Source organism: Actinomadura violacea (assembly GCF_017573465.1).
Classification (GTDB): domain Bacteria; phylum Actinomycetota; class Actinomycetes; order Streptosporangiales; family Streptosporangiaceae; genus Spirillospora; species Spirillospora violacea.
In genome coordinates this window covers 1-57,225 of the sequence record NZ_JAGEPF010000031.1, presented here as the reverse complement: position 1 = coordinate 57,225, position 57,225 = coordinate 1, and the positions used below count along the sequence as shown (strand labels likewise).

53 protein-coding genes and 1 riboswitch (1 of these 54 only partly in view) are annotated in these 57,225 nt (G+C 69.5%); of the genes, 22 read left to right on the top strand and 31 right to left on the bottom strand.

Annotated features, from left to right (window positions below; genetic code table 11):
• Together J4709_RS40780 and J4709_RS40775 are read right to left on the bottom strand one after the other, a co-directional pair.
• Positions 1 to 578 carry the 5' portion of an MFS transporter gene (locus tag J4709_RS40780; RefSeq protein ID WP_307802006.1) on the bottom strand. The gene continues 517 nt to the left of window position 1, outside the view, so only the first 578 of its 1,095 coding nucleotides appear in the window; its start codon is at positions 576 to 578; its stop codon lies beyond the left edge, outside the window.
• Between the two features lie 18 nt (positions 579 to 596).
• Positions 597 to 734, bottom strand: coding sequence for a hypothetical protein (locus J4709_RS40775; protein ID WP_208249964.1), 138 nt, complete (start codon positions 732 to 734; stop codon positions 597 to 599).
• 181 nt (positions 735 to 915) lie between these two features.
• Between J4709_RS40775 and J4709_RS40770 the strand changes: the two genes are divergently transcribed.
• A complete protein-coding gene (locus J4709_RS40770) occupies positions 916 to 5,106 on the top strand; it encodes a hypothetical protein (RefSeq protein WP_208249956.1) in 4,191 nt (1,396 codons plus the stop codon).
• A gap of 52 nt (positions 5,107 to 5,158) precedes the next feature.
• On the opposite strand, the gene J4709_RS40765 is transcribed toward J4709_RS40770, so the two are convergent.
• The 4 genes from J4709_RS40765 to J4709_RS40750 form a co-directional block, all read right to left on the bottom strand.
• Entirely contained in the window at positions 5,159 to 5,299 is a 141-nt protein-coding gene (locus tag J4709_RS40765; protein ID WP_208249954.1) for a hypothetical protein, read from the bottom strand.
• Positions 5,287 to 5,451, bottom strand: a complete 165-nt coding sequence (locus J4709_RS40760; protein ID WP_208249952.1) for a hypothetical protein — start codon at positions 5,449 to 5,451, stop codon at positions 5,287 to 5,289. Before J4709_RS40760 ends, J4709_RS40765 begins: the two co-directional genes overlap by 13 nt.
• 147 nt (positions 5,452 to 5,598) lie before the next feature.
• Positions 5,599 to 6,519, bottom strand: a complete 921-nt coding sequence (locus tag J4709_RS40755; RefSeq protein WP_208249950.1) for a transglutaminase-like domain-containing protein — start codon at positions 6,517 to 6,519, stop codon at positions 5,599 to 5,601.
• Between the two features lie 1,012 nt (positions 6,520 to 7,531).
• Positions 7,532 to 8,137, bottom strand: coding sequence for an acyl-CoA-like ligand-binding transcription factor (locus J4709_RS40750; RefSeq protein WP_208249948.1), 606 nt, complete (start codon positions 8,135 to 8,137; stop codon positions 7,532 to 7,534).
• 113 nt (positions 8,138 to 8,250) lie between these two features.
• Between J4709_RS40750 and J4709_RS40745 the strand changes: the two genes are divergently transcribed.
• On the top strand, positions 8,251 to 9,078 hold the full coding sequence (locus J4709_RS40745; protein ID WP_208249946.1) for a mycofactocin-coupled SDR family oxidoreductase: 828 nt from the start codon (positions 8,251 to 8,253) through the stop codon (positions 9,076 to 9,078).
• Between the two features lie 451 nt (positions 9,079 to 9,529).
• On the opposite strand, the gene J4709_RS40740 is transcribed toward J4709_RS40745, so the two are convergent.
• Positions 9,530 to 10,135, bottom strand: a complete 606-nt coding sequence (locus tag J4709_RS40740; protein WP_208249945.1) for a TetR/AcrR family transcriptional regulator — start codon at positions 10,133 to 10,135, stop codon at positions 9,530 to 9,532.
• A 91-nt stretch (positions 10,136 to 10,226) separates the two neighbouring features.
• On the opposite strand from J4709_RS40740, the gene J4709_RS40735 reads away from it, so the two are divergent.
• Together J4709_RS40735 and J4709_RS55930 are read left to right on the top strand one after the other, a co-directional pair.
• Positions 10,227 to 11,039, top strand: a complete 813-nt coding sequence (locus J4709_RS40735) for an SDR family oxidoreductase (protein WP_307802001.1) — start codon at positions 10,227 to 10,229, stop codon at positions 11,037 to 11,039.
• Positions 11,040 to 11,058: 19 nt separating this feature from the next.
• Positions 11,059 to 12,237, top strand: a complete 1,179-nt coding sequence (locus J4709_RS55930) for an NADH:flavin oxidoreductase (RefSeq protein WP_208249941.1) — start codon at positions 11,059 to 11,061, stop codon at positions 12,235 to 12,237.
• Positions 12,238 to 12,338: 101 nt separating this feature from the next.
• Here the strand turns inward: J4709_RS55930 and J4709_RS40725 are convergent, their stop codons facing one another.
• Both J4709_RS40725 and J4709_RS40720 read right to left on the bottom strand, forming a co-directional pair.
• Positions 12,339 to 13,448: a glycoside hydrolase family 5 protein gene (locus tag J4709_RS40725; protein ID WP_208249939.1), complete on the bottom strand. Its 1,110-nt coding sequence runs from the start codon at positions 13,446 to 13,448 to the stop codon at positions 12,339 to 12,341.
• Between the two features lie 378 nt (positions 13,449 to 13,826).
• A complete protein-coding gene (locus tag J4709_RS40720; RefSeq protein ID WP_208249937.1) occupies positions 13,827 to 14,078 on the bottom strand; it encodes a VOC family protein in 252 nt (83 codons plus the stop codon).
• A 396-nt stretch (positions 14,079 to 14,474) separates the two neighbouring features.
• Between J4709_RS40720 and J4709_RS40715 the strand changes: the two genes are divergently transcribed.
• Positions 14,475 to 15,371, top strand: coding sequence for a WD40 repeat domain-containing protein (locus J4709_RS40715; RefSeq protein WP_208249936.1), 897 nt, complete (start codon positions 14,475 to 14,477; stop codon positions 15,369 to 15,371).
• Positions 15,372 to 15,841: 470 nt separating this feature from the next.
• Here J4709_RS40715 and J4709_RS40710 read toward each other — a convergent pair whose 3' ends face one another.
• From J4709_RS40710 to J4709_RS40700, 3 genes are all read right to left on the bottom strand, one after another.
• Positions 15,842 to 16,267 carry an RNHCP domain-containing protein gene (locus tag J4709_RS40710; protein WP_208249934.1) on the bottom strand — a complete coding sequence of 142 codons (426 nt, stop codon included), beginning with the start codon at positions 16,265 to 16,267 and terminating at the stop codon, positions 15,842 to 15,844.
• Between the two features lie 28 nt (positions 16,268 to 16,295).
• On the bottom strand, positions 16,296 to 16,679 hold the full coding sequence (locus tag J4709_RS40705; RefSeq protein ID WP_307802000.1) for an RNHCP domain-containing protein: 384 nt from the start codon (positions 16,677 to 16,679) through the stop codon (positions 16,296 to 16,298).
• A gap of 797 nt (positions 16,680 to 17,476) precedes the next feature.
• Positions 17,477 to 17,644, bottom strand: coding sequence for a hypothetical protein (locus tag J4709_RS40700; protein WP_208249932.1), 168 nt, complete (start codon positions 17,642 to 17,644; stop codon positions 17,477 to 17,479).
• A 100-nt stretch (positions 17,645 to 17,744) separates the two neighbouring features.
• Here J4709_RS40700 and J4709_RS40695 point away from each other — a divergent pair, with 100 nt between their 5' ends.
• Positions 17,745 to 18,149: a hypothetical protein gene (locus J4709_RS40695; protein ID WP_208249930.1), complete on the top strand. Its 405-nt coding sequence runs from the start codon at positions 17,745 to 17,747 to the stop codon at positions 18,147 to 18,149.
• A 1,429-nt stretch (positions 18,150 to 19,578) separates the two neighbouring features.
• Positions 19,579 to 20,067, top strand: coding sequence for an MFS transporter (locus J4709_RS40690; RefSeq protein WP_208249927.1), 489 nt, complete (start codon positions 19,579 to 19,581; stop codon positions 20,065 to 20,067).
• Positions 20,068 to 20,272: 205 nt separating this feature from the next.
• Here J4709_RS40690 and J4709_RS40685 read toward each other — a convergent pair whose 3' ends face one another.
• The 6 genes from J4709_RS40685 to J4709_RS40660 all read right to left on the bottom strand — a co-directional run bounded on the left by J4709_RS40685 (position 20,273) and on the right by J4709_RS40660 (position 25,815).
• Positions 20,273 to 20,431, bottom strand: coding sequence for a hypothetical protein (locus J4709_RS40685; protein ID WP_208249924.1), 159 nt, complete (start codon positions 20,429 to 20,431; stop codon positions 20,273 to 20,275).
• Between the two features lie 454 nt (positions 20,432 to 20,885).
• Positions 20,886 to 21,929, bottom strand: coding sequence for an NlpC/P60 family protein (locus tag J4709_RS40680; protein WP_208249922.1), 1,044 nt, complete (start codon positions 21,927 to 21,929; stop codon positions 20,886 to 20,888).
• A 3-nt stretch (positions 21,930 to 21,932) separates the two neighbouring features.
• Positions 21,933 to 22,075, bottom strand: a riboswitch (cyclic di-AMP (ydaO/yuaA leader).
• Between the two features lie 673 nt (positions 22,076 to 22,748).
• Positions 22,749 to 23,675 (bottom strand): M48 family metalloprotease, encoded by a 927-nt coding sequence (locus J4709_RS40675; RefSeq protein ID WP_208249920.1) that lies wholly within the window; start codon positions 23,673 to 23,675, stop codon positions 22,749 to 22,751.
• Positions 23,676 to 23,691: 16 nt separating this feature from the next.
• Positions 23,692 to 24,069: a BlaI/MecI/CopY family transcriptional regulator gene (locus J4709_RS40670; RefSeq protein WP_208249913.1), complete on the bottom strand. Its 378-nt coding sequence runs from the start codon at positions 24,067 to 24,069 to the stop codon at positions 23,692 to 23,694.
• 128 nt (positions 24,070 to 24,197) lie between these two features.
• Complete coding sequence (locus tag J4709_RS40665) at positions 24,198 to 24,779, bottom strand: DUF4396 domain-containing protein (protein WP_208249911.1); 582 nt, start codon at positions 24,777 to 24,779, stop codon at positions 24,198 to 24,200.
• A 388-nt stretch (positions 24,780 to 25,167) separates the two neighbouring features.
• Positions 25,168 to 25,815: a DsbA family oxidoreductase gene (locus J4709_RS40660; RefSeq protein WP_208249910.1), complete on the bottom strand. Its 648-nt coding sequence runs from the start codon at positions 25,813 to 25,815 to the stop codon at positions 25,168 to 25,170.
• An 87-nt stretch (positions 25,816 to 25,902) separates the two neighbouring features.
• On the opposite strand from J4709_RS40660, the gene J4709_RS40655 reads away from it, so the two are divergent.
• Together J4709_RS40655 and J4709_RS40650 are read left to right on the top strand one after the other, a co-directional pair.
• Positions 25,903 to 26,529: a TetR/AcrR family transcriptional regulator gene (locus J4709_RS40655; RefSeq protein WP_307801999.1), complete on the top strand. Its 627-nt coding sequence runs from the start codon at positions 25,903 to 25,905 to the stop codon at positions 26,527 to 26,529.
• 160 nt (positions 26,530 to 26,689) lie between these two features.
• Positions 26,690 to 27,070, top strand: coding sequence for a hypothetical protein (locus J4709_RS40650; protein WP_208249908.1), 381 nt, complete (start codon positions 26,690 to 26,692; stop codon positions 27,068 to 27,070).
• 213 nt (positions 27,071 to 27,283) lie between these two features.
• Here J4709_RS40650 and J4709_RS40645 read toward each other — a convergent pair whose 3' ends face one another.
• The 3 genes from J4709_RS40645 to J4709_RS40635 are packed head-to-tail and all read right to left on the bottom strand — an operon-like array spanning position 27,284 to position 28,532.
• Complete coding sequence (locus tag J4709_RS40645) at positions 27,284 to 27,496, bottom strand: hypothetical protein (RefSeq protein WP_208249907.1); 213 nt, start codon at positions 27,494 to 27,496, stop codon at positions 27,284 to 27,286.
• Between the two features lie 20 nt (positions 27,497 to 27,516).
• Positions 27,517 to 28,086 (bottom strand): nitroreductase family deazaflavin-dependent oxidoreductase, encoded by a 570-nt coding sequence (locus J4709_RS40640; protein WP_208249906.1) that lies wholly within the window; start codon positions 28,084 to 28,086, stop codon positions 27,517 to 27,519.
• Entirely contained in the window at positions 28,083 to 28,532 is a 450-nt protein-coding gene (locus J4709_RS40635; RefSeq protein WP_208249904.1) for a DUF6069 family protein, read from the bottom strand. Before J4709_RS40635 ends, J4709_RS40640 begins: the two co-directional genes overlap by 4 nt.
• Positions 28,533 to 28,649: 117 nt before the next feature.
• Between J4709_RS40635 and J4709_RS40630 the strand changes: the two genes are divergently transcribed.
• The 3 genes from J4709_RS40630 to J4709_RS40620 all read left to right on the top strand — a co-directional run bounded on the left by J4709_RS40630 (position 28,650) and on the right by J4709_RS40620 (position 31,343).
• The gene (locus J4709_RS40630; protein ID WP_208249902.1) at positions 28,650 to 29,135 is read left to right on the top strand and encodes a MarR family winged helix-turn-helix transcriptional regulator; all 486 of its coding nucleotides are present in this window, start codon (positions 28,650 to 28,652) and stop codon (positions 29,133 to 29,135) included.
• 469 nt (positions 29,136 to 29,604) lie between these two features.
• Positions 29,605 to 30,132 carry a SigE family RNA polymerase sigma factor gene (locus J4709_RS40625; RefSeq protein WP_208249900.1) on the top strand — a complete coding sequence of 176 codons (528 nt, stop codon included), beginning with the start codon at positions 29,605 to 29,607 and terminating at the stop codon, positions 30,130 to 30,132.
• A complete protein-coding gene (locus tag J4709_RS40620) occupies positions 30,129 to 31,343 on the top strand; it encodes a WD40 repeat domain-containing protein (protein ID WP_208249898.1) in 1,215 nt (404 codons plus the stop codon). The genes J4709_RS40625 and J4709_RS40620 overlap by 4 nt, the downstream gene beginning before the upstream one ends.
• 890 nt (positions 31,344 to 32,233) lie before the next feature.
• Here J4709_RS40620 and J4709_RS40615 read toward each other — a convergent pair.
• The gene (locus J4709_RS40615; protein WP_208249896.1) at positions 32,234 to 33,106 is read right to left on the bottom strand and encodes an NmrA/HSCARG family protein; all 873 of its coding nucleotides are present in this window, start codon (positions 33,104 to 33,106) and stop codon (positions 32,234 to 32,236) included.
• Between the two features lie 605 nt (positions 33,107 to 33,711).
• Between J4709_RS40615 and J4709_RS55145 the strand changes: the two genes are divergently transcribed.
• The 4 genes from J4709_RS55145 to J4709_RS40600 all read left to right on the top strand — a co-directional run bounded on the left by J4709_RS55145 (position 33,712) and on the right by J4709_RS40600 (position 37,695).
• On the top strand, positions 33,712 to 33,846 hold the full coding sequence (locus tag J4709_RS55145; RefSeq protein ID WP_269757572.1) for a hypothetical protein: 135 nt from the start codon (positions 33,712 to 33,714) through the stop codon (positions 33,844 to 33,846).
• 319 nt (positions 33,847 to 34,165) lie between these two features.
• A complete protein-coding gene (locus tag J4709_RS40610; protein ID WP_208249895.1) occupies positions 34,166 to 35,215 on the top strand; it encodes a hypothetical protein in 1,050 nt (349 codons plus the stop codon).
• A gap of 357 nt (positions 35,216 to 35,572) precedes the next feature.
• The gene (locus tag J4709_RS40605; protein ID WP_307801995.1) at positions 35,573 to 36,259 is read left to right on the top strand and encodes a response regulator transcription factor; all 687 of its coding nucleotides are present in this window, start codon (positions 35,573 to 35,575) and stop codon (positions 36,257 to 36,259) included.
• Between the two features lie 8 nt (positions 36,260 to 36,267).
• Positions 36,268 to 37,695 carry a sensor histidine kinase gene (locus J4709_RS40600; RefSeq protein ID WP_307801994.1) on the top strand — a complete coding sequence of 476 codons (1,428 nt, stop codon included), beginning with the start codon at positions 36,268 to 36,270 and terminating at the stop codon, positions 37,693 to 37,695.
• 4 nt (positions 37,696 to 37,699) lie between these two features.
• Here J4709_RS40600 and J4709_RS40595 read toward each other — a convergent pair whose 3' ends face one another.
• Together J4709_RS40595 and J4709_RS56265 are read right to left on the bottom strand one after the other, a co-directional pair.
• On the bottom strand, positions 37,700 to 39,658 hold the full coding sequence (locus J4709_RS40595; RefSeq protein ID WP_208249891.1) for a glycoside hydrolase: 1,959 nt from the start codon (positions 39,656 to 39,658) through the stop codon (positions 37,700 to 37,702).
• Positions 39,659 to 40,003: 345 nt separating this feature from the next.
• Entirely contained in the window at positions 40,004 to 40,333 is a 330-nt protein-coding gene (locus J4709_RS56265; protein ID WP_372442221.1) for a DUF6355 family natural product biosynthesis protein, read from the bottom strand.
• Between the two features lie 410 nt (positions 40,334 to 40,743).
• Here J4709_RS56265 and J4709_RS40590 point away from each other — a divergent pair, with 410 nt between their 5' ends.
• Entirely contained in the window at positions 40,744 to 42,516 is a 1,773-nt protein-coding gene (locus tag J4709_RS40590; RefSeq protein WP_208249889.1) for a WD40 repeat domain-containing protein, read from the top strand.
• Between the two features lie 291 nt (positions 42,517 to 42,807).
• On the opposite strand, the gene J4709_RS40585 is transcribed toward J4709_RS40590, so the two are convergent.
• Positions 42,808 to 43,731, bottom strand: a complete 924-nt coding sequence (locus tag J4709_RS40585; protein ID WP_208249887.1) for an ROK family protein — start codon at positions 43,729 to 43,731, stop codon at positions 42,808 to 42,810.
• A 59-nt stretch (positions 43,732 to 43,790) separates the two neighbouring features.
• Entirely contained in the window at positions 43,791 to 45,002 is a 1,212-nt protein-coding gene (locus J4709_RS40580) for an ROK family transcriptional regulator (protein ID WP_208249885.1), read from the bottom strand.
• Between the two features lie 383 nt (positions 45,003 to 45,385).
• Here J4709_RS40580 and mmsA point away from each other — a divergent pair, with 383 nt between their 5' ends.
• From mmsA to manA, 4 genes are all read left to right on the top strand, one after another.
• Positions 45,386 to 46,906, top strand: a complete 1,521-nt coding sequence (mmsA, locus tag J4709_RS40575; protein ID WP_208250138.1) for a multiple monosaccharide ABC transporter ATP-binding protein — start codon at positions 45,386 to 45,388, stop codon at positions 46,904 to 46,906.
• Complete coding sequence (gene mmsB / locus J4709_RS40570) at positions 46,903 to 48,210, top strand: multiple monosaccharide ABC transporter permease (RefSeq protein ID WP_208249883.1); 1,308 nt, start codon at positions 46,903 to 46,905, stop codon at positions 48,208 to 48,210. Before mmsA ends, mmsB begins: the two co-directional genes overlap by 4 nt.
• 109 nt (positions 48,211 to 48,319) lie before the next feature.
• The gene (locus tag J4709_RS40565; protein ID WP_208249881.1) at positions 48,320 to 49,420 is read left to right on the top strand and encodes a substrate-binding domain-containing protein; all 1,101 of its coding nucleotides are present in this window, start codon (positions 48,320 to 48,322) and stop codon (positions 49,418 to 49,420) included.
• A gap of 120 nt (positions 49,421 to 49,540) precedes the next feature.
• Entirely contained in the window at positions 49,541 to 50,686 is a 1,146-nt protein-coding gene (manA, locus tag J4709_RS40560; RefSeq protein WP_208249879.1) for a mannose-6-phosphate isomerase, class I, read from the top strand.
• 13 nt (positions 50,687 to 50,699) lie between these two features.
• On the opposite strand, the gene J4709_RS40555 is transcribed toward manA, so the two are convergent.
• The 5 genes from J4709_RS40555 to J4709_RS40535 all read right to left on the bottom strand — a co-directional run bounded on the left by J4709_RS40555 (position 50,700) and on the right by J4709_RS40535 (position 56,351).
• Positions 50,700 to 51,038 carry a hypothetical protein gene (locus J4709_RS40555; RefSeq protein WP_208249877.1) on the bottom strand — a complete coding sequence of 113 codons (339 nt, stop codon included), beginning with the start codon at positions 51,036 to 51,038 and terminating at the stop codon, positions 50,700 to 50,702.
• Between the two features lie 361 nt (positions 51,039 to 51,399).
• The gene (locus J4709_RS40550) at positions 51,400 to 51,765 is read right to left on the bottom strand and encodes an SCO4402 family protein (RefSeq protein ID WP_208249875.1); all 366 of its coding nucleotides are present in this window, start codon (positions 51,763 to 51,765) and stop codon (positions 51,400 to 51,402) included.
• A 240-nt stretch (positions 51,766 to 52,005) separates the two neighbouring features.
• Positions 52,006 to 52,974 (bottom strand): WXG100-like domain-containing protein, encoded by a 969-nt coding sequence (locus tag J4709_RS40545; RefSeq protein ID WP_208249873.1) that lies wholly within the window; start codon positions 52,972 to 52,974, stop codon positions 52,006 to 52,008.
• Positions 52,975 to 53,730: 756 nt separating this feature from the next.
• Positions 53,731 to 55,119: an FG-GAP and VCBS repeat-containing protein gene (locus J4709_RS40540; RefSeq protein WP_208249871.1), complete on the bottom strand. Its 1,389-nt coding sequence runs from the start codon at positions 55,117 to 55,119 to the stop codon at positions 53,731 to 53,733.
• Positions 55,120 to 55,742: 623 nt separating this feature from the next.
• Positions 55,743 to 56,351 (bottom strand): hypothetical protein, encoded by a 609-nt coding sequence (locus J4709_RS40535; RefSeq protein WP_208249869.1) that lies wholly within the window; start codon positions 56,349 to 56,351, stop codon positions 55,743 to 55,745.
• A 338-nt stretch (positions 56,352 to 56,689) separates the two neighbouring features.
• Here J4709_RS40535 and J4709_RS40530 point away from each other — a divergent pair, with 338 nt between their 5' ends.
• Positions 56,690 to 57,112, top strand: a complete 423-nt coding sequence (locus tag J4709_RS40530; RefSeq protein ID WP_208249867.1) for a hypothetical protein — start codon at positions 56,690 to 56,692, stop codon at positions 57,110 to 57,112.
• The last annotated feature ends 113 nt before the right edge of the window (positions 57,113 to 57,225 follow it).

Sequence of the window (57,225 nt, the reverse complement as noted above, 5' to 3'; positions counted from 1 at the left end):
GGCCCGATCACGCCGGCGTACGCCGCTGAGGCCGCGGTCACCGCGGTGTACTGCAGGGACAGGACCCACAGCCACGGACGGCCGGTGAACTCCCGCCAGCCGTCGCGCAGTTCGCTCACCGGCGGCCCGGCGGCGCGGTTGCGGCCCGGGATCCGCAAGCGGGTCAGCAGTGCCGCCGAGGCCGCGAACGACGCGGCGTTCAGCGCGGCGGCCGGGGCCGGGCCGACCGCGGCGACCACCACCCCGGACAGGGCCAAGCCGATGATGAGCCCGGTGGAGGTGGACTGGCGCAGCAGGGCGTTCGCGGCGAACCGCCGTTCATGGTGCACCAGGTCGGTGACGATCCCCTCCGCAGCGGGGGTGAACATGGCGGTGGCGACACCGGTCAGCACGGCCAACGGCGCGACCACGGCCAGCGAGGCGGAACGGCCGGTGAAGCAGACCGCCAGTGTGGTCCAGGTCGCGGCCGCCAGGGCGTCCGCGCCGACCAGGACGTACTGCCGGCGGACCCGGTCACCGATGATCCCGCCGACGAGCACCAGCAGCAGTTGTGGGAGCGCCTGGCACGCCAAGACCAGCGACAGCCCGCCCGGCCCCTAGCCCAGGTGCAAGGCTCCCCAGGCGAGCGCGACCCGTCCGAAGCCGTTCCCGGTCGCCGAGGTCGCACGGGCGATGAACAGGGGCGCTACAGCAGGGTCTTCCAGGACGCTGACGAGCGTGGGTTTCACCGGCACGGACGGGCACGTTACGGGACCGATGGACGGGTCAGACCGATGCCGACCTGGACGCTATTGAAGTCAGGCCAGGCCGCTAGGGAGGCACCGGAGGGGCGTGCTGGTCCTGCTGCGGCATGTTCCGGTCGCGTAACGCGGCGGCTCGGCGGGGGCCGGGCCGATTACAACGAATGTCAGCGGAATGTCAGCGGCGGGCGGCACCCTGTCCGGCATGTCGATCATGCCGCCTGCCGATGCCCCGTCCTCGGACGTGTACCTGGAATGGGTCCGGGCCAACGATCCCGCCGGAGTGCGGGAGGCACGGGACCGGATGGCCGCCACCCGCCGGTTCGTCGCCGGGTTGATACCCGGCCAGAAGGTCGGGGACTTCGCCCGGAAGCAGCGCGGCGAACTGCCCTCAGCGCATCTTGCCTGGTACCTCCACACGCTCGGGCATCTGCTGTGCGAGCGCCATCCGCGGCAGGCGGAGGAGGTGTACCGCAGCGCCCGCGCCGCCGGAGCCCGGTTCGGCGGCCCCGGCGTCGCGTACCGGGTGGCGGACGACCTGCTGTTCGCTCGGTACGGGGTGTTCGACGGGGCGCGGATCGCGAAGCAGCGGACGTGGCTCGCCGAGGTGCTGCCCGCGGGCGAGGCGCACGCGGAGTTCGCCCGGTTCGCGTGCGCGGTGGCGGGCGGAGCCGCGAAACTCCCTTCCGACCTGCACAAACAGGTGCGGGACTCGGCGGGTGCAGCGAGCCTGGACGGCGACGAGGAAGCGCGCGTCCTCGGGGACGTCCTGGCGGCGTCGGCCGCGTCGGACCCGCCTGGTCCGAAAATGAAGCTGGTGGGCGCCGCGTACGGGCCGGTCGTGCCGGCCGCTCTGCTGAAGGCCGCCGCGAAGGTCTTCAAGGGCAGGCGGCTGGATGACGCGGCGCTGCGCGGGATCGCGGAGTTGTTCCCGTACGGCGGCGACGGCCGCGAGTGGCTGCGCATGCTGGCGGCGGCGCGCGCGCTCGACGCGATGGCGGACGGCCGTATCGTCCCGTGCGGCTCCCTCGGGGCGTGGGTGGAGAAGTACGCGTGGCACTACTGCGAGCCCGGCGCGCTGGGCCCTTCGGCGAAACACCGGCAGGCGCTGCCCGACGAGCTGTACGACCTGCTGCCGCGGATCGCGCCTCGGATCGCCGCGGAAGGACGGCCGCTGCTGCTGCACGGCCGGGTCGGCTTCCACTACATGGACGCCGACCTCGCCGACGCGTGCCTCGCGGAAGGCATCGAACTCGAGGCGGGTGACTACCGCCCGGCGATCGCCGAGGACCGGCCCCGCCGGGACCTGAAGGCGCTCGCCGCCCACCCCGTCCTGGGGCCGCACCTGGAGCAGCACGGCACCGGGATGGCGGGCGGGAGCGGCACCGCGGTCAGCACGCTGCCGGAGAGCGCCGACCTGCGGCGCAACGTCCTCGCGCGGCTCCATGACCTGGTCGAGCAGTCGGCGGGCGCCGGTCTGGCGAAGGTCGAGGACACCGTCGCGGAACTGGACGGGCTGCTCGACGTGCGCACCTCCGCCGGCCTCGACGGGGCCGCCGAGGAACTCGCCGCCGTCGACGTCGTCGAACCCCTGCTGCGGACGCTGCGCACCGGGATCCCCGCCGAGCTGGGCTGGCCGCTCTACGACGCGGCGCTGGACGAGGTCGGCCGCCTCGACGCCGTCACCTCCGTCCAGGGCGTGCTGACCGTGGCCGGGAACGGGCGCGCGATCGCGTTCGACCGGGACGGCCGGCGCGGGACCTGCGAGTACACCGTCCCGCGTGACGAGAAGGTGTACGACCTGCGCGTCTGCTACGTCGACGGCAGGTTCCTGGTGGCGTGGCGCAGCTCCTGGTACGGGTCGTTCGAGCGCGGTTACTGGGCCGACCGTCCCGGGGAGGTGATCGCCCCGGACGTCCGCGCGGACGAACTCGCGGGGGCGGACGCCACGGTCAGGATGCCTGGTGCGGCCGAGAGCATCACCGTCGTCGCGGAACGCGACGGCATCCTGCACGGGCGGGCCGCCCCCGACGAGGCACTGCTCTGGACGGTCGCGCACTCCCCCGCCAGGTATCCCGATACCGGAGCGCACGCGTTCGTGCCGCCGACCGCGTACTGGGACGCCTTCGTCCCGCGCGACGAGGCGTCGTCGCGGGCGCTGCGGAACGCCTCACGGGAGGCCGTGGAGGAGCTCCTCAAGGGAGCCGAGGTCGGAGCGGTGCTCCCGGACGTCACCGACCCGCGCGTCGCGGACGGCGTCGCCGGCGCCGTCGCATGGGCGCGGCGCATCCTGCGCCACCGCGACACGATCCGCGAACGGATCGCGTTCCGCCGCTCCGGCGGGCGCGTCGAACCCGTCGGCGACGCGCGCGACAGCGATCTGCACGAACTGCTGTGGGGGCTGGTCAACGCCCGCACGGACCGTCCCTGGCGCGAGACCCCGTCCAACCAGCCGGCCATGGTCACCTCGATCGCCGCGGCCGGCGCGTACCTGCGCGGCGAGGTCGGCGAGCGGGGCCGCGCCGACAGCGTCCCGGAACGGCCGCTCGACTGGGCGCCGCTGCTGGGCTGCATCGGCGCCGTGGCCTTGCGGCTGGTGGGACGCCCGCATCCCGGGCCACTGCGGGACGCGGGCGTCGTGCTACTGCGCGAATGGGCGCGGAGCCCGTTCGCGCGGCCCGGCCGGTGGCGCCGCGGGACCGCGCCGGGCTCCGTCATCGCGCCGCTCCGCGAAGCCGGCCGGACGCTCGTCACCGGCCCCGCGTCCGGGGAGCTCCACGACCTGCGCACCCTCGACCCGGACCGGGGATACCGGTTCGTCCAGCCCGCGGATGCGCCGGTGCCGGCGGACGCGGAGGACGTCGAGATCGTCGAGATCACGACCGACGACGCGACCCGGCTGACCCGCCTCCTCGGCGCGTTCGCCGAGCACGGCCCGCTGAAGTTCGACGAGGCCGCCGCCGCCGCGTTCACCGCCCGGACCGGCGCGCGGCACGCGCACGCCGCACTGCTGCTGACGGGGCTCCCGATGTCCCCCCACATCGGTGAGGAGAAGCTGTACCGCGGCGCCCCGTACAAGATCGGCGAGGCGTTCTACCAGGAGACGAGGAGGCTGCTGCGCGGCTTCGGCCACGACGACCGGCTGGGCCTGCTGGCGGCCGGCCTGCCGGACGACCCCGCCGCCCTCTGGGAGAAGCGCGGGACCGTCCGGGCGGCCGAAGGCTTGGCGGAGGCATGGGCCGGCCTCGTCGGAGTGCGGGCCCCGGTGCCGGAGGACATGGCGGCCGAACTGGACGCCAGGCTGCGCCAGGGCGACGCGCAGGCGATCACGATGGCCGACCCGTCCGCCGCGGCGGCACTGGCCGAGGACCTGCACTGCCGGATCCTCCTCCAGAAACGGACGGGCCCACGCGGGCCCTGGCTGCGCGTGGACTCTGGCCGCAAGGACGTGCGGATGCTCTCCGGCCTGCCGGACGAGTACCGCAGCGCGGCGGCCCGGGTGGCCTGGGCACTGACCGAGCGTCCCGTCGGCGACCCGGCCACCGCGGGCGCGGCGGACCTCTACGAACTGCTGCGGGCCCGGCTGAACGCACCGGAACTGGTGCTCCGTCTTCAGGTCGACGACCTGCTGAAGGACCCCGAGACCGTGTTCGGCCCCGGCACCTTCCCCGTCGAGGCCGAAGAGGGGCTCGAGCCACCGGTCGTCTACGACGGCGGCCTGCTGATGTACACGCCCTGGAGGGAACAGGGCGCCACCCGGCCCAGCAACTACTTCCTCCGCCCCGCCAGGCTCGCGGACGACGACCAGTACGCGGAAATGGAACGGCTGTGCGCGGCCAGAAGCCTGACGGACCTGCGAGAAAAGATCAGCGAGATCGAGGTGCTGCTCAGCGGCGGCGGCCTGCACCGGATGGTCGAGCGGTCGAGATGCACGCCCGTCCCGCCCGGCGGGTTCGAGGCGAACCCGCTCCTGAGCGTCCCCGATCTGGTGGCGGAGGTCGCCGGCGAGCACGACCTCGCGCAGGACGCCGCCGCGCTCTACCTCCAGCTGCTCACCCTGAGCGTGCCGACCGACCGGAACGTCCGCCGGTGGAACCACTGGGACGCGCCCCGGCACAAGGCGGCACAGGTCGGCCTCGCCGCCGCCGGACTCGTCGAACTCGGCAAGCGCGCCCGCGCCGGCCGCTCGGCGTTCATCCCCGGACGCTGGACCGACTGGCGTTCGTGGGGACTGCCGCTGGAAAGCGCGAAGCTCGCCGCGTACGAGGCGCGGGGCTCCGGCGTGTACCCGTACGCCATCAGCGTCCTGCCGCCCGCCCCGCTGCACGAACTGTTCGCCGACTTCTGGCGGAGCCGCGCGAAGTAGACGAAGTAGGAGCTCGGCGCGGAGGGACGCGCGGCCCCGTCCCTCCGCACCGTCACACCTCCGCCGGCACGCCGGAAATCAGCGCCCGCCCCGGCGACCGCTGAACGCGAACGAACGATGTGGGTCGCCGCGAATGACGGTGGCGGGGGCGGCTGAACTCCAGTTCGACGTAGGCGGCCTTCAGGTCCAGCATGAAGTCCCGTTCTCCGGCGTCGAGACCATCGGCACCTGGCGCGAATTCTGGATCTCCTCCCGCCCCTGCGCGAGCACGGGAGCTGCCGCGCACACCGCGGTGGTCATCTCAAGCGCCGATCCAGCGGTGAACGGAATCGGCGCGTTCTCCACGACACTGGCCGACCTCGCCTTCGCGGCCACGTATTCGCGGCGCGCCCTGAGATACCCCAGTGGTGGACGGGGTTCGGAGTTGACCGTTGACCACCTTGTCCAGGCACCGAGCAGGCTGATGTCTTCACGAGATGGCGGGCCGTGAGCTCAGCGGAGGGTGACGTGGCGTGGGCCGTTGAACGGCGCCAGCGACAGCACTGTTGATGGTGTCCGGAGGTTCTCGTTGTCGGCAAACGCGATGCGTGCGGCATCGAAGCGGACCTCGTCGCTGGTCAGGAGTGCGACCTGGTGATAAAGGTCGCGGATGTCATCGGTGAGGTCGTCGTCGCTGCTGGTTCCGGCTCCCCAGGTGTCCCAGAGCAGCGTCTCGACCTTGTTGAGCGCGGCGAGGTCGAGTCGCACATTGCCGATCACGAACCATTCCCCCGCGAGCAGCCGATCAGGCAGGGGAATACCGAAGGATTGAGGGTCGGCGTCACCCGAGCGGATGAGTTGCAGGGCGGCGCCGGCGACCAGGAAGCGGTCCCTGGGGACGTCCATGGGATCGAAGTCGATCGCGAACGCGGTAGTGACGCGTGGGTCGGCCAGCTGGGCGTCGGCCAGCCGCCAGCCGTGCCGGTCGTCCCAGTACTCGGTGACCATGTGGTCGAAATGGAAGCCTTCGGAGCCGAAGTAGTCGGCGAAGCCGGACCGCAGACGCGCCGGGATGCCCGCATGGCGGAGGAACGAGCAAAACAGCAGCGAGAAATCGCGGCAGACGCCAACGAACCGATCGGCGAAAGCGCGCGGTCGCGTCAGCGACGCCGGGTTTCGCTCAGTGATGATGGTCAAGATGTCGTCGAGGTAGCGGGTCTCGGCATCGTCGTGGAGCCGGTCCGGTGGGACGTCATAGCCGAACAGATCCCCCTCGACGCGGTGGATCATCAGCCCACGCGTGATCTCGGCGAGCCGGGCGGGGGCAGCGGGCAGGTCGTCATAGAGCCGTTCGTGGCGCCCGGGCGAGGAGAATCCACTCTGAGCCGCGTAGAAGGTGGCGACGGTCGACGCGAGCGAGGGGTTGGACGGCATGGTCGTCTCCTGCAGAAGGACCGGTCACATGCTCGATCAGATGACGATCCCAGGCTGCCAAATTCCCGCCGACCATGTCGAGACGGTCGTCCAACAACAGCAGTACATCCCTCGCACCAATAGGCGCTGTGCCCCTTGAAGCGGCCCAGGCTGGCGGCGGGCCCCGCCGGCCTCCGCGTCCAGGCGGGCCTACGGGATCGCGTGGAGCTGGCCTTCCCGGCACGTTCCGCGACCCGGCTGAGCGACGCGAACTCTTCCGGTGACCGTTCCGAGGGAACGCCATCACCATGAACCTGGCGACGCTCAGCACGGTGAAAGCCAGGAAGACGATCAGGCACATGATCGCGGTCAGTCCCCGCCCCGAAGGTCGAGCCGAGGGCCAGGACGCTGGAGGAGCCGAGGACGCCGCTGGCGGACCTCAGCCGCCGGGGCCATGCCGTCGGTTGCTGCTTCGCCCGCAACGGCACCCGGCGCAGCGTCCTCCTCCCCGGACCCGAGTCGTGGCAGGTGGCGTCCTGCTGGATTGGTCTAGCGCCATAGGCGGGCTCCGCCCTTTACGGGGGGCTCTGGCGATGGCTCCCTGTTGACGCAGAGGCCGCCGCCCTAGCGACATCTGCACGACCCGCAAGGTCGCGTTCGCCTGCTGCAGCAGATGACGGTCGAGAAGCTGCGGGACGAGCCGCATCCCGGTGACGGTCGACAGGCTCGCCGCGACCGCCCCGGCGCCAGCGGCGACGGCGATCGGCACGGCGTCGCGGACCCCGGTCAGCAGCAGGGCCGCCTCGCCGAGCTGACCGGCTGCGGCACGCACCTAAGAGATCACCAAGACCGCTCGCAGGTTGGTGGACCGGTCGACGTGCAGCCCCATGACCGGCATCGCCGCCAGGTACAGGACGTACTCGGTCGCCAAGACCAGCAAAGGCGGCCGACGAACGGCACCAGCGGCGATCTCAACGGTCGGCGTAGCCTAACGCGCGGCGACCCTGCCGGCATTTCGTGGGCGTCGGGGGGGTCACCGCGCTCGCGGGATCAGGAGTTCCAGCATGCGGCTCATGATGTCCGGCAGTTCTTGTTCCGTGTGCGCCAGCCAGTATTCGTGGGCGGCGAGCGTGGCCGACAGGACGGCGTGTCCGGCGGCGATCGCCACGAGGTCGTCGACGCCCGTGCCGCGCCGTTCGGCGACGAACTCGGTCGCGATGCGGCGCCATCCGGCGTGCCGTGCGGCGGCCTTCTCCTGGACCGCCGGCACGTTGAGGATCAGTTCGGCCCTCTGCAGGGCCCATGTCCTGTGCTCGGGCGGGTGGTGCAGGGCCCGGGGCACCGAGCGGCAGAGCACCTCGTTGTAGGGCTCGCTCAGCGGAGCGGCCGCGAGTTCCTCGCGGAGCCTGGCGAACTCGGCCGGCGACTCGACCCACAGCACATCGGCCTTGGTGGAGAAGTACCGGAAGAAGGTGCGACGGCTGACCCCGGCCGCCGTGGCGATGTCGTCGACGGAGGTCTCCTCGAAGCCCCTCTCCAGGAACAGGTTCTGCGCGATCTCCGCGAGCGCGTGAGCGCTCGTCAGGGCGGGACGGCCGCCGCGGTCCGCCCCCGCGCGGCGCTGCTGGGAAGGGGCCATTCCCCGATGGTCGCATGCCGTCCACTCAGCAAGCGCACACCGGATCCCTGGACTTATGACACAGTGCGCCATAACCTGTGCCGACATCCTCTGAACCGGGACGGGAGCTGGTCATGGGCAAGCTGGACGGCAAGGTCTCCTTCATCACCGGAGCGGCACGGGGCCAAGGCCGAAGCCACGCGGTGGCACTCGCGCGCGAGGGCGCCGACATCATCGCCATCGACACCACCGCGAAGGTCGGCAGCGTCCCCTATCCACTGGCCACCGCCGGCGACCTGGCCGAGACGGTCCGGCTCGTCGAGGCCACCGGCCGCAGGATCCTCGCCCGAGACGCCGACGTCCGTGACTCCCAGGCACTGGCCCGGGCCGTCGAGGAGGGCGTCAACGCGTTCGGCCGGCTCGACATCGTCCTGGCCAACGCGGGCATCTCCACCCCGGCCCCGACGCTGGAGATGAGCGACGACACCTGGCAGGACATGATCGACATCAACCTGACCGGGGTGTGGAAGTCGCTCAAGGCATCGGTCCCGCACATCATCGCCGGCGGCCGCGGCGGCGCGGTCGTCATCACCAGTTCCCTGGCCGCCATCTACGCCAACGAGAACACCGCCCACTACTCCGCTGCCAAGGCCGGGCTCGTCATGCTCATGAAGGTCATGGCCAAGGAGCTGGCCCCGCACGGCATCCGGGTCAACACCGTCCACCCGACCACTGTCGCGACCGACATGATCCTCAACGAAGCCACCTACCGCCTGTTCCGCCCCGACCTGGAGAACCCGACCCGCGCCGACTTCGAGGAGGCGGCGCGGACCCTCAACCGGCTTCCGGTCGCCGCGCTCGAGGCGGAGGACATCTCCCACGCCGTCCTGCACCTGGTCTCCGACGACGCCAAGTACGTCACCGGCGCCACCCACGTCATCGACGCCGGCGGATCACTGTAGGCCGTGTCCAGCGCAGCCGCCCGGTCCGCGCCAGGCGGGCCGGGCAGCCGTTCGCAACGCCCTTGGCAACGCGGGCTCTGCGAGCCTTCCGCTCTGACCGGCCGCGGGGAGGTTCGTAAATTGTCGGCGCCAGGTTGAGTACCGCCGAGCGGCTGCGCCGGCTGGGGTACGACGGCCCCTCACGTTGGTCGGCGAGGAGACAGATGAGCCTTACGACAGAGCGCCGCTGTCGGAGTCGCTGCTCGTCCAGGAAGACGATCCGAAACGGGGCGTGCCGCTCCCTATGCGGATCGCGGTCTGGACATGGAGCGCGGTGTGCGGGTCACCGGGCTGAACACCGCACGTAAGACGGTCGTGCTGGGACGGCGGGCGCACGCTCGAAGCGCCGTCGATCACCAAAGCCGGCAGCTCGGCGGTACCGCCCCGAGGAGGGTCAGAAGGATTTCGGGGGTCAGGGAGCCGTCAGACCTGCGGTGAGGAACGAGATGACGGTGCCGGTTTCCGGTGGCGTGCTCGCGGCGGCGGGTGTGGGGGTGAGCGGATGCCCGTAGATATCCAGGAGGAGGGTGAAGGCCAGCCGCCACCGATCGGCGATCTCGCGTGCCGGCAGTTCGGGCATGGCGCGGGCGAGCATCACCTCGAACGGCACCTGGCTGAACCAGGGGGACACGCTCGACGGCCGTAGGCCGGGAAGCACGAAGCGGGCCAGCAGGTGGCACAGCATCCGGCCCTTGGCCGTCGTGGACAGCTCCTCGAACGGCTCGACGATCGCCGCCACCAGAGCGTTGACCTCGGGGCCCGGTCCGCGATCCGGGTCGGTCGCCGAACGCTCGGCGATCGTTTCCAGCCGCTCGGCCCACAGGGGCAGCAACTCCCGTTCCAGCAGTGCCGTGACGAGCCCCTCCCGCGATCCGAAGTGGTAGTGCACCGCGCCCGGGTTCAGCCCGGCCGCGGAGTTGATCGCTCGGACCGACACCTGCTCGGCCCCCTTCTCCAGGAAGAGGCGTTCGGCGGCGTCGAGGAGGCGGTCGCGGGTGGTCGTGGGGACGGCTGGCATGACCACATTGCATCACATAGGCTGCAATCAGCATTCAATCAGTGATTGAAAGTCGATTGAAGGGACGTCTGGGCTCATGGGAACGTTCGCCGTGACAGGATCCGCCTCCGGCATGGGCGCCGCGAGCGCCGGGCTGCTCAGGAACGCGGGACACACCGTGATCGGTGTCGACCTCCACGGCGCGGACGTCGTGGCCGACCTCGGTACGGACGAGGGGCGGCGCACGGCGGTCCAGGAGATCCTCGCCGCCGCCGGCGGCGTGCTCGACGGCGTCGCCGCCATCGCCGGGGTCGGGCCGAACATGCGCGACGCGGCCGCCGTCATGTCGATCAACTACTTCGGCCCGGTGGCGTTGCTGGAGGGCCTGCGCCCGGCGCTGGTGCGTTCGGGGGCCGGCCGTGCCGTGGTGATCGGGTCGAATTCGGCGACGACCGTGCCTCTGATCGACGAGGACCTGGCGGAGTTCGCGCTGGCCGGCGACGAGGAAGCCGCCCGCGAACGCGCCCGCGCCGTGCAGAGCGCCATGCCCCCGGAGGTCATCGAGATGGCACCCAGCGTCGGCGCCTATGCCACGTCCAAGTTCGCCCTGGCCCGCTGGGTACGTCGTACCGCCGTCCAGGCCGATTGGGCGCGGCGCGGAGTGCTGCTGAACGCGATCGCCCCCGGTGCCGTGCTCACGCCGCTCATGCTCGGTTCGACCGGCACGGCCGCCGAGACGGATCCCGACGAGTTCCCGACGCCGATGCCGCTGGGCGTCTTCGGCCATCCGGAGGACATCGCGTTCTGGGTGCACCAGTTCCTCAAGCCGGAGGCCCGTTTCACCACCGGGGCGGTCCTGTTCGTCGACGGCGGCACCGACGCCGCCATGCGCCCCGACGCCCAGCCGACCGCGATGACCCTCTGACCACCTCCAGGAGGACGACGTGACCACCACCGACGCGACCACCCCGGACGTGTTCGAGCCCGCCCGGCTCGGGCCGCTGACCCTGCGCAACCGCATCATCAAGTCCGCCACCTTCGAAGGCATGACCAAAGGCGCGCTGGTCTCCGACGACCTGATCGAGTTCCATCGCCGGCACGCCGCGGGCGGCGTCGGGATGACCACCATGGCCTACTGCGCGGTGGCCCCCGAAGGAAGGACCGAGCGCGACCAGGTCTGGATGCGCCCCGAGGCCCTGCCCGGCCTGCGCCGCCTCACCGACACCGTCCACGCCGAAGGCGCCGCGGCGTCCGCCCAGATCGGGCACGCCGGACCGGTCGCCAACGGAAAGTCCAACGGCGTCCCCGCCCTGGCGCCGTCCGCCTCGTTCAGCCCGATGAGCATGCAGCGCATCCGCCGCGCCACCGCCGCCGACATCGAACGCATCGCCAACGCGCACGGCGAGGCCGCGAAGCTGGCGATCGAGGCGGGCTTCGACGCGGTCGAGATCCACCTCGGGCACAACTACTTCGCCAGCTCGTTCCTCAGCCCGAAGATCAACAAGAGGCGGGACGGGTTCGGCGGCTCGCTGGCCAACCGGGCCAAGGTCGCCCTCGGCGCCGCGCGCGCCGTCCGCGACGCCGTCGGCGACCGCATCGCGATCCTGGCCAAGCTCAACATGGACGACGGCGTCCCGGGCGGGTTCTGGCTCGACGAGAGCCTCCAGGTCGCCCGCTGGCTGGAGCGGGACGGCAGCGTCGACGCCTTGGAACTGACCGCCGGAAGCTCCCTGCTGAACCCGATGTACCTGTTCCGCGGCGACGCGCCCGTCCGCGAGTTCGCCGCGACGTTCGGGCAGCCGCTGCGCCTAGGCATCAACCTGGTCGGCGACCGCTTCATCCGCGCCTACCCCTATCAGGAGGCGTTCCTGCTGGACAGTGCCCGCCAGTTCCGCGCCGCGCTGGACCTGCCGCTGGTGCTGCTGGGCGGCATCACCCAGCGCTCAACGATGGACCTGGCCATGGCGGAGGGCTTCGAGTTCGTCGCGATGGCGCGCGCACTGCTGCGCGAACCCGACCTCATCAACCGCATCAAGAAGGAGCCCGACACCCGCTCGCTGTGCATCCACTGCAACAAGTGCATGCCGACGATCTTCAGCCGAACCCACTGCGTCATCGCCTGACCGGCCGGGGACGTGAGCGGCGGAGCCGCCCGGCCGGCCCGGGATCCGTCACCGGGCCGGCCAGACCTGATCGCACACCTTTTCCTGGAACTGCCGGCGGGTCAGAAGAGCAGGGTGACCCAGGAGCGCCAGCCGTCGTTCGCGTCGACCATGCTGAACGGGCCGTTCCCGCCCTCGGAGTAGTACTCCCACCAGGCGTAACCGAGACCCTTGGACTTGTAGAGTGCGACCTTGTCCTTGATGTACTGGTCATGGCCGGTAAGGCCGTTGCCGATGCCGAACTCGCCGATCCAGATCGGCAGCCCTTCGGCTTGTGCCATGTCGAGCTGGACCTGCAGATGGGTGGCGAGCGCGGTCTTGTTCGCCGGGTCGTAGCCGGTCGACCCATCGGACGGATTGGGAACCAGCCCGAGCCCGGTGTCGTCGTCGTAGCCGTTCGTGTAGCCGCCCTTAGGATCCCCGTTGTAATAGTCGTGAACGGACCAGATCAGATTGCCGCGGTCGGTCGGAGTGAACGACGAAAACGACGAGGCAGGCACCTTCGCGTCGCCGTACGACGGTTCCAGCATGATGTTGGTGGCGCCGTCCTTGGCCCGGATCGCATTGACGATCCGGGTGTAGTCGGACAGCAGCCGCGCGGACTTCGTGGACGAGCGGAACGGCTCGTTGACCGGGTCGTACGCAGCGACCGCGGGCTCGTCCCGGTACCGGTTGGCGATGGTCTGCAGGAAGCCCAGGCCGTTCTGGACGACCGCGTCCAGGCCCTCGACGGAACCGTCGTCCGTGGGCGTCACCCGCGCCCACTGCGGCACGTGCTCCTGGCCGTCGGGGCTCCCCGACATGTGAATGCAGTCGAGAATGACGTACAGCCCGGCGGACTTGGCCCGCGTCACCGCCGTCGCGAGGGTGGAGAACGCCGTCTCGTTCCACTCCCCTTCGGTCGGCTGGAACATGTCCCAGAAAAGGACCATGCGGACCGAGGTGAAACCCTTCGCTTTGATCGAGTCGTAGGTCGCCTGGTCCCAGGTGTCGGTGTCGTATGCGTCCCAGAGCGGCTGGATGTTGGGGCCGATGAGCTGATGCGGGGTTCCGGCCGGGTCGACGAACGCGTGTGAGGACGTGGCGTGCAGCCGCGTCGTCACGGCGGCGTCCTGGAGGGCCGGCTGGCGGGCAGGGGCGGCGTCCGCCGTTCCGGCGGCTCCGACCGTCATGAGAAGCGTGGCTAAGGCGAGCCCGACCGATCGGCGCATGGACGTCCTTCCTCTCCAGGTGATCGAATCCGCGAGGATCCTATGTCGGTCTCCCCTATCCAGGCTCCGGAGCGCAAAAGCGTTGAAACGCTCTTGTGCCGCCGCACAGGCGCACATCGAAGCGGGCTCGGAAGGATCGCCGTGGCGGCAGCGCCGCGATGAGCAAGAGCACGTCACCCCTCGATCGCGAGCAGGGCGTGGTGACGCCGGATCGGTCCCGAGCGGCCGGTGCCTCGGCGACGTCCGGGCCGTGGATCAGGTAGTCCTCCGTGAGATGGCACGCCACCGCGAACGGCGGCAGGCGTCCCCCGCCGCACGCCGTGCCGTTGTCTGCTCTGGCTAGTTGGGCCGCGGGGCGAAGATGCGGAAGGTGTCAAGCATCAGGCGGTTCGGCCCGGCCGCAAGTTCACCGTCGGGCTGGTGGAACATCCAGGTCGGGCCATCCCCCTCGAAGCCGATCGTCGCGAAAGCTCGCGTGGCGCCCTCATCCACAGGGCGCATCAGCACCCTGGTCCAGAACCCGGCCAAGGCTGCCGCATCGCGGCAGTCAAAGGAGTACATGCCGACCTTCATGCCGTCCCCACCGGGCATAGGACACGTCCTTCCGATCGGGTCTTCAGGACGACCAATGTGAACACCAGAACTCATCGTGCTCTCTGACTCGAGGTCGTGACAGCGGCCCCGGCGCCCTAACGACCAAGAGCCCTCACCTGTCTCCTGCCGCCGTACGTGAGGCATCCCCATCGAGGTCAAGGCACCTGTAGGTCGCGCTGGCAACAAGCCTGAGGCATCGGTCGATCTTGACCGCTAAGGTCGGTGGAACTTGATCGCCAGGTCGCTACGGAGTACGGGTCCCAGCGGGCGGCGCGCTGTCACCGACCCTGAAGCAAGCCATTGATCGAAGTTCTGACACCGATTCGCAAGATAAGGGTCAGGCAGGCATACATCCCCGAGGTGCGAGCGGTTCTGCCTGACGGGGACACATGTGTGGTCGTTGACGCCTATGGCCGATTGTTCAGCGTCTCGCTGTCCACCGGTGACGCGGTCGGAGTGGAGTCGGGTTCGGTGGGGGTCTCCAGGCTTTCGGTGACCCCAGATGGTCGGCTGATGGCCACGAGCATGCATACCTTCGGCGAGTACGGCATCCGGATCTGGGACGTGGCGAGCTGGACGGTGGCCACGGAGTTGCCTGGGCACAGCCATCCGATCCTGGCGGTGTCGGCGGTGGGTCAGGTCGTGGTCACGGCGGCCGCGGACGGTACGCGAGTGTGGGATTTGAACGACGGATCCTGCAGGTTCACGCTGCCGGGCACAGAAGAGGTCAAGTGGATCTCGATGACCCACGACGAGCGCCATGTGGTCACGATGAGCTCGGATCGTTCGATCGTGCTCTGGGATCTGTGGACAGGCGCGCCGATTCGGACGCTGCGGACCCCCGACTCCCGGGTTCCGGATTTGAGTTCGCCCGCGAGTGACAGCGGCGTCTGGATCCGAACCGTTTTGGCGGACTCGATACGCGGTCATGTGCTGGCGGCCGACGGTCAACTGTGCGTGGGCGGCCTCGACGGGCGGTGTCCCCTGACCGACTGGGAGACGATCCCCCGGCACAACAGGGTGAACATGATCCCGGGAAAGGACATGGTGCACACATGCGTGGCGGCGCTGAATCCGGCGGACGGGACCATCGCCGTCGATTACGGCGGACGCGTATACCTCCTGGATCACGGCGGGCAACCGCTCGCAGTGATGGGGCCGGAACCGGGGCCGGGCTGGATACCGGTGAGCACCATGACCTTTGCGCCGGACGGCCGGCTGGTGTGCTCCTTCCCCGGCGCCTTCGCGGCCGTGGATGTATGGCCGGCGCTTTCAGAGCTCACGGAATGAGCGAGCCGCGCTTACCGGCGAAGCCACAACTGATCACTCATCAACACGACGACTCGACGATCAGGGGCGTTGCTCAAACTCATCGACAAACGTTGGCGCTACACGCGGACGAAACCACGGGCGGCGAGTGCGGAAACACCGCCCCCCGTCAGGGGGGCAGGCCAACAGGGGACCCGCTAGCCCGTCGGCCGCGCATAACGCGATTTATGTGCTGGCTCGGAGCGCCCCCGGCGACTACCCCGGAAGGCCCCGGACCGTGCGGACGGTCCGGGGCCGATCGGGGCGCTACGCAAACGCAGCTTGTGCCGGCCGAGGGCGCGGGCCCACCGCTCGTGCGCGGACTGGTGGGTCATCGTGCAGCCGTGGGAACGGTGCCTGGGCCCCTCGACCTGCTCGGCGGCCGGCCCGCCCCGGAGATCTACACCGCGTGCAGGCGTCGGCGTCCTGTCGCACGGCACCGAAGGCACAGGTCACAGCGCGAGCAGCGTGCGATGGGCGATGCTGGTGTCCCGCAGCGGTTTGAGTGCCAGACGCACCAGGGCCAGGGCGTTGTCGTCGCCGGCGATGCGGTTGGCGCTGAGCTCGCCGCAGGACAGGCACTGGTGGATGATCACCCACTCGCCGTCAGGCCGTACCGACATGCTCAGGGCTTCCATCCGGCCGTGGCAGTGGGCGGCCCGGTCGCCGGGGATGCGCCGGTCGACGTGCCGGCTGGCCAGGCAGTTCGGGCAGTGATTGCGGTGGGTGGTGCCGGGTGCGTCCAAGGACACCTCCAGCCGGCAGCCCACGCAGCGGAAGTCATGTCCCCGGTGGCCACCCTGGCCGTGCAGGACGTTCTTATGCCGCTGCGGCCTGCGTGCCCGCTGCCGTCCGCCGGGCTTCTTGCGTCGTGGCATGGGCAGTTCCCTCCTTCCGCAGCGCGGTTCACAGGTCGCCGAACGCTTCGAGCGGGAACGGTGGTTGCGCCAGCGGCCGCACGGCCATGCGCATCAAGATGAGCTGATTGTCGTCCGCGCAGACGGGGTTGGAGGTCAGCTCGTCGCAGCGCACGCAGCGGTGGATGACCATCCAGTCGCCGGTGCGCAGCACGGCGATGGAGATCGGTGTCATCTGGCCGTGGCAGTCGTTGGGACCGCCCTCGACGTGGTCGAGAAGGTGCTGGGAGCGCAGGCACGCCGGACAGTGATTGCGCCGTGTGCCGTCAGTGGCCAAGGTGGACACCGTCAGACCGCACCACGCGCACGTGAAGGTGTCGACCTTGAGGGTGTTGTGCGGGGTGCTCAATGAAGGCTTGTTGCGGGTGGACACCCGGGGTGCTCCTTGCTGAGAGGTCTTTGATGACAGCAAGAGCAGGCCGAGCGGCCTCGATGGAAAAGCGACCAGCCTCGTGCGCCCGGGCATGCCCATAGGCGCGGAGTGTGAAGGCTGAGTCAGGGCACCGGAGACTCACGTCCGGTCACCGTCCAGCGGGGACGGTAACGACGGACAGACGTTACGCGGTGCAGCGAGGCGCGCTCAGCGCGGGCCGGGTCACAAAAATCTCTTTTCTAGGGCAGACAGCCCGGAGCAGACCGAAAGAACTCCGGCAGAGTAACAACCGCTCTGCGGTGGGCGCCAATGAATTAATCCGAGCCAGGCCCCGGGTGATGACTGTCCCGCGAGCGATCCCGCGGCCCGCCGGCGGACGTGATCCCGCCGTTTGCGCCGGGTGACAGAGTTCTTACCGGCACCTCGAGTAACAAGTCTGCGTCCGGGAGGACTGTGGTGCGGTGGGCGGTGGTGCGGCCGGGGTCGCCGGTGATGGCGCGCCGCTCGGGGCGGCCGCCGTAGGAGCCGCAGCTGATGTCTCACCGTGGGGGTGCAGCGTCCATTGCCCGTCCTCGTACTCGGCGAGGGTCTGGGTGAGGCGCCACCCGTCCGGCAGCCCGTCGACTGGCATGTCGGTGTGCGAGGTGCGCTCGCGGTGCCGCCGCACCAGCGCGGCGACCGCCCGCGCCCGAGTCCGCAGGTGGTGGTCGATCAGGTGGCTCCCCGTCCCGTGGCCCTCGTCGTCGGTGTCCGCTGCGGCTACGTCGACGACCGCGTCCTGGTCATCATCTTGGACGTCATCGGGTCTCGTGGCGGCCTGCCGGTTGCCGGGCGAGGTCGGTGAAGTCGTCGCAGATGCCCACCGTGAGCGGGTCGTGGCTTTCCACCGAGAACCCGGCGCGGAGCACGACGCGGACCTGCCCGGCCTCCCAGTCCCGTGCAGACCACAACGGACGCGCGTTCACCGCGTACCCGAACTCCGTCCCCTTGGTTGATAACGCGGAAGTGTTCGGGACGGTTACGTGCGGAGGTAGAGGTGCTGAGGTCAACAGCACCCAACAAATCATGCAAACACCCAACCCGCCCGACATGCTCGATCTCGACGCTCTCGTCCGCGAGCTGGGAGAGGTCAGGTACTTCCTGACCGACCCCGACCCGAACTACGACGCTGAGTTCGTGGCCGATCTGCGCCGGCGCATGGTGAACCTGGTCGTCCAGCTGGCCGGGCCGCTCGCGGAGATCGTCGACGAGGTCGGCGGCCTCGTGCGTGCGGTGCGGTCGGACGGCGACACCAAGCTCGCCGAACTCGACTACCGGAACCTGTCGGGGCTTCTCAGGCTGTTCGACGGCCTGTGGAAGAGCACCACCACATGGGGGAACGCCGAGCAGAACGACCCCTCCCCCCAGGGCGCCGCCCGCAGGGTGAACACCCTGCTGGCGCTGACCGACCTGGCCGACCAGCTCAGCTAGCCCTCACTGGACGGCCCCCAACAAAGAGCGCGGCCCTCGGCCGCGCTCTTACCCTTTCGTGGGCAGCGGCCTCCCGCGCGAGGACAGCAGCTCGTCGAACCGTGAATGAGGCCACCTTCCGAAGGCCCGCGCTGGGCACCGACGGGCCCGCTTGAAACCGACACCCCCGACGGCAGCATCAACACCCTGAAGTGGAGGCAGCCGGAACACGCGGGAAAGGGATCGTGAGGTCGCGTTGTAGCTGGTTGGAGCGAGGATGCAACGACGTTCGGGCGTCGGTGGCGTAGTGGTGTTGGGCCGCGGTCAGTCCTGGTCCGCGGCGTCGGCGGCTTGCGCGAGGTGTTCGGCTTGGCAGTCGGCGCACCGCCCGTGCCAGTTGTGGGCCTGGGAGGCCACGGCTTCCAGCGCCCGTCATCGGCTCCCCGCACTCCAGGCAGCGCCGCCGCCGCTCTCCTTGTGCTGGCGCGGCGGGGCCTGCCTGGCCGGAGGGCGGACCGCCGGCAATTCCTCGTCGTAGGGGTGGGTCTCGATCCGGTAGCCGGCCTCGGTCAGAACCTGAGCGGCACGGGCGCGCGTTGCCGACTGCACGGCGGGTTCATGAAGTCGTCGCAGACGTCAACGGTGAGCGGGTCGTGGCTCTCCAGCGAGAACCTGGCGCGGGTGGGGAACTCCGCGTGCCCGCGGTGGGCAGCACGACGCGGACCTGCTCGGCCTTTCAGTCCCGGCCCGACCACAGCGGTCCCGCGTCCATTGCGTATTCGAACTCCGGCCCTTCTTCCTGCTCATCGAGCAGGGGCACTCTTCCTTCGCTCTTCGGGGGACTCGTCGGTGGGGCGCGCGCCGGTCGCCAGCTGACGACCAGCGCGGCAGGCCAGCTCACTCTGCCGTGAGCGACCGGCCACGGTCACGCCTTTCGGGCGAGTTGGACGAGACCGGTCTGGCAGGCGATGACGACGAGTTGGGCGCGGTCGCGGGCGCCGAGTTTGTCATGGCGCGTTGTTGGTGTGGGTGCGGATGGTGTTGGCGCCGACCACGTGTTTGGCGGCGAGGTCGGGGGCGGCGCAGATGGTCTCGGTCGCGGCCAGGCGTCGACGACTGGCCTGCGGATATCCATGACGACCACGTCGGGCACATCATCATCGTTACCCGACGGCCAAGCCTTCGCCGCCGTCCTATCGTCAGCGAGGTCGTCGAACCATGCTCGGCGGCCGCCGAGGGTGTTCAGTTTCTCCAGGAGCTTGCGGGCGAGGCCCTCGACTGCGGGTTCGGTGGCGCGCTCGGTGTCGTCGGTGGTTGCGTCGGCGGGCTGGGTCTTGGTCTGGCCGCAGAACGAGGCGTAGCGTACGGAACCCCCCGGGGATTTCTTTGGCGCACGCGCGGCGCTAGATCCCCTGGTTACAGCGGGGAGCGGCGGGCTGGGCGAGGCGAAGTGCCGTTTCTGCTCGCGCGCTCGGCGGGCAGCCCCCTCGTGGACCGGTACGGCGGCGCCGCCGTCGTCCGGATCGTCCTGCTGATCGAGGCGACGGGACTGGCCGTCCTCACGACCGCGGCGTCCGCGCCCGCCGCGCTCACCGGCGTCGCCGTCACCGGCGCGGGGCTCGGCCTCGTCTACCCCTGCACCACCACGATCACACTCGGCCGCACGAAAGCGCTGCGGCCCGGCGCCGCGGTCGGCACGATGACGTCCTTCTGGGACCTCGGCATCCTCGCCGCCGGGCCACTCGGCGGCCAGATCGCCGCCCACCTCGGCTACCGGACCGCCTTCGCCGCCGCCATCGCCGCCACCCTCGGCGCCCTCGCGACCACCTCGGCCCCGCCCCCGGCGGTCTGGCGGCGCCTCCTCGGCGGCGGCAGTCTTGAGGTATGCGCTTCGCGAAGTGGGTCCTCGGTGCGGTATGGATCGGTTCTTGGTATCTGATGTACCTGGAGATCACGCGCTGGCGCCACGTGAAGCCATCGCTGGCGTTCAACTCAGATCCCGCCCCTGGGACCGGTCTCCGGCCACGTCCGGGTCTGCCGCTCATACTGCTCTATATCGCCTGCGTGGCGGCCCCGTTGGCGACCGTGACCGGGTTGGTGAGGCGCATCCGCGCGCGTCGAGCCGAAGCGGGGGCCGGTCGCGGTTAGATGGTGGCGATCCAGCAGGCCGGATCGTGGACTGACTGGGGCGGGACGGAGACGACGACGTCGTGGGCGTCGTCGCCGGTGTCCTCGGCGACCTCCTCGGCCCGCGCCTGGTCGTCGAGGGCGGGCGGTTCGCTCGACGCCGGTGAGGTGGTCATGGCGAGTTCCTGGCATGCAGTTCGGCTGCGGAGCGGCCGACGGCGGATTTCTAGGGGAGTCACCAGAAGACCCGTTCGCGCAGGGGTTGGCTGTGAAGAGCTTGCCCAGGCCGGCGGCGGGGATGGAGCTGTCGCTGCGGCGGGCGGGCTTGCAGCGCTGGAGCCAGCGGGTGGTGTTGGTGGCCAGGACATCGGTGCAGGCGGTGAAGGAGGTGGTCGCGGACAGGTGCCGATTCCAGGTGGCGGCGGCCGTGGTGTTCCTGCGGTCCATCACAGCGGGGGTGGGCGCTGCGGCGGGGCTGGCTCCGTCGCAGATGTCGATCGGGCGGGCGAGCGTCTCATCATTGTCGGCGCACGTTGAGGGGTGGCGGATCGAGCCCAGGTGGCGGTCGACTGCGTCCGCGAGGGTGCATGAGACGGTCGAGTTGGGGCGGCCAGGGGATCCGCGAGGCGGTCAGGCCAGGCGGACTCCCCCGGCGAACGGGCGGCCGGCGATCGGGGCGATCTTGACGACGTCGCCGGTCTGCGGGGCGTGGACCATGTTGCCGTTGCCGATGTACATGCCCATGTGATGAAGGTCGCTGTAGAAGAAGACCAGGTCACCGGGCTTGAGCTGGCTCTGGCTCACATGGGTCCCGGCGCTGTACTGGCTGCCGGTGTAGTGGCCGAGGCTGATGCCGACCTGAGCGTAGGCGTACAGGGTGAGGCCGGAGCAGTCGAAGCCCTTGATGTTGGCGCCCTGCGCGGTGCCGTAGCTCGGGCCGGACGCGGTGCCGCCGCCCCAGGAGTAGGGAACTCCGAGCTGGCTCAGCGCGGCTCGTACCGCTCCCATCGCCTTGGCCGAAGCACCGCCGGAGCTCACGTTGGGGATGGAGCCCGGGCGCGAGCCCGTGCCGGAGTAGGTCCCCAGCTGACGTTCGACCTTCTTGAGCTTGGCCTGGAGCTCCTGGCGTTTCTTCTTCGCCTCGTCGGTCAGCCGGCGGACCTGGCTCGCGCGCGCTTCGGCGGCCTTGCGGGCGCGCTCGGCGCCTTGCATGGTCTGCAGCAGCTGAAGGATGCGCGTGTTGTCCTGGCCGGCGAAGTAGTTGAGCGCCGCTGACCGGTCCAGCACGGCCTGCGGGTCGTCGGCCGAGGCGAAACTGACCGCCGGGTCGACCGGGCCGTTCTTGTAGGCGTCCGCGGCGAGCTTCGCGATCCGGTCGCGCGCCTCGGCCAGCGTCTTCTGCTGGCGGTCGGCACCGGCCTTGGCGACCGTGGCGGCCTTCTGGGCCTGCCGCAGCCGCTCCCGGAGCCCGTTGTACTGCTCGCTGAGCTTCTCGGCCTCGTCGGCGAGCTTCTTCTGCTGCGCCGTCAGCTCCTTGCGGGTGGGCTTCGGCTTCGCCTCGGCGGGCGCTGGCGCCAGAAGTCCGACCGAGAGCACGACCGAGGCCGTCAAGGCGGTGCTCGTGATGATCCGGCGGCGGGCTGACGTGGTGATATCGGCAGCTCGTCGCTGCATGCGTTGTCCTCTCCAGTGACGCCTACCGGGTCAGCTGACGGGTTCGGGCCGGAGTCGCCCTACCGTCCCGGCGGGACGGATTCACCCCTGAAGATCGGGTCCCCGGTTCCCGGGACGGCGTCCGCGGGATTCGGCGCGGCCATCGGCCGCCCCCGGCGGGGACGCGTCACCGTGACCTCCTACGTAGCGTAGGAGGTAGTGGGTCGATACGCCACCCAAGTAGCACATTTCACTCCAGCCCCGCCCTGCACACGGGGGCAGCCAGGATGCGCTTTGACTCGTGTGACCAGCGAAGATGACAGATCCGCCGCGGCGGTCTCCATGGCTCTTTGCAACAACCGTCCGCATGAATGCAGCCCCTCGGATTCACCAGGTACAGGACCCGGACGAGATCGATGCCGCCATGACCGACCAGCTGATCGCCTGCTGAGCGGCGGTGAGCAACTCATCTCCGACCTGGACCCTCAACGCAGCCGCCTGGTCCTGGCCTTGATGGGCGATGCCCTGGCCGCTGGCTAAGCACTCGCCGCGCCCCCACCCCCTTGATCGCGCACACGGCACCCTCCGCCACGTCCAGTCCCACACCGCCTTCCGCGGCCATGGCATCGGCCTCGAAGTTTTCTACGGCCGGCTCGGTTACAAGGAGATCGGTCGGCGCCCACGCGCCTACCGGCTCGCCCCCGGTGACGACCGCGACGAGGTCCTCATAGCCCCTCGCACCGCTCTGACCATTGGATTCGGTAGGCGCCTGCGGAGTCGCGCAGCGCGGCCGCCTCCACCCTCCCCCGCCTTGTCCGAAGGGCACCCCTTGTCTGCTAGTCAGCAGACCCTGGACAAGTCCACGATCGCCACGGCGCCCGCCAGGAGCGGTGCGGTGACCGCAGACGCCGCGAAGGCACAAGCCGCGATACGGACGGATCGGCGCGGCTTCACCGCGCCGGAGGTCTCGAGCCGCAGCACGCGCTCCACCAGTGCGCCCGCCCCATGCCCACCGCCGGCCCCCAGCGCGCCCGCGGGTCCAGGAGCGGTGGACAGCCGGCACAAGGCGTCCACCAGGATCCGGCTACCGTGGGCGTTCGCCGCGGCGTCGTCGGCGGCCATCTCCAGCAGCAGCGGCAATCTCGACTTCGCACGCCGGACGGTCGGCAGCCAAGGCAGCAGAGAGTGGGCCAGGTCGAGCATCAGCAACAGTGCGTGGTGGCGTAGGCGCAGGTGCGCGCGCTCATGCGCCAGGACCGCACCGAGCTCCGCGTCGGTGAGCGCCTCCTGCGCGCCGGTGCTCACCACGATCCCGCGCTGCCGCGCGGGCAAGGAGTACGCCACGGGGACTGGATGGTCGAGCACCAGCACGTCGGCATGCCGGCCGTGTTCCCGGGCGACCAGCCGCAGCATCTCCCGATGCCGGCGCCGGTGACGCACCGCCCGGCCGAGCCGGGGCAGGCCGCTCGCCAATCGGAGGCAACAGGCCGTCACCAGCACCAGTGTCGCAATCGCAGCCATGGTGATCGCCAGATTCCCGTGGTGCGGCAGGCAGTCGCGCAACCATTCCAGAAGGCCGTGCCCGGGCCCCGGTGGCGAGATGAGCGCGACCACCACGACGGCGGAGCCGGCGATGACGGTTCCGGCAAGAGCGGCCACCCAGCAGACGACGGCGGTTCCCGGAGCGATGGCGGAGCGGCGGAACCGGTCGAGCACCGGTCCCGCGAGGCAGCCGAGCAGCACCGCTGAAGCGATCAGCGCGAGCAACGAAAAGATCACGCCATCAGGCCCAGTCGTCGGAGGCCCGCCGGCGCAGGACGTCCAGCAGGTGCCGGGCGTCCTCAGGCGGAACGCTCTCGGCGAACCTCGCCAGAATGGCGCCGTGATCGGGGGCGTCGGTCAGCACGTCCAGCATCAACTCGACCGCGTACTCCTCGCGCGCCCGGGTGGGGCTGTAACGGAAGGCCAGACCGTCCTGCGTACGCTGCAACAGTCCCTTCTGCGCCAAACGCTCGGCCACCGTCTGCACGGTGTTGTAGGCCAGCGCCTTGTCGGCGTTCTCATTCAGCCTGGCCAGCAGTTCACGGACTCGCAGCGGCCCGGGCGCCGCCCAGAGCACGTCCATGACGGAACGCTCGAGCGATCCAGCCAATCCGGCCACACGGCCACCTCCCTCCTGCCCACATTGTGCCGGAGACCCGGTTCGCGACAGGAACAAGAGGTCTCCGACATTCGTCGCCGAGCGCCCACATGCCCTACCCCAGGTGAAGAGAGACGAGTAGCCGATTGTCAGTGGTGGTACTGGTGGACCACCGCATGCCCCTTGCCTCGCCCGATCATCCAGCGGTTCACCGGCGTGGTGAGCACGAACGCGACGGCCAGGGCCGCAGCGAGCGCACCCCAGAAGAGCGCATCTCCCAGACCAGCGTGCATCGCTCCCGGGATCACCACCACGGTCACGTTGTCCAAGACCTCCATCACCGCGATGGATACCGTGTCCGCCGCCAAGGCCACCCCGAAGGCCGCCCGCGCCGACAGTCCCGCCTTGAGGACACCGCGCATCGTCAACGCATATCCGAAGACGAACGCCAGAACGATGGCCGCAATGATCGTGGCAAGGTTCGACCAGCCGAAGGCCGTTCCGATCACCATGCCGAGCACTTCCCCGATGGCGCACCCGGTCAAGCAGTGCAGGGTCGCACGGGCCGCCATGCCCCAGGTGACCGGGCCACCATGCCCCGCGTGGCCGTCGGCGTCGGCCTCATGGTCTCTCCCCGTGTGCGTGATGCCGCGCTCTGGAGACCCAGAGTGGTGACTCTCGTGGTCCTGAACAACGCGCCGATGGGAGCCGTGCCGGTCATGCGTGGTCATGGGCGACCTCCCCGAGCCTCTCAAGATCACAGAGAGTATGCCCTACAACCTGTAGGAGGTCGATGGGGTGCGAACCGTTCCTCGCCGCCGACGCAGGTCAGGCGGGTTCAGAAGCAGGACCCGCATGGACAGCGGGCGGGAGCGTTTCACAGACCAGCCCCGTCCGGTTCAGCAGTTCGGCGATCCGGCAGCGTGGGCGCAGCAACACCGGCGGCTCGCACACGCTTCCATGGCCTCCGTAAGCCTCCCGCCAAGCGCCCACAGCTCCCCATCGGCCGGACCCTCGCGGCTGCACAGACACGGCACCGCTAAGGCGTTCGGGGCGACCAGGCCAGTCGTAGCACAGCCGGTCATCAGTCCGCCTTGCCGTGGCGTGTCCTGCAGCCGATCAAGCCCGATGTCGAAGCCCGCCGACCTTTACACCTGTCACTTGAGCGGAGGCGAATGCAGGCAAGCACGGCGTTGAGCTCGCCCGCCTCAACTCACTCCGCAGCGCGGCGAGTGACACGGCTCCAACGAGCACGGTCCCGTCCGGGAACCTGAAGACCGGCACTTGCGGTCCGGTTGCTCGAACGGACCGCGCAGGATCGGCGCGGGGCTCCTCACCGTCGTTCCAGCGGACGCCGATAGCGGACGCCAGGTCACGCAGCACGTCCGCGTCGGCGACGTCCAGACCGTCGGTGAAATGGGCGCGGTACAGGCGGGCGGCCATGTCCTCGGCGGTGCCTCGCGCGGCCGCCAGCGCGATGAGCCGGTGAGCGCGGGCGGTGTGGGCGGGCATGATCCGGTCGAGGTTCAGCACCAGGCCGTCGACCGCCGCTGCCCGCGCGATCTGCTCGGGCAGCGCGGCGGGGCCGCGTCGCAGATGACCGCGGTTCGGCGGCGTTCCCGCCGAGCAGACCGCGGTTTGGTACGGCCTGAAGACGACCTCTAGTTCGCCGCCACCTGCGCGGTGCTCCTCGGCGGCCCGCTGGAAGCGGGCGTAGCCGAGCGCCGACCACACGCAGGCGATGTCGTGGGTGAACTCAACTTTCATGGGGCTCGTCCCTCACTGGCGGCACGGATCGTTCCGTGCCGCCTCAGCATGCCCGCCGCCACTCACCTAGTCAATACGGAACGTTCCGTGCCGCCTGAGGGTTATGCTGTCCGCATGTCACCTAGACGTCCAGAGCGCCGCAGCGAAGAGGCCGCCAACGCCGTCATCAAGGCCGCCATGGACCTGTGCCAGGAGGTCGGGTACCGCAAACTCAGCATCGAGGGCATCGCCGCACGCGCCGGCGTCGGCAAGAACACGATCTACCGCTGGTGGCCGTCCAAAGCCGCCGTGCTGCTGGACGGCCTGCTGTCCACCTGGAAGATGGACGCGTCCTTTCCCGACACCGGTGACTTCGTCGCCGATATCAAGGCGCAGATGGCAGCGGCCTCACGCATCCTCGGCGACCCGGACGTCTTTCCGCACTACCGCGCCCTGATCGGCGAAGCTCAGCATGACCCCGACCTGCACCGGGCCCTTTGGGACACCTTCGTCGGTCACCTTGCGGGCGCGGCCGCCGAACGCATCAAGAACGCTCAGCGCCAAGGGCAGGTCCGTTCCGACGCCGACCCGGTCCTTGTCACCGAACTCCTCTACGGCGCCGCCTACTACCGCCGACTACTCACCCCACGCATCGCCGACACTGAGCACATCAACGCCATCGTCGACCTCGCATTCACCGGCCTCGCCCCGTCGGCCGCCACTCCCACCCGGTAGCACGCCTCATCGCTTCCGGCCGCCTCTGCGCCTCCGCGAGAATCGCATCGGTCCAGGCGAGAACTACGAGCCCGCGCGAATCAAATAGCATGCTCGTACTCGTTGAATCTCCCCCCAGACGTGGCCTTCTTCGAACGTCCAGGCGAGGCTGCGGGGGCAGTTGGCCGCCATCAGGCTCGAATCGAGCGCACCCGAACTGCTCCTGCAACTGCGCACCGGCCACTCGCCCAAGCGCAGGCAGCCCGCCCAGGCGCCGGATCTCACGCGGCCGAGTCTCCCTAAACCCAGTCTGGGCTTGGCCGCGCTCGGCCTCGACCATGCGCCAACGGGCCGACGGGTCTACGTCATCGCCAGCCTGACCCAATGCTGGGGGCCGCTGGCGGCCCAGGGCATCGTGCCCGCGCCGATGTTGACCACAGGCCAAGTCACGCGGTCGTTGTTTGCCCTGTACCTGCCGCGGCCTCTCCAATGGCCCACCGTCATCGCCATGATCACCTTCGGGCTCGTCCTGCTGACCACCGGGCTGGGCCTCGGCGTCTAGCCAGAGCACGGCGAGGCGGCCTCGGCGCAGGCGGCCGTCCGTGACGGCCGCCAGAGCGGGAGCAGTCCTCACCACCCGAAGTGGCTTTGCTGCTGGAGGCATCGTTTCCGGTAGGGGCCAGATGCCGGGATCTAGATCACCCCGCAACGTCCGCGGGGAATGCGCCTGCCGTGCCCGCGGAAGGATCATCGGGAGCCAGTGGCCTGTCTTGTTTTAGTTGTGCAGCGGTGATTCGCCGATGGGGGTGTTCTGTGCCGCCGCGAGCCACCATCGCCCGGCGCGTTCGACCAGGACGTACAGTGCCATCTCGGAGAATCCGCCGGTGTCTGCTGCCTGCCGGCGGATGTGTGTCACCACCACGCCGGGTGCGGGGGTGCGTGCGGTGACCACCTCGAACCGTGACGGTGGTGCGGCGTTCGCCGCCATGAGTCGTCGGTGGATGGCGTTCAATTCGGTCTAGCCGTCCACGGTCGCTCCGTAGGGGCTGCCCCATAGCACGTCTGCCGCGAAGGCGGAGTCGTAGAGGTCGGCGTCCAGGGTCTCGCCGGGCGGCTCGGTCCGGTTCGGTCACCCGGCGGGACCTGTGGGGTGAGGATCACCAGGGGCAGTTCGCGTGCTGATTCCTCTTGGTACTTGGCGTATTGGGGGAACAGCTCGGTCACGATCTGCCACAGCCGGGGCTTCTCCTCGGCGGTGGCGGTGCGGGCGGTCGCGGTGAAGTGGTCCGGGCCGACCTGCAGCGAGACCGTCGGAGTGACGGTGAGGTTGAGATACCAGGCCGGGTGGCGTTCCGCGCCGCCGTTGGAGGCGACCAGCAGGTAGCGGTCCCGGTCGCGGCCGTAGATCAGCGCGGTGCGGCGGAGTTTGCCGGACCTGCGGCCGCGGGTGGTGAGCAGCAGCGTTGGCCAGCCCTGGTAGAGGTGGCCCTGGACGCCGCCGGTTTCGAGGTAGGCGCGGATGTGATCGGCGACCCAGGGGGTGGGGCTGTCAAAGATCTCGTTTTCGGGCGCTGTCATCTTCTGCTCCCGCTGTCGGCGGCCCGGGTCGCGGCCGTTCGCCAGAAGACGGGGATGAGAACGGCTGCGACGGCGAGGTGGGTGAGGGCGAGCACCGCTTTGCTCCCACCGGAGGCCTGCACGCTGATGATGGGCAGGAACGACACCGCGAGCAGGGCCAGGGCGGCGGCCGTCCAGATCTGGGCCGCCAGCGGTGTCACCCGCTCCAGCGCGGCCAGCAGTGCCCAGCCGAGCAGCGAGGGGGCCAGGGCGAACACGCCGATCGCGGCCGCCCCCAAGTCCCGCGGCTGTTGTCCTTCCTGCTGGACGACCAGGTCATGGCCCAGCAGTGGTTCCCCGACCGCCCAGATGGCCAGCGCGGCCCCGGTAGCACCCGCCACGCCGAGTGCCCGTGCACCTCCTGGACTCCTCGGGCCGGCGCGCCGACCCGTGCTCACTTGCGCCATCACGACATCTCCTTCAGCTGCTAGATAGTTCAGTTCCTTAAGTTCTTGCGCCGGAGCGTAGCACTTACTTCATGAGCTCAACAGTTCACCTGCTTAAGTAGGGGCTATGCTCGTTGCATGAGCACCGACATCGACACCGACGCCGAGACCGGTGCCGGCACCGACCCGGATGCGGTCGTAGCCGAGCTGAGCGGCCTGGTGTTCGAGGTCACCGGGCGGCTGCGCGCGCAGTTCAACGCCGCCGCAGCGGAACTCGGCCTGCCCCCGGCCCAGGCGCTCGTCCTGACCAACCTGTCCGGCCCTGCCCCGATGCGTCAGCTGGCCGACTGGCTCTCATGCGAGCCGTCCAACGTCACCGGCATCGTCGACGGCCTGGAGCGCCGCGGCCTGGTGACACGGCGGCCCGCCCCGGGCGATCGCCGCGTCAAGCACGTGGTGCTCACCGAAGCCGGCGAGCGCAAACGCCGGCAGTTGCGCTCCAGCGCCCACGCGCTGGCCCGGACCTTCTTCGAACTCCCCGGCTCCGACCAGCAGCACCTCCGTGACCTGCTGGCACGCGTCCTGGCCGGCCCATCGGCAAAAACAGATGCCGAATCCGGCTGAGACGCCGAAGCGGCGCTCTCTGCCGTGCCGCCGTCGGCCTCGAACCTTGAAGGCCGACCGTCCAGGGCCCGATCGGCTGCGCCGGTCGTCACCTCCGGCGGGCGCCCCATGGATGATGCGGTACTCGCCTACCGGGTCCGTCAGGTAGCCGAACAGCCAGGCCAGCGTCCGTCCGATCACCCAGCGGTGGCGGCCCAGGCGTTCAGTGAACACCGCCCGATCGCTCACCGCCGCGTCCCGCCACCCTGCCGCCGTGCCCTGAACGCCGGGATCAGAGGCTCGGCAAGCTCCTCATCCGGCACCAGCCGCAACGCAAGATCCGACGACACGAACCCGCGTATCCCGCAGGACGCACACGACCTACGTGAGGCGCACTCTCAGTCGGAGAGCCGGCCTTGATCGAATAGATTTCGCCTAAGTGCCAACCTTTGCCGCCCCTTCGGTGTGTGTACGGGTGACAAGGAGGCGGATGGTGCGATACGACGGTTTGCCCGAGTTCGTTGCGGCCCGAGGCCCGGCGCTGCTGCGGTCGGCGTTCCTGCTCACCGGTGACCGGCATCTCGCCGAGGACCTCGTCCAGACCGCCCTGGTCAAGCTCGCGCCCCGGTGGCAGCGGGTGTCGAGCGGTGGTGACCCCGAGTCCTACGTCCGCAAGATCCTCTACAACGAGCACCTCAACTGGTGGAAGCGGCGGGGCAGGCACGGCTACCCGACCGCGGCGCCGCCCGAGACCGCGGGGCATCCGGACATCGCCGACCGCGCCGTACGGTCGATGCTCCTCGGCCAGGCGCTCGGGAAACTGACCGCCAAGCAGCGCGCGATGATCGTGCTGCGCTTCTACGAAGACCGCTCGGAGATCGAGACCGCGCGGCTGCTGGCCTGTTCGGTCGGCACCGTGAAGAGCCAGACCCACCGCGCCCTGGCCCGGCTGCGCGCCCTCGAACCCGGCCTTGCCGATCTCCTGACCGACTTCGAGATCTCGGAGGTGGCGCAGTGAGCCCCCGCCTGAACGACGCGCTTCACGAACTGGCCGAGGGGGCACCTCGCGAGGTGAACGCCGACCGGGTCCTGGCCCGTGCCCGGCGCCGCAGGCGCGTCCGCCTCATCGCGGTCCCCTCCGTGGCCGCAGCCGCTGCCGCCGCGATCCTCCTCGGCGCGACGCTCATCGCGGGCGGTACCGAGCCTGCCAAACCCATCGAACGGCCGGCCCCGCCCATCGTCACCAAGCCCGGCAAGATCCTCAACCCTCCGGGCGTACTGCCCGGCCCGCTGCCATCGGGCAAGGTCGAGCCAATCGTGTTCGGATTCCTGGACCACTGCAGAAAGCAGGGCCTCCAGGAGACCACGAGAGTCTCAGGCGACTGTGCCCAGTGGCGGCTGGTCGGCCGGTCTGGGAAACAATGGCGGCTCGCGGACGGGATCGGCTCTATGGCGGTAAAGCCCGACGACTACATGAACGGCGACGCAGGGATGGCGATCAGCCCGGACGGCCTTCACCTTGCGTACTACCGGGCGACGGATCGGCGTGTCGTTATCCGTGACCTAACAACGGGCAGGATAACTCCGATCGGCCGAACAACCGCTCCGCAGATGCCCACGACGTCCGCCAGCCTGCTGTTCTCCAACGACGGAAAACGGCTCGCTATCACGTCGGGTGAGCCGGGCCGGCGCCGCACGCTGCTGGCCGATGTCAGCACCGGCGCTCTCACGGCCCTTCCCGACGGCGACCTGATCGGTTTCGACCAGGACGCATCGACGATCGTGCTGGGCAACGTATGGAGCCGGAAGGAGCCTCTTGTATTCGCCCGCCCGGACGGCGCCGTGCGCGCCCGGGTAAGCCTCGATTCCAAGGTCAATCTGCGCGGCGCCTCCGGCAATCTGCTCTCACCTGACGGGCGCACTCTGGTCACTCCCTCACGCGGCCTGGACAAGGCCATGCTCGTGGACGCGCACACGGGCAAGGTCACTTCGGTGCGCCCGGTGCGCGGAGGAGTCGGAGACGTGTTGGCCTGGGCGGGACCGACGAAGTACTTCAGCGTGAGGAGCCCGTCCGGGCACTTCGAACCGCGCGGCACAAACGAAATCCCCACAAGGGAACAGCGCTGCGCCATCGTCGACCTGACCACGGGCATGTACGCCTACAGAGGCCCCACCTTCAAAATCCAGGCGTGGCAGTCCACGGTGGCCTTCGGAGGCTTCTTCTCCTGAACGACAAACGCGCGCCGTGCCGGTCACCGGCCCGGACCAGGCGGCCCGGGAGGCGGTCGCGATGAGAAGGCTCATCGGTTCTCCGCGCTACCCGTTCGACGAGAAGGAAGTGGGCGACATCGGCCGACGCTCCTATGAGCGCCATCCCGGCAGCCACCCTCGTCCTGCACGGCCGAGGACGACCCGGTCATCCAACTCAAAGCCGGCCGGACGACCGCGGCGGCCGTCTCCGGCGCATGCCTGGTCACCAGCCCGGCATGGGCCACGACCTGCCCCGCGAGCTCTGGCCGTCCATGCTGGAGCAGATCCGGGCCCTTGCCTTCCCGCAATGACAGATCCCCTCGCGCCCGAAACTCGTAGATCCACAGGAGTTCCGCTGCAGGAGCCCACGCGGGCCCGATGTCGTGCGGCGGCATCCGGCTGAACACCGCGCCGGCGACCTGGACGCCCGCCACCAGAGGTGTCCGGACGCCGCAGTTCGGCGATCAGCATTGCTCGATCTCATCGACGAACGTTGCCGCTGGAACGTTTGTGCGCTGGTTTCAGCAACGGTCAGCAGGGCGCGAGGGCCATGATGTCGACGGAATGTAGCAACGGTGGGGGTGGCGACGAGAGTCGTACTCCCACCGTGACGTGATCGGCCCCGGAGCAGCTCCCAAGCCTTCCGCCTTGCGGGGGCAGTCTTTGGTGGCTGCGGAGGTCGCAAGGGTCGGGTACCCGGGTTCTACGGCTGTGTGGTGGTGCTGGGGCTCCAGGCTGCGGGTGGGGGTTGCGTCCCCTGGGTGTCCAGGTGCCGGGTGGATGCCACCAGCCCTGACCGGATGCCGCCGCCGGTGGCGTCCGAGCACGCCGTTGAACGAGGCCGGAGGATTGATCAGTGCGCGCCGTGGTCAGCCCGCCAGGGCCCTGTCCCAGTCCACGGTCTTGGCCCAGTCGGCGTAGCTGTGCCAGCGCACGGCGGGGTATTTGGCATGCAGGGCATCGATGTCGAGGAAATCGGTGTTGTTCTCGAAGTTCTCGAACATCGTGGCCACCTCGTCGCCGGCCCACTGCCGCACCATGTCCAGGGGCATTTGCTGATAGGGGATCTCCTGGCCGAGGACGTCGCTGAGAATCCGGGCCGCCTCCTGCCCGGTGATGCGGTCGGAGGCGATGTCGATCCGCTCCCCGACGAACTCGTCGGGGTTCTCGACCGCATGCACGGCCATTCCGGCGATGTCCAGGACGGTGACCTGGTCGAGCGGCTTGCCGGGGGTCAGCGGATTGGCGAGCATGCCGTCGCCGAGCTGGCTGAAGCCGAGGTTGAGCGCGTTCTCCATGAAGTACACCGGGCCGAGCACCGTCGCGCGCACCGGCCGCTCGCGCAGGTACGCCTCGATGATCTGCTTGCTGTCGGCGTGGTCGATGCTGGTGGCCTCCATCCGGTCGCCGCCCCGCACGGAGGAGTACACCAGGTGCGCGCCGAGGCGCACGACGGTGTCGACGAGCAGCCGCCCCTGCGCGACCTCTTCGTCCTTGCCGCCCTCGCCGAACGGTACCGACAGGCCGAAGACGGCCTCGGCGCCCGCGCAGGCCCGCTGGAGCGCCTCGGGGTCAGCGAGGTCGCCCACGGCCAGCCGCGCTCCCCGGGCCGACAGCTTCTTCGCAGCTGGTGACTCCCCCGAGCGGACGTAGGCCACGACCTCGTGACCGCGTTCCAGGAGCAGGTCGGTGACCGCTCCGCCCTGCCGGCCGGTGGAACCGATGACGACGGTTTTTGTCATAACAGATTTCTCCTATTGCCGTAGCGGCCTGGAAAGGTGTTGTCTTCGGCGAGTCTGTAACCTCAACTGCGGTCGAGGTCAACACCGACCCCTTTTCGCACTCGCCAACGCAACCCGAACCATGTGTGTGAAGAAGGGCGAGCCGCTCCGCCTTTGGCGACTCGGGGGCCGGCAAGTCACAACTGGTTTCGCGCCGGACACCGAAATGCTCGTCTGCTAGCCCGTCGAAGATCCTCCTTGCGCAGTGACGCTGCCAGCACGATGCGTCCAGATCAGCCCGCACCATCGCATCGATCACCGGGTTTGAACGGGGCCAGCCGTGTCGTCCGCGGAGCCGTCTTCTTGCGCGGCCCAGCCCGTCGGTGTCCGGGCTGCGATGGAGTACCGTCGCATGCCGCCGGTGAAGTGAGGTGCCTGGCCGTCGCGGTGGTAGTACACGGTCGAGCTCACCGAGACGGCCGTCTGGTCGCCGTCGACCTCCACCAAAAGGTCGGTGGTCGTGTGCCGGGATGCTGCCCCTCGGCTTCGCCCTGCCGCATGAAGGCCACGACCTTGTCGATGCCGCGGAGTCCGCCCCAGCGCGGGAATGCACCACCACATCATCGGTGAAGACGGCGCCGGCGCCCTCCCACCGCTTCTCGTCGCTGCTCCCCGCCAAACGCGACCAGATCGTGCACCTGCTCACCCGCCTACTGGATCATCACACGCAGCAGGCGCCCCCAGCCCTCTCGGCCCGCTAACGCCGTTGACCGTTCGGTTGCTGCTCATGGGCCGGCGCCCCGGTGAAGTCCTGGCGCCGGTCGCTGCTGGACGCGCGGGCTTCGGCCGCCACCGTCAACCAGGCGCGGGCGGCGGTGGGGCTGCCGTTCGACGACCGATCCGCTTGAAGTCGGTCCAACGATGCCGACCAGGCCGTGCACGTCCCCACCGGCCCAATCGCCGCCCCAGAGCCATGGGTCCTGGCTGCTCCGCAAGCGCGGGGCCGGGGACGGCGAAGAGGTACCGCAACCATCCCAGTAGACACTGGTGTTTTTTTGGCGGACGTTGAATAGTGATCACATGAAACGTGTCATCGCGGTCGTCGCCACCGCCACCGTCGTGTTGTCTCTCCCCGTACCCGCCCTCGCGGCGGCCCCTGCTGCGGCTCCCGCGCTGCGCTCGGTCTCGCTGCCCTTCCTGTGGCCGTGGGCCCAGCTCTTCGAGGTCACCGCCGACGGTGCGGGCGGGGTCTGGATCGGCGGCGCGCAGGGCAAGTACTGCCTGCGCTGGGGCGACCTGTGCCCCGTGTACAGCGACGGGAACCCGGTCGTACGGCGCCGGGTGGGCTCGTCCTGGAAGGAGTACCCGATCAACGGCTGGACGGGCCAGGGCGGGATCGGGCGGATCGCATCGGGCGCCGGGGAGACCTGGATCGGCGGCGGATCGAGCACCAGGGAGGCGTCGAGCAGCTACGTGGCGCGCTTCGACGGCGCGGCGTTCCAGAAGGTCGCGATCCCGACAGACTCGGTCAGCATGCTCGCCACCGGTCCGATGGGCACCTTCATCAGCGGCTGGGACCTGAATGCCGGAGACCGGCTGTTCAAACGCACCGGCGACAACTGGACCGTCGTTCAGGTGCCGGGGGTCGATTACGTCGCCGACGTCCAGGCGCTCTCCGCGACCGACGGATGGGCGGTCGGGCACCGGGACGGCCTGCAGCAGGTGCCCGCGGTCGCGCACTTCGACGGCGCCGCCTGGAAGAGCGTCCCGCTGCCCGCGGGCGCCGACGGCGAGCGGTTCCTCAAGGTCGTCCCCGTTGCCGCGGACGACGTCTGGGCGATCACCCGGAAGCATCTGGCGCACTGGAACGGCTCTGCCTGGACGTTCATCGCGGCCCCGGCGGACTACCCCGACCTCGCCGACCTGACCGTGGACGCGTCCGGGGCCCCTTGGGTCGCGCCCGTGGAGGCCGCGCCGCCTGCCAAACCCCCGTACCGCTACGGCGGCGGCAAGTGGGAGACGGCGACGGTCCCGGACGGCGCCGCGGTGCTCGACCTCGCCGCCGTCCCCGGCGGCATCTGGGGTGTCGGCACCCAAGGGCAAGACCCGGCGGCCTTCAACGGCTCTTGAAACTCGAGTGAGCGCCAGGCGGTCGGTTAAGCCGGCCCCTGTCGGTCGGCGAACCGAGCCTCCACCGGTCGCCCGCTTCACGGCGTCGTTGACGCGCAGGTAGTCACGGAAAAGATGCACCAGTCGCCCAGCCACCGCGGTCCGGTGGACTCCACCGCGTCGATGAGCGGGCCCGATTTTCCGGTGTGTGTTCGCGAGACCGGCTCGTCAGGAGCGCAATCTGGAACCTCGCTGCCACCAGCGGGCGCGAGGTCGGAGCGGCCGTGCGATCGGGGCTCTGGCACCCGTCGGACTCGCCATCTCCGTATTGCGATCCGGTCGGGCTGGTGGGCATGGCCGGATGGGTAGGTTCAGCGCGTGGGGAACGACGTTCGCGTGCTGGTGGTCGACGACGAGCCCGCCGTACGCGAATCCGTGGGTGACACGCTCGGCTTGGACGGCTACGAGATCCGGTCGGCGCCGGACGGGGCGTCGGCCCTGCGCGAGGCTGCCGCGGCTGCACCGGACGCGATCGTCCTGGACGTCCTGATGCCGGGCCTGGACGGCCTGGCCGTCTGCCGGTCCCTGCGGGAGAGGGGCGACCGCACGCCGATCCTGATGCTGACGGCGCGGGACGCGGTGAGCGACCGGGTCGACGGCCTGGACGCAGGCGCCGACGACTACCTCGTCAAGCCGTTCGCCCCGGACGAGCTGCGGGCGCGCGTGCGGGCGCTGCTGCGCCGCGTCCGTGCGGTGCCGTCCGCCGAGACCCTCGGATACGCCGGACTGACCCTGTACCCGGAGGCGCGACAGGGGCGGCGGGGCGACCGGCTCGTCCAGTTCAGCGAGACCGAGTTCGCGCTCCTGGAGCTGCTAGTCCTCAACGCCGGGCAGGTCCTCCCGCGCGAAGTGATCATGGACCGGGTGTGGGGGTACGACTTCGGGCCGGAATCCAACTCGCTGGGCGTGTACATCGGCTACCTGCGGCGCAAGCTGGAGGCCGGCGGCGAACCGCGGCTGGTGCACACCGTCCGGGGCGTCGGTTACGTCCTGAGGGCGGGATGAGCGGCCGGGTGAACGACGACCGGGCGCCGTGGTGGCGGCGAGTGCCGCTGCGCACCCGGATGGCGGTGCTGGCCGCGCTCGCGGTGGCCGTCGCCGTGGCGGGCGCGGCGGTCGTCGCCTATGTCGTGGTTCGGCAGGCCTTGCACGTCGAGTTGGACCGCTCGCTGGAGCGGCAGTCCGCGCAGGTGGCACGTGACGTGCGGGCACGCGGCTGGACGACGCGGACCGGCACGTGCGCGTGGCTGACGACGCCGTGCGCGCAGATCGTCAGCGGCGACGGCTCCACCGAGCCGGACGAGGCGAACCTGCCGGTGACACCGCGGGTCGTGCGGGTCGCGAACGGCCGGAGCAGGCCGTACTTCTCCGACACCACGGCGGGCGGCCTGCCGGTGCGGGTCTATACCGTGGCGATCGAATCGGACGGTTCGCGCCGCGCGCTGCAGGTCGGGACGCGCGCGGACAACACGAGCCGCACTCTGAGCCGGGTGCGGCTGGCGTTGTTCGCGACCGTCGCCGCCGGCGTGGCCGGGGCGGGGCTGCTGGGCTTCCTGGTCGCGGGTGGGGCGCTGCGTCCGGTGGCGCGGCTGACGCGCGCCGCCGAACGGATCGCCGCGACCGGCGACCCTGGCCTGCGGATCGCGGCGGGCGGGTCGGATGAGCTGGGGCGGCTGGCCGCCAGCTTCAACGCCATGCTCGCCGCGCTGGAGGAGTCGGTCACCGCGCAGCGGCAGCTGGTCGCCGACGCCTCGCACGGGCTGCGTACGCCGCTGACCAGCCTCCGTGCCGACATCGAGCTGCTGGACGAGCTTCCGCCGCCGCGCCGCGACCGCGTCCGGCAGCGGCTGCGGGCGCAGCTCGCGGGGCTGGGCGACCTGGTCGGCGACCTCATCGAGCTGGCGCGCGGCGACGAACCCGCCAGGGAGGTGGAGGACATCCGGCTGGACCGCCTCGCCGAGCGCTGCGTCGCCCAGGCGCGGGCACGGTGGCCGCAGGCGGAGTTCACAGTCGATGCCGAGCCCGTGCTGGTCTGCGGCGACCCGCGGCGGCTGTCTCGTGCGCTGGCGAACCTGCTGGACAACGCCGCCAAATTCGGGAGCGGACAGCCAGTGGAGGTCACCGTCCGATCTCCGGCCGAGACCAGGCCGCTCGGCGCGGCCGTGACGGGCCGTGCCGAGCGGCCTGGTGGCGTACCGGAGGCCGATGGGGAACAGGGAACGGGCGGCGAGGTCGCCGTGCGCGATCACGGACCGGGCATCGACCCCGCCGACCTCCCCCACGTGTTCGACCGCTTCTACCGGTCCGCCGCCGCCCGCGGCCTGCCCGGCTCGGGTCTCGGCCTGGCGATCGTCGCCCAGGTCGCCCGCGAGCACGGCGCGCGGGCGGCGGCGGAGCCCGCCCCTGGAGGCGGCACGCTCGTCCGCCTCGTCTTCGGGTGACCCGTCAGGAGCACAGGGTCCGCGGCGCCTGGCCGTGCACTCTCGCCTGCACGCAGCCCGCCTTGAGCCCCTGGTAGGCCTTCGTCCCGAAGTCGGCGGTCATGGTGAGGGCGCCGTCGCCGAACACGGTCCGCTGGACCTGGCGGTCGGAGGTCAGCCACCGGAAGTCCGTCATGGGCCTGGTCGCGGCGATCTGATGCAGCGGCTGGAAGAACCGCTGCAGGGACGCCATCTCCTTGCCGTGCAGGTCGAGGGTCGTCCCGTCGACGGCGAAGTTCAGCGGGATGTTGTAGAGCATGTTCAGCAGGATCCTGGTCGTCTTGACGTTGGGCAGCTTGTACAGCGACAGCTCCCAGCGGTCCAGGTTGACGACCGAGTCGTGCAGCACCGTCTCGTACAGCGGCAGCCGGTAGGCCGGGTCGTACATGCTCTTCACCGCGTCGGCCGGCAGGTCGACCGGCTTGAAGAAGAACTTCGGATCGTTCGCGGGGTAGTAGCCGCCCCACGTGGCCTTGTCCTTCTGCAGCGGCCACAGGACGTTGAGGCCGTCGGAGGCCGCGCCGTGGTCGAACGCGACGGCCTGGTTCGCCCACCCCGCGGCGCTCTCCGAGCCGAGCACGAGGCCGTCGCCGGACAGCTTCTTCATCCGCGCGATGCGGTTGGCGCGGTCCTGTGCCTGCGTCATCGGGTGGGATGGGCTGTGGTCGTCGTACAGCTCACCGGCGGCGTCCACGTCCAGGAAGTAGCTGTTCGCGCCGTTGGCCGTCATCTGCTTGGTCCGGTCGGCCATGTAGTGCTCGGCCGGTTCCCGCTGTTTGAGGTACTGGGAGCTGAGGTAGCAGCCGCGGTCACCGAACCCCGTCTCCGGCTTGCCCTGCGCGTCGTGGACGCACCCGCCCGGGTAGACGCCGGCGGGCCACTTGGAGGACGGGTTGTCGGCGGTCTTGGGGTCCTGGGCGTTGGCGAACGAGTCGTACGGCCCGACCAGGTAGCCGTTCTTCTTCGCCGCGTTCACCGCGTCCGGCTTCATGGGGTCCGCGCCGGAGTCGTAGCCGAGCCACATCCGGTCGAGCCCCAGCTGCTTCATCTTCTGGACAGAAGCCGCCGACCGCGCCGGGCCCCACAGGTAACCGTGGTAGGCGCCGACGAGCTTGCCGACCTGGGGATTGCGGGCGATCTTCTCGCGCAGCGAGCCGAGCTGATGGTGCTGGGCCAGCCAGAGCCGGTAGTCCCGGGCGGAGGCCACCGGGGAGGAGTCCCCGAGGGAGAACTCCACGTCGTAGTCCTTGGCCTCGCCGAAGTCGTGCGCGGTCTCGCCATGCAGGCGCCCGCCGGACGAGACGAACGTCAGCGAGGTGCCGATGTCGGTCGGGACGATGTAGTTCGCGGAGTGCGCACCGTCCTGGAAACCCCAGAACGGCATCGTCATCCCGCCGGCCATCGCGATCTCGGAGCCGGCGAACCTCGCCTTGGCGGAGTTCCAGAACGGGTCGTCCACCGGGATGCCCAGGCCCTCGCCGGTCGGTACGGACAGCCGCGCGGTCGAGCGGTCCGTGCCCGTCAGCGGCCAGCGCAGGTCGCCGCCGCGGTCGGAGTGCAGGTGCATCGCCAGCCGTCCGGCGCGCGCCTGTGCCGTGACGGTGATGCCGCGTGAGGGGTATGACCAGCTCACGGTGCCGCCCCTGTGAGTGATCTTGCTCGGTTCGCCCAGATCCCGCAGGGGCGCGGACAGGGTCAGTCGCCCACCGCCTGTGGTCTCCGCGGTCACGCCCAGGCCGGCGGTGTCCACTCGCGCCGAACCGCCGTGCACTGGGACGAGGATCTGGCCGCCTTCGACCTTCACCGGTTCCTTCGCGGCCGCCGGCGCCGCCGCGACAGGAACGCCGCACGCGGTCACCGCCGCGACCGCCCCCGCGGTGATCGCGCCGAGCCCGAGCATCGTTGTCTTGGTTGACTTGGCCATGCGCACACCTTGCGGCCCGGACATAAGAGCTTCTTAAGGCCCCGGGCGGCGCATCGGCGAGGGACCTTCTCACGCTCGGCCTCTCCCATCCGCCGACCTTGTGAAAGATGCCGACCGGCAGCAGGAACGCGCCGAGACCGCCGTCACCGAGCTCGTCCGGTCCCCAGTTGGACCATCGGCGGGCATGAGACGACGTCTTCCCAGCGCAGGGGCGGAGAGTACTGCCTGCTCACAAGCGGGCCAGCCAAGAGGAGGCGCAGGTGGCGCCAACGGCCCGCGCCGGCAGCGGTAACGCGGCGTCGGTCGTCGGCCGGCGAGCACCACCGAGGCGTAGTGGATCAAGACTCAGTGGCGGGTGTGCCCGGTGCGCTCTCCGCCCCGGCAGCCGGCGCCGCCGATGTAGTACGCGTTGAGGTAGTTCGGACCTGCGCCCGGTAGCTGGGTACGGCCAGGGCTGACACAGAGGTGATAGTCATTCGCACTACCGCCCCCTCTGACGTCGACGTGTATCCGCACCGTCGTCGGGCCGCAGTGGTTGTACGCGGCGAACTCGGACTCGCGGACCCTGTAGCGGAAGAACCCACAGGGAGGAGCGGCAAAGGCGTCCGCACCCGCCTGCCGCACTTCCGGGCCGCGCTCGAATCCGGCGTGAGCCGGGCTCGAGAAGGCCGTCATGGTCAGGGCAGCACCTGACGCTGCCGCCAAGACGGCTCGCAGTGGGCGAGGGGAGAGCTTCATGAACACTCCTTGAGATTTGGGCCATGACGGTTGAGACCAGATGATCTGCCCTGCCTGGAAGCACGACGCCTCTCGCGCATCGCGCCGACACCGCAAGCGTAACTCTCTGTTCGCTAAGGATAACCATAAGTGATGATCAGGGCGCATCGCTGAGCGCCAAACGCAGGCTTGCGCCCGAAACCCGGCGAGGACACCGGGGGCTCTGAGGCGGCCCCCGGCGTCAGCTTGTCCGTCTGCTACCCGACCATCCCTGAGGCCCAGGCGTCCCTCGCCGGACTGGCGTCGGTCACGACCCGTGATCGGCGCGCGGCGCGGCGTATCTCCCGTTGTGTCTAGGATGGCCCGGCATGAACAAGATCATTGACTTCGGTCTGTTCGCTGGGCGGCTGGCCGGGGCGGGGGATCGGGGCCGCTGGGTTCTGCTCCGGGAGGTTCAGCGCGAGCTGGGGTACGAGGAACCCGGAGGGGAGCCCCTGATCACCAGGCAGGGCGAGGCTCCCGGCTTCGAGCCGGGAGACGATGTGCCGGCCGCGCTGGTCGAGTGGTGGGACTGGCACGGCAACTCCTTCGCCTACCGGCCGCGGCTCTACTGGACGCATCCGCACTGGCCGCCCGCGGCCCCGGAGGCGTTCGAGCAGCCGTCCGACGACGAGATCCGCGTGATCATGTCCGAGTACCAGTACGTCCACCAGTGGGGCTACTTCGTCTCCGAAGCGGAGGAATGGCCCGACCCGCCGGTGTGGGTCAACACCTCCGACGGCTGGGTCGTGCAGAGCGATTCGATCTCGGAGTTCTTCCTTCAGCTCGCGGTGGAGCGGCTCCCGGCGCACTTCTGGTGGACCATGCGTGTCGAGCGCGAACACGTCGATGACGCCATGGTCGACAGGCTCCGCGCCAACTACCAAGAGATGGGACTGCCTGCCTGGCAGGAGATGGCCACCGACGCCCTCTCCTACGGCGGCCCCGACGTCATCATCCGTCACGGAAGGGGGCCCGGGGCCGACTACGCGCTCGTGGTGCACGCACGGACCCGCGACGGCCTCCTCCAAGCGCTCGGCACCCTGGGCGTGGAGTGGACCGACAAGGACATCCAGTCTCCCGCGGAGACCCCCACCCCGGTCGAGGACCTGCCTGCGTTCGCCCCTGCCGCCGATCCCCGCTGGGAGGTCGGCTCGACCTCGGCCGCTCTCGCGGTTCCCGCCATCCCGCAGGTCAGCGGCCCGGAGGCGCTGGCGAACCACACCGCGTCGGCCGCCGACCGCGACGCGACGGTCGTGGTGGCCGGAGACGCCGGCGGTGACGTGCACTTCTGGACGGTCGACGGTTCCCGCTCCGGCTCCCGGCATCTGCACCACGCTCCGGTCACCGCCGTCACCGCCCACCGGTCCGGCACCGGCGTGCTCCTGTGGAGCGGAGACGCCGACGGCGTGCTCCGGTACTGGACTGGAGGCGACGTCGTGGCGCGCGTCCCCTTCGCGCGCCGCCGTACCCCGGTCACCGCGCTCGCCTCGGCCGTGCTGGAGACAGGCCCGGCCGTCGCCGCGGCCTGGCGCGAGGGCCTCGTCACGATCTGGGACGTGGACACCGAAGCTCGCGCCGACCTGCGTCTGGGGACCGGTATCGAAACGCTCGCCCTGCGCGCCGACGCAGCCCTCCACGTCACCACCGAACACGGCACCACCGAGCTTCGCCTCGACGTGAACGCCCTGTGGCCCGAACGGACCTTCTTCCGGCGCGTGCACGAGGTCGAATGGGACGACCTCGGAACCAACCACGGTCCGGGATACGAGGTCCCCGACCTCCTCACCACCTTGACGACCGACGACGAGGACGCTGCGCAGAAAGCCGTCAAACGCCTCTACGAACTGTTGGTGTCCAAGCACGCCGAGAACAGCGCGGCCGCCGCCGCGGTGCCCTTCCTGGTCGAACGCATGCTGGTGCCGACCAACCGGGCCCACAACACGCTCCTTCTGCTCATCGCCGACATCGCCAACGGCCCCGGCGCCGAGCGGGACGCGGTGATCGCCGCCCTGCCCTCCCTGCGGCACTTCTTCGACGAGGAACATCCTGGCAACATCCGCTGGGCCGCCAACGAGCTCATCACGATCTGCGAGTCCTGAGCGGGCAGCCCTGCCCGAGACGGCGCGTCCCGCCCGCCGCGCCGTCTCGGGCAAGCGAAGGGCTGGATGAGCGCGCGTCGACGCACGCCCGGTCGAAGCGCGCGCCAGCGAATCGGCTGGGGTGGCGGTCCTGGTGGCGCCGCTCGATGGTGGAATCGACCGAGACCTGCCAGCCGATGTCGCCGGCGGCGTCGGCGTCGGCCCGCACCACCTCCAGCAGCCGTTCCCAGGTGCCATCGGCCGACAGTGAACGAGACTTAGCGCTTGGTCAGACGATCGGGGAAACAGGCTCTAGGCGGGGGTAGGGAACTCGTGCTGGGCGGTCGGGAGGGCGCTGCGGGCTGCGCCCAGCAGTCCGGCCGAACGCCCGAGCTCGAACGGCGTGACGGTCAGCCGCCGCACGTAGTCGAGGGTGAGGAAGCCGTCCAGGTGTTTGCGCAGCGGCGCGAAAAGCACCTCACCGGCGGCCGAGAGGCCGCCGCCGATCACGACGCCGTCCAGGTCGCACAGCGTGGCCGTGGCGGCGATGCCGCGGGCCAGCGCTTGGGCGCCGCGGTCGAACGCGGCGAGCGGTACGGTGTCGCCCCGAGCGGCATCGGCGGAGAGAGCGCGGGCGTCGGGCCCCGCCCATCCTTGGCTATGAGCCCATCTGACCATCGACGGGCCGCTCGCGTAGGCCTCGACGCATCCGGTCGCGCCGCACGAGCATGACGGACCGGCGGGATCGACGACGAGGTGTCCGATGTGGCCGGCGTTGCCGCTCGGACCGGGGTAGGCCTCGCCGTTGAGGACGAGACCACCGCCGACGCCTGTGGACACCACGATCCCGAGCATCGCCTCGACGCCGCGCCCCGCGCCGAGCCAGTGCTCGCCCAACGCTGCCGCGATGCCGTCGCCGACCAGGACGGAGGGGACGCCCGGCATGATGGCGCCGACCAGGTCGAGCAGCGGGAACGCCCGCCAGGCCGGGATGTTCACCGGGCTGACGCGGCCGCGCGGGGGGTCGACCGGGCCCGCCGAGGCCAGCCCGATCGCGCACGGTGAGGCGCCCTCGGCCACCGAGGTGAGCAGCCCGTGCATCGCGTCCTCGAGCAGAGGCCCGGTGGCGGGGGTGGCGACTTCGGACTGCCGGCTTATCCGCCCGTCGGCGCCCACCAGAGCTGCGCTGATCTTGGTGCCGCCGATGTCCACCGCGAGCACGACGTCATGGTCCATGAACAAGTCCTTGATGTGTGAGTGGCGTGCGAGCGCCGGGAGGCGGCGAACCGCGCCGGTCAGTCCTCCAGGAGCGCTGACAGCTGCGGCGAGTAGGTGGCGTGCAGGACGAGCGAGGCGGCGCCGATGACGGCGGCGTCGGGGCCGAGCGGCGACACCGCGGCGTCCGCGATCCGGACGTGCCGTGACAACGGTCTGGTCGCGAGGGCCTGGGTGACGGCGTCGAGATAGAGGGCCTCGACGTGCCTGATGCCGTGACCGCCCAGCACGATCAGGTCCACGTCGGCGATGCTCACGACGTTGACGGCGACGGACGCGACGAGTTCGGCGGCCGCGCGGATGACCGCGGCGGCCAGCGGGTCCCCCTCGGCGGCGGCGTGCCGCACCGCCGCGTGGTCGACGAGGCCGGGGTCGCGTTCGAAGGACGCCTCGAGTGCGCTGCCCGTGCCCCCCTCGGCCAGCCGGCGGTGCGTCTCGGCGACGAGGGCGGTGGGGCTGGTCAGGCTTTCCAGACAGCCCCGGTTGCCGCAGTAGCAGCGCGGGCCGTCCGGTACGACCGACGTGTGCCCGAACTCGCCGGCGTTGAGCGAGCCGCCCCGGTGGACCTGGTGGTTGAGGATGAGGCCGCCGCCGATGCCGGTGCCGAAGAAGAAGTAGGCGAAGTTGGCGATCCCGCGCCCGGCGCCCGACCAGCGTTCGCCGATCGCGGCGGCGGTGGCGTCGTTGTCCAGCGTGACCGGCAGGCCCGTCGCCTCGCTCAGCAGCTGCTTCATGGGCACGTGCGACCAGTTCGCGAGCTTGGGCGGCGCGACCACCATGCCGCGGTCCTGGTCGATCGGGCCTGGACTGGCCAGGCCGAGGCCGAGCACGCGTTCGCGCGGCACGGCCGCCTCGGCGAGCACGTGGCCGGCGAGCTCCGCCATGGCCGACACGACCTCGGCGGGCTGCGCGCCGACCGGTGTCGGGCGGCGCTTCAGCACGAGCGGCTGCCCGACCAGGTCGACGACCACGCAGGTGAGCTCGACCGGGTCGAAGTGCAGGCCGACCGCGCTGCCCGCGGCGCTGTTGATCCGCAGCGTCGTGCGGGGCTTGCCGAGCCCGGCGACGCGGCTGGAGCCGTCCTCCCGGACGATGCCCTCCGCGAGCAGCTTCTTCACGATCCCGGAGACCGTCTGCGGGGTGAGGCCGGTGCGCTCGGCGATCTCGGCGCGGCTGATGCCGTCGGCGAGCTGGATCTGGTCCAGCACCACCGCACGGTTGTAGCGCCCCACCTTAGGAAGGTTCGTGCCTGCCTGCCGCAACGAAGGTCCTCTCTTCCGGCACCGGTCCCGGGCGCCAACAGTATTCTGGCCCCCGCCGTTGACTTTGTAAAACAATTGGATTTAAAGTCCTCTCGATGTAACGCAGGTCATACGCGTGCGCCCGTCAGCGGGTCGCGCCCGACCCTGATCCCCCCCCCGCAGGCAAGGCAAAGATCACCGGAGATGTTGATGTCAGAGGCACGCCGCGTCCCTCATGGCCCGGACACGCGCAGTCGTGGTGGGCTGCGGGACAGGGGACATCGGGCATGAATCCCGGAAAGGACACAGGCCCCGCCAAGGACGCCGCCGGGGGCGCCGCCACCAACGCGGAGACCGGCACGGTCCTGCTGGAGATGCGGTCGATCACCAAGACGTTCACGGGCGTCACCGCGCTGGCCGAGGTCAACCTGTCGGTCCGCACCGGCGAGATCCACGCGATCGTCGGCGAGAACGGCGCCGGGAAGTCGACCCTCATGAAGGTGCTGAGCGGCGTGCATCCGCACGGCACCTACAGCGGCGAGATCATCTATCGCGGCGAGGAGGTCAGGTTCGGCGACATCCGCGCGAGCGAGAGCGCCGGCATCGTGATCATCCACCAGGAGCTCGCGCTGGTGCCGGGGATGTCGATCACCGAGAACGTCTTCCTGGGCAACGAGATGCGCCGGAACGGCGCGATCGACTGGAAGGGCGCCCACCACCGCGTCCTGGCACTGCTGAAGCAGGTCGGCCTCAACGAGGACCCCGACACCCTCGTCAAGGACATCGGCGTCGGCAAGCAGCAGCTGGTCGAGATCGCCAAGGCGTTCGCCAAGGACGTGAAGCTGCTGATCCTGGACGAGCCGACCGCCGCCCTGAACGAGCACGACTCGCAGCACCTGCTCGATCTGCTGCGCGAGTTCAAGCGGCAGGGCATCACCTCGATCATGATCTCGCACAAGCTGAACGAGATCGCCGCGGTCGCCGACTCGATCACGATCCTGCGGGACGGGCGGACCATCGAGTCGCTGGACGTCGAGGCCGACGGCGTCGACGAGGACCGCATCGTGCGCGGCATGGTGGGCCGCGAGCTGAGCAGCCGGTATCCCGACCGCACCCCCGACATCGGCGAGGTGTTCTTCGAGGTCCGCGACTGGACGGTGCGCCACCCCGTCTCAGCCGAGCGGCTGGTCGCGAAGCACTCCAGCTTCAACGTCCGCCGCGGCGAGATCGTCGGCTTCGCCGGCCTCGTGGGAGCCGGCCGCACCGAACTCGCGATGAGCCTGTTCGGCCGCTCCTACGGGGTCTGGGAGAGCGGGCACGCCTACAAGGACGGCAAGGAGATCCGGCTGAAGACGGTCTCCGACGCCATCGAGCACGGTCTGGCCTACGTGAGCGAGGACCGCAAGGAGATCGGGCTCAACCTGCTCGACGACGTCAAGACCTCGATCGTCGCCGCGAAGCTGTCGAAGATCACCCAGCGCGGGGTGATCAACAAGTTCCGGGAACACGAGGTCGCCGGCCGGTACCGCCGGAGCCTGCGGATCAAGACGCCCACGGTCGACGTCGGGGTCGGCACGCTGTCGGGCGGCAACCAGCAGAAGGTCGTGCTGGCGAAGTGGATGTTCACCGACCCGGACCTGCTGATCCTCGACGAGCCCACGCGCGGCATCGACGTGGGCGCCAAGTACGAGATCTACGGGATCATCCAGCGGCTCGCCGACCAGGGCACGGGGGTCATCGTCATCTCCTCCGAGCTGCCCGAGCTGATCGGCCTGTGCGACCGGATCTACACCGTGTTCGAGGGCGCCATCACCGGCGAGGTGCCGCGCGGCGAGGCCGACCCCGAACTCCTCATGAAGCAGATGACCTCCAACAAGAAGCTGGCGACGCCATGAGCCGATACCAAGACCTGAGGAAGAACCTTTTCGGGGGCACCCAGTCCAACGCCCGGCAGTTCGGCATGATCTTCACCCTGGTGGCGATCGTGCTGCTGTTCCAGATCCTCACCGACGGCCTCACCCTGTCGTCGGGAAACCTCATCGGCGTCGTCAGCCAGTACTCCTACATCCTGATCCTGTCCATCGGCATGCTGATGGTGATCGTCGCCGGGCACATCGACCTGTCGGTCGGCTCGGTCGCCGCGTTCACCGGCATCGTGGTCGCCAAGTCGATGTCGGAGTGGAACCTGCCGTGGCCGGTCGCGATCGCCTTCGGGCTGCTCGTCGGCGCCGCGATCGGCGCCTGGCAGGGTTTCTGGGTCGCCTATGTCGGAGTGCCGGCGTTCATCGTCACGCTCGCCGGGATGCTGCTGTTCCGCGGCGCCAACCAGTACATCGGCAACGCCGACACCGTGCCGGTGCCGGAGGGCTTCCGCAAGATCGGCGCCGGCTTCCTGCCCGAGGTCGGGCCGGACTCCGGCTACAACAACCTGACGCTGCTGCTCGGCCTGCTGGCGTGCGCCGCGGTCGTGGTGCGCGAGTGGCGCGCACGGCAGGTCCGGCAGCAGATGGGCGCCGACCTCGCCCCGCTCTGGGTCTCGGCGATCCGCCTGGCCGTCATGCTCGGCGTCATCATCCTCGCCACGCTGCGCTTCGCCGGCGGCCGGGTCGGCACGAGCCTGCCGATCTCCGGCATCATCCTGGCCGTCCTGGTGATCGCCTACTCGTTCTACACCCGCAACACCGCGGGCGGACGGCACATCTACGCCGTCGGCGGCAACTCCCGTGCCGCCGAACTCTCGGGCGTGAAGCTCCGCCGGGTCAACTTCCTCGTGATGACCAACATGGGGGTCCTCGCCGCGCTGGCAGGCATGATCTTCGTGGCGCGGTCGGCGGCGTCCGGCCCCCAGGACGGGCTGAACTGGGAGCTCGACGCGATCGCGGCGGTGTTCATCGGTGGGGCCGCGGTCTCGGGCGGTCTCGGCACCGTCAGCGGCTCCATCGTCGGCGGCCTGGTCATGGCCCTGCTGAACAACGGCCTCCAGCTCGAGGGCGTCGGCTCGGACCGGGTTCAGATGATCAAGGGCCTGGTGCTGCTGCTCGCCGCCGCGCTGGACGTCCTCAACAAGAAGCAGGGCCGCTTCTCGGTCATCGGGTCGATCATGCGTCCGTTCCAGCGCGACCAGGCGCCGCCCGCGGACAAGACGTCGCCGCCGTCTCCCGAGGACTCCACGGCCGCCAAGGCCGCCACCACCGGCTGACCGGCCACGGCCGCCAGGTCCCCCGCCGACCAGATCCTTCCAGGCAGGCTCCCGATCGGCGCTGCCGTGGCACACCCGCCCCGCAGTAACCAAGAAAGGTCACCCGACAATGCGCTCCATCTTCTCCAAGACCCTCGCGGTCGGCGCGGCGGCCGCGCTCGCACTCACCGCCGCGTCCTGCTCCAACGACCGGGAGGGCTCCGACGGCAAGAGCGGCGGGAAGGGCTTCGCCAAGGACTCGCTCATCGGCGTGGCGCTGCCCGCCAAGACCTCCGAGAACTGGGTCCTCGCCGGCGACCTGTTCACCAACGGCCTGAAGCAGGCCGGGTTCAAGGCCGACGTGCAGTACGCGGGCGCCTCGACCACGGTGGCCGACCAGCAGGCGCAGATCTCCTCGATGGTCACCAAGGGCGCGAAGGTGATCGTGATCGGCGCGACCGATGCCGCGCAGCTGTCCACCCAGGTGGCGCAGGCCAAGCAGTCCGGCGCGACCGTCATCGCCTACGACCGGCTCATCACCAACACCAAGGACGTCGACTACTACGTCGCGTTCGACAACCTCAAGGTCGGTCAGCTGCAGGGTCAGGCCCTGCTGGACGGCATGAGGAAGAAGAAGCCGAAGGGCCCGTACAACATCGAGCTGTTCTCCGGCTCGCCGGACGACAACAACTCCGCCGTCTTCTTCAACGGCGCGATGAGCGTCCTCAAGCCGGCCATCGACAAGGGCGAGGTCAAGGTCGGCTCCGGCCAGACCGACATCAAGCAGACCGCCATCCAGGGCTGGAAGGCCGAGAACGCCCAGCAGCGCATGGACTCGCTGCTGACCTCCACCTACAGCAAGAAGACCCTCGACGGCGTCCTGTCGCCGAACGACACCCTGGCCCGCGCGATCCTCACTTCGGTGAAGGGCGCCGGCAAGCCGCTCCCGGTCGTGACCGGTCAGGACTCCGAGGTCGAGTCGGTCAAGTCGATCATGGCCGGCGAGCAGTACTCCACCATCAACAAGGACACCCGCAAGCTCGTCGCGCAGACCGTGAGCATGGTGAAGGCGCTGCAGGCGGGCGACAAGCCGCAGATCAACGACCCGAGCAGCTACAACAACGGTGTGAAGGTCGTCCCGGCGTTCCTGCTCCCGCCGGTCATCGTGACCAAGGAGAACGCCGCCCAGGCCTACGCCACCGACCCCAAGCTCGCCCCGCTCACCAAGTAGGCGGCCGAACGGTCCGGCGGGTCGTCATCGGCCCGCCGGACCCTGCCCACCGGCCGAATGCCCCGAGGAACCTCGAAGCCCGACGACATGCACACTGGCACGCAGCTTCAGCTCCACCGGTTGGACAACCCCATCCGCGACTACGCCTGGGGCTCGCGGACGGCCATCGCGGAACTGCAGGGCAGACCGTCGCCCACGGCCCGCCCCGAGGCGGAGCTCTGGATCGGGGCGCATCCGACCGCGCCGTCCAGGCTCGCCGACGGGACCGACCTGCTGGCGGCGATCAAGGAGGACCGCGCCGGGCTGCTGGGCCCAGGGCAGGACCGCCTGCCCTTCCTGCTCAAGGTCCTCGCGGTCGCCAAGCCACTGTCGATTCAGGTGCACCCCGACTCCGACCAGGCCCAACGCGGGTTCGCGCGCGAAGAAGCGCTCGGAATCCCGCTCGACTCGGCCACGCGCAACTACCGCGACGACTGGCCGAAGCCGGAACTGGTCTACGCCCTCACCGCGTTCGAAGCGCTCTGCGGATTCCGCACGCCCGAGATCGCCGCGCGCCTGCTGCGGGCCCTGAACGGCCCCCGGCTGCGGCGCCTCGCGGACATCGTGGAGGAGGTCGGCCCCAAAGCGGCATTGGGAGCGCTGAACGCCTGGCCTGCCGCCGACCGCTCCAATCTGGTCGCGGAGGTACGCGACGCAGAAACGATCGACCCCGACCCCGCGCACCGGGCAGCGGCGATGATCGCGGCGGACCACCCCGACGATCCCGGGGTCGTCGCCTCCCTGCTCTTCAACCTGATCGCGCTGCAGCCCGGGCAGGCTCTCTACACCGCCCCGCGAACCATCCACGCCTACCTGCGTGGAACGGCCGTCGAGATCATGGCCTCCTCCGACAACGTGCTGCGCGGCGGCCTGACCGGCAAGCACATCGACAGAGCCGAACTCGCCGCGGTCACCGACTTCACTCCCACGCAGCCTGAAGTGCTGCAGCCCTCCCCCCTGCCCACGGGCGAGGAACTGTACGCGGCCCCTGTCGAGCAATTCCAGCTGACCAGGCTGCGTCCACGCCCGCCCATCGGCATCCCGCTCCCCGGCCCGAGCACGATCCTCTGCACCGACGGCACCCTCAGCGTGGCTCGCGGCGGCACCACCGAACTGCTCACTCCGGGCGAGGCACTGTTCGTGCCCTACGAGGGCGCCGGCCCGCTGGTGATCGAAGGCGACGGCACCGGATTCCGCGCCTCCGTCCCCAAGTCCGACCACCCATGATCGACTAGAATGATCATTGCTGCCGTCGCTTCACCATCCAAAGCAGCAGCCGGGCAACGTAGCGGACCTCGCCGGCCGTGCCGAGCAACCGCCCATGCGCCGTGATGTAGGCGTACACGCCGTCGGCACCTGCGCACATGACCGTCTCCGACCAGTTGTCGCGGCGGACTCTCAATCGCCACCGCCCGTTGCGCGGCCAGCGCACCCTCGTCGAGGCACCCAGACGCTTGAACTCGAAGTGCAGACGCAGCAGACGCGCCCACCGCACCGCCAGTTCTCTCTGCGCGACCGCTACCAGCGTTCCCATCGCTGCCCCCGCCGGCCAGTGATCGACGGACTCGACCTCCGTCAACCAAAGTCAGTGACCAGAACGATGCATCACATTAGGCAGTCAATCAACTACATAGAGGAACCGGTGTTTCGAAGACTGCTCAGAATCAACCACTTCCGCTCGCGAGCCAGCGAACCCCGCGCAAGAGAAACCGCCACAAGCGACCAGAAGCACCCCAGCCAGGCTTATCGGGACGAGTTACCTCTCAACAACGTCCTCAACACTTACTAGACCCGCCCCGCACCACAAAATAACTCGCTATTAAAACGAGCCATATCCTCGCGTTCAAGGAAGAACGCAGACCGAAGCACACAAAAAAGCAGAGGGTACACCCACTGCAGCAACACCCGTAGAGCGAACTTCAGCAGCCGAGAAGGCTAGCTCAGCGAATAACTTCAGCAGCCTCCTGGGCCGCCTTCACCACAGCGCTCCATTCAGGGCGGGAGATCACCTGAGCATCCTGGAGTTTGGTGGGCAAGGAGTCCAGGAGCGGGTCCAGAACCGCGGCCAGACGTTCCATCGGCTCCGCCTCTGCGTCATTTTCCAGCGTCAGGCCGATCTGAGCTCGGGGGTCTTCCGCGACCGAGGTGTCGTCGTACAGGACGTTGACGTTGTGCGTCAGGTCATCATAGAACCCTGGCTGAGGGTAAGCGTGCTCCACCCATACGCGACGCTGATACTCCGGATCCGAAAGCGCCTGAAGGGCTTCGATGACATCACGGCGCATGTCAGGGAACTGTACGGTCACGAAATCAAACCTTAGCATCCATCACGGAGAGCTCCAAGTACGCCATGTCAGCCACTCCGGCAAGGGAATATGAGCCTGTTCCCAGTTCTCTTTGATCGACCCTTCCAGCGGCTGCCCGTCCCGGCCGATCACTTTCCCTCTGACGCGGACGACCACATGGTCTACGCGTTGAGCAGGCTGGGGATTGTTCGGGTCGCCCTCGTCGATCCTGATCCCGCTCCCTCGATCTTTGAGATCCGTTTAGCGATGGCCGACTCCCTTCTTGTTCGGGCTGCCGTCACCCCACTTATCTGGCACCTTCTCGAGCGCTTCTGGAGGAGGTTTTCCATCGACCCATTCACCGCCCTCCCCTCCACTCCCGGCTCCTACCTCCTTCTCGAGGGCACCCTGCAACGATTGCGTCTCAGCGTCGGTGGGCTGGACCCTCGGAGCGTTGGTCGCGCTGTCCTCGGTGGCTTGAATGATGTGCTCTGCAAGGGCACCGACGCTCAGGCCGCCCACGGTCGCCACAAGCGCGCCGGCGATCGGAACCAGGATGCCGCGGGCGATGGCGGCGTCCACGGCTATGGCGCCGGCATCGGACGCCCCACCGGTCTCGGGGGTGAGGAACCCTCCGACGCCGAGGAGGACCGCGCCGAGGACGCCGGCCGCACCCAACTCCCATTCGGCTTTGCGGTGTGCGTGGTCGACGGCGTCGGCGTACTTGTCGCAGGCTTCGGCGACGTTGTGACACAACCGGGGAAGCGTGTAAAGCACGGTCCGCTCGTTGCAGGACCCGTACAGCTTGGACCACGCCGAATCGATGACCTCGGCATCACCCGTGGTGTTGCCGCCGGTGACCGAGTAGATCGCGGTTCCGAGCTTCCCGGCGGCAGTGGACACGCGGTCGCCCGCGTCCCGCCAAGCCTTCGCGGCGGCTCGCAGTTTTCCTGGGTCTCCCGTCGGCCATAGGTCGGCGAGTTGCGCCGGCAGCCATGATGATGCCCCGCCCAGGACTGACGGCGGCATTGCCATGGTCTTGTCGGTGACGACCTGGCGGCCGGCCTCCCAGAAGGGCACCGACTGCTGTGCCGGACTCCGGACGATGCCGGTACCGGCCGGGAGGGTGATGGTGGAGTGGTGATCGGCGTTGAGGTAGTTTCCCGCCGATTTCCCAGGCAGAGCGAGAAGCCTCCGACGCTCTTGACGGCGGCTTGGAAACCTCGCCAAGCGGCGCTCACAGCCTGGTTGTAGTGCGGGGCGAACGCCAGCGCCGCCTTGTCGGGCTCGTGACCGGCCATGCCCTCGCACCCGGCGAGCGTCGATGCCAGGACGTCCCATGCGCTACTGATCGTCCACTGGCCGGTGGCGAACGTTGAACCCGCCTCCTGCACCACCGACGGTTCGATGCGCACATCGGTCACAGCGGCGTCCACATCCGTTGGTTCGCCGTGTGGGCGGCTCTGAAGTTGCGGTGCGCGACCCGGATGCGCACTCGGCAGCTGAAGAATCTCTTTTGGGGTGCCCAGACCCAGAACCCGCGATGTGCTCCATGCTGGAGAACACCGCTCCCGCGGCCACCGCGCCCCAGAAACCGCCGTCCTCCCCCAACTCACGCTCAACGAGCAGGTGGACGGCGTCATGCGGAAGGCCGGGGCCCGCGACTCCCTCACGGATCCGGTATCTGACGCCGTCCGAGCGCTCGACCACGCTGTACGCCCGACTGCCGTCATCCAGCCTTGAAAACCTCACGCGCATGCATTCCATCCTGACACCCGCCGCAACAGGTTTCCCAGGCCCATCAGCCGGAGGTGGAACCGCACCGGGTTCGATGCAGGCCGCCCGCTGCCTGCACGCTCCCGACGCCGAACAACAGGTGGCCGCCTGGGTGCTCGGGCTGCTGGCCGGAAACTTCGACCAATTGCTCGTAGACCTGGCGGCTCGGGAGCCCTCGGGGCGAGTGGCTTGACGCGTGGCCTTGACCGGTCATCTCAGGGCAGCCCCGCTGAAGGCGGTGGCGCCTTTGATGGTGACTCCGGAATCGCTGCCAGGCAGGATGAAAACCCGGTCCTGGTCAGGAGCGTTCTCCTGCGGGGCCTCGACGATGAGGTCGGCTTTGCCGTCGCCGTTCACGTCGGTGAGGGATGCCATGTCAGCAAAGCCCCGCAGATCGTTTCCGGGCGCGGCGGGCAGGCCGGGTGTCGCCTTGTCGAAGCGCTGTGCTCTGGCGAGGTCGAGTCCGCCTCGGCCGCCGGGCAGGACCGCGGTCGCCGTGTACGCGTTGAAGGCTGCAAGGTCTGCTTTGCCGTCGCCGTCGGTATCGCCGACCGCCAGCCTTTTGACCTCTCCTGTGAACGGAAGCCTGATCTGTTTCCCAGGCGCGAGTCCGCCCGCCGTGCCGAGGAAGGCGGTGATCGTGCCGGTCTCGGGTCCCGTGACAATGACGTCGGTCCTGCCATCACCGTCGACGTCGCCGGCAACAGGGGCGGGCCGCTCAGAGACCTGGTCGTTGCCGAAACCGACCGCTTTCGTGCTCAGCCCGTTGACGGTGCCCAGGCGCAGTTCGGCATTCCAGAAGTCCTCCCCCTCCTCACCGTCTGCGGCCGGGGTCGCAACGACCAGCACCAGGTCCGAGCGGCGATCGCCGTTGACGTCGGCCACGACCGGGGCCCGGGCTGCCGCGACGCTGCCCGGACCTACCGACCCTCGGCGGATCTTGGCCCCGATACGGCCGGTAACTGGGATCTTGGTGCCGGGGACGGGCTTGGTGGTGATGTCGCGGAAGACCCAGCACTCCCCCTTGCCGGTGACGACCACGTCCGTGCCGGCAGTCCCGTCGAAATCACCGACCGCGAGGGTGTCGAAGGAGAAGTCTCCGGGGCCCTTCAACGCTATCGACCGACCGCTGAGGCCTGTGGCCGAGCCGTAGAAGATCACGACCGAGGACCCGCCGTCCTCGACCGATTCGAGCGCCAGGTCGGCGTAGCCGTCGCGGTCGAAATCGGCGGCGGCACCCATCTGCGCGCCATACGCGGTGCCGGGAATGCCCGAGGTGGACGGCCCGATGCTCTGGCGGCGGCTGGGGGTCAGTCCTGCGGGGCTGCCGTAAACCACCTCGACAAAGCTGAGGCCCCTGCTCGGATCCTTGCCCCACCCTGGGCCCGGAACAACGATGTCGCCGTAGCCGTCACCGTTGAAATCGGCGTGCTTGGCAGGCTTGGTGAAGGTGGCAGGCCGCGCCGGAAGGACGGGCCGCAACGGCGCAGCGGTGCCGGGCGTGCTCCACGTGCCGGGCGCGGCCTTCGACCCCTGGTCATCAGCGAGAGGGGCTGCGGCGGCGAGACCGGCGGTGAGCGCAACGCCGACCGCGATCACTGAACGTCTCTTCACGGTGCCCTACCTTCGTCTTGGGAACGACGGCCCGCCGTAGTCGATCGACTCCAGCAGCCCCTCAACACCAAACCACGAACGGCGGCACACAAGTTGCCTCCCCGGTCGCGAATCAACCCATCCGATTAGCTCTTCACGCTCTCTCGCTCCACATCAAGAGGCCGCCCACAACCGGCACCGCCAACGACACCAAAGGCACGATCAACACGCAGCTGCCACTATCAACACCAGTGCCCCCGCCGACATCGCCCCGGCGGGGCACACTCACACCCGCCACATGCACATCCTCAATGGCAGCTACGTGCTCATCTTCAGCGGCAAGCGACACCCCCAGCAGCTCCAGCACTTGGCGGGACCGCGGCCAGCGCGACCGTAACGCATCGCTCCGGGGCACCACACCCTCGGCATTCGAAACCGCCGTCGGCGCAGTTCGCAACGATGATGACTGGGGCGATCTCCTCCGCGAACCCACCGCCCCACTGAGCGACATCGATGGCCTGCTCCACATCTACATTCCGCAGCCCCGACCGCTCCCTCCCGCGAGGACATCGGCATGAGAAAGGTCTCCGCCCCGATAACCGGAGCTCGCGCCACAGACCCAATAGTGCTCAGCGGCCCCGATGAGCCGCGAGCATGTAGTCAGCAGCGTCCCGGAGGAACCGTGAAGTATGGACGGGATCAGTAGCGAATGATCCGCCCGGCAGGAAGATGGTGTTGCAGCGGTGGCAGTAGTCGAGGAGCGGCCACAGCTGCCTGACCACCTGATCACACTGCTTAGCCGCCTGCCACTCTCTGCGTGCTTGACCCGAAACCAGCAGCAGGGTGAGGCCAGCGGTGATCAACAACACCGCAAATGGAAGAACCAAAGATCCGAACCAGGCCGCGTCTGCGTCCTCCTGCGTCGCCGGTGGCGTGCTCGTAGAGGCGGCGGCCCCCAGGAACATGAAAACGCCGACCACGTTACACACCCGGTAAACTTTGATTCTGGTCGGCATGGATGGCACGTGCGGGCACCACAGGAGCCTGCTGAGCGGTTGAATCCCGGTAGCGACGATCGTGCTGGCCCTCTCTACACGCTCGGTCGACTGGCAACGCGGACAGGTGTCCATGACCGTTCCGTTCTGTCTGCGCGACTCATCCGACGAGAGACCTCGACCAAAAGCAGAGACCGCTATCACAGAGCCCGTATGGTCAATGGTCTTCTCGGAATTGGTCACTCTCCGTCCCTGAAGGTGCGGCTGGGCCAGTCTCACACCAACACATCGGGACCGGTCCCGGCCCGTCCGCGCCCCTCTTGTCGCATCAGGCCCCGCCGCGCCAGCACTCCCCGGTCCGCGCTCCGGGCCGCCGCTCCCGATGCCCGTAAGCAACGCGGATAGACCACTGTGGTCTCAGCATGTGGAATCGCGAAGATCCAGACGCTCCCGAGGCGAGCAAGCGCAGAAGCCGCGCCACCGGGCGCCGGGCTGGGTCGGCAGGGAGCGTCACTGCCGGTTCCCGCAGGCCCTGCCCGCCAGGCGGTGTGCAGCGCCGCTCTGCACCACTACTTCGTTCAATGACCTCCGCGCCGCCGGTGACCGTCACCGGGCACGGCGGTGGCTTCCCCTGTGTGTGGAATCCCACCAGGGAACGACCGGACACGCCGAAGGTGGACCGCGCCGAGATGGACGCGCTTGTCATCGCGACCTTGAAGGGGTCGGTACGCAACTCCGAACCCGCCGACATCATCGGGGCCCGGACCGCCGCCGAAGACGTCGCAGCGCTGCGCGCAGAGGTCAAGGAGCACAAGGACCGCCTGATCGAGATCGCCGACGACTACGGCGAAGACCGCATCACCCGCGAGCAGCGCGCGACCGCAGCACCGCCAAGCGCCGCCGCAAGCTTGAAGCCGCACAGGCCGGCCTTGAGGCCATCGCCCAGGACGAGGACCCCGCCGCCAAGCTGGTTGGCGCCGCCGATATCGACGCCGCAAGCTTGAAGCCGCACAGGCCGGCCTTGAGGCCATCGCCCAGGACGAGGACCCCGCCGCCAAGCTGGTTGGCGCCGCCGATATCGACGCCGCAAGCTTGAAGCCGCACAGGCCGGCCTTGA

Coding starts and splice junctions, on each gene's coding strand:
- J4709_RS40770 (WP_208249956.1), top strand. CDS start 916: ATGTCAGCGGCGGGCGGCACCCTGTCCGGCATGTCGATCATGCCGCCT.
- J4709_RS40680 (WP_208249922.1), bottom strand. CDS start 21,929: ATGCAGCGACGAGCTGCCGATATCACCACGTCAGCCCGCCGCCGGATC.
- J4709_RS40645 (WP_208249907.1), bottom strand. CDS start 27,496: ATGGCGGCGAACGCCGCACCACCGTCACGGTTCGAGGTGGTCACCGCA.
- J4709_RS40640 (WP_208249906.1), bottom strand. CDS start 28,086: ATGACAGCGCCCGAAAACGAGATCTTTGACAGCCCCACCCCCTGGGTC.
- J4709_RS40665 (WP_208249911.1), bottom strand. CDS start 24,779: ATGACCACGCATGACCGGCACGGCTCCCATCGGCGCGTTGTTCAGGAC.
- mmsB (WP_208249883.1), top strand. CDS start 46,903: ATGAGCCGATACCAAGACCTGAGGAAGAACCTTTTCGGGGGCACCCAG.
- J4709_RS40625 (WP_208249900.1), top strand. CDS start 29,605: ATGGTGCGATACGACGGTTTGCCCGAGTTCGTTGCGGCCCGAGGCCCG.
- J4709_RS40630 (WP_208249902.1), top strand. CDS start 28,650: ATGAGCACCGACATCGACACCGACGCCGAGACCGGTGCCGGCACCGAC.
- J4709_RS40565 (WP_208249881.1), top strand. CDS start 48,320: ATGCGCTCCATCTTCTCCAAGACCCTCGCGGTCGGCGCGGCGGCCGCG.
- J4709_RS40660 (WP_208249910.1), bottom strand. CDS start 25,815: ATGAAAGTTGAGTTCACCCACGACATCGCCTGCGTGTGGTCGGCGCTC.
- J4709_RS40725 (WP_208249939.1), bottom strand. CDS start 13,448: ATGACGGTCGGAGCCGCCGGAACGGCGGACGCCGCCCCTGCCCGCCAG.
- J4709_RS40740 (WP_208249945.1), bottom strand. CDS start 10,135: ATGCCAGCCGTCCCCACGACCACCCGCGACCGCCTCCTCGACGCCGCC.
- J4709_RS40585 (WP_208249887.1), bottom strand. CDS start 43,731: ATGGACCATGACGTCGTGCTCGCGGTGGACATCGGCGGCACCAAGATC.
- J4709_RS40745 (WP_208249946.1), top strand. CDS start 8,251: ATGGGCAAGCTGGACGGCAAGGTCTCCTTCATCACCGGAGCGGCACGG.
- J4709_RS40635 (WP_208249904.1), bottom strand. CDS start 28,532: ATGGCGCAAGTGAGCACGGGTCGGCGCGCCGGCCCGAGGAGTCCAGGA.
- J4709_RS40615 (WP_208249896.1), bottom strand. CDS start 33,106: ATGACAAAAACCGTCGTCATCGGTTCCACCGGCCGGCAGGGCGGAGCG.
- J4709_RS40530 (WP_208249867.1), top strand. CDS start 56,690: ATGACCTCCGCGCCGCCGGTGACCGTCACCGGGCACGGCGGTGGCTTC.
- J4709_RS40595 (WP_208249891.1), bottom strand. CDS start 39,658: ATGGCCAAGTCAACCAAGACAACGATGCTCGGGCTCGGCGCGATCACC.
- J4709_RS40610 (WP_208249895.1), top strand. CDS start 34,166: ATGAAACGTGTCATCGCGGTCGTCGCCACCGCCACCGTCGTGTTGTCT.
- J4709_RS40750 (WP_208249948.1), bottom strand. CDS start 8,137: ATGGCCCCTTCCCAGCAGCGCCGCGCGGGGGCGGACCGCGGCGGCCGT.
- mmsA (WP_208250138.1), top strand. CDS start 45,386: ATGCGGTCGATCACCAAGACGTTCACGGGCGTCACCGCGCTGGCCGAG.
- J4709_RS40755 (WP_208249950.1), bottom strand. CDS start 6,519: ATGCCGTCCAACCCCTCGCTCGCGTCGACCGTCGCCACCTTCTACGCG.
- J4709_RS40685 (WP_208249924.1), bottom strand. CDS start 20,431: ATGACCACCTCACCGGCGTCGAGCGAACCGCCCGCCCTCGACGACCAG.
- J4709_RS40695 (WP_208249930.1), top strand. CDS start 17,745: ATGCAAACACCCAACCCGCCCGACATGCTCGATCTCGACGCTCTCGTC.
- J4709_RS40720 (WP_208249937.1), bottom strand. CDS start 14,078: ATGCCCGGTGGGGACGGCATGAAGGTCGGCATGTACTCCTTTGACTGC.
- J4709_RS56265 (WP_372442221.1), bottom strand. CDS start 40,333: ATGACGGCCTTCTCGAGCCCGGCTCACGCCGGATTCGAGCGCGGCCCG.
- J4709_RS40590 (WP_208249889.1), top strand. CDS start 40,744: ATGAACAAGATCATTGACTTCGGTCTGTTCGCTGGGCGGCTGGCCGGG.
- J4709_RS40765 (WP_208249954.1), bottom strand. CDS start 5,299: ATGCTGGACCTGAAGGCCGCCTACGTCGAACTGGAGTTCAGCCGCCCC.
- J4709_RS40710 (WP_208249934.1), bottom strand. CDS start 16,267: ATGCCACGACGCAAGAAGCCCGGCGGACGGCAGCGGGCACGCAGGCCG.